Raw genomic sequence first — 53,330 nt, 5'->3', positions numbered from 1 at the left:
AAGATCGGCGCGATCCAGTGCTGCGCGAGCGCAGGCTCGAAATGATCGGCCACGCAAAGCAGGCGCAGCAGCGTCACTTCCAGCGCCGTTTCCTCGCGGATTTCGCGGACCACGGCGGCCTCCACCGTTTCCATCCAGTCGACTTTGCCACCGGGCAGGCCCCAATGCCCGCGCTCCGGCTCGCGTCCGCGCTGGATCAGCAGGATGCGGCCGTCGGCATCACGGACGACGGCGCCGCATCCAACGCGGGGAATCTGCAGTTCAGTCATGGTGGAGAATGAAGAAGGGGCTGTTTTCATTCTTGCACGCACGCCGCATCAGTTGGACCCGCGCTAGGCTGCGTACCTGTGCATCAACAACTTCACGGGGGTGTCGCATGCTTATCCGGCAACTCAGCGCTGACGACGCCGATATTCTCTGGCAAGCGCGGTTGCAGGCGCTTCGCGAGTCGCCCGCTGCGTTCCTGTCGACGCTGGCCGAGGCGCTGAATGACTCGGCGGAGGTGATGCGCGCCCAGCTTGCTGATTCTGGTACGCGCTACTTCGGCGCTTTCATCGACGGCATGCTTGCGGGCTTCCTGCGTTATGTACGCCCGATGCGGATGGCGCGACGGCATACGGCAGAAGTGCACAGTGTCCACGTGGGTGCTGGCCATCGTGGCCAGGGCATCGCCCGTCAGCTTCTTCTTGCAGCGTTCGCGGCTGCGCGCGCGGAAGGCATTGAATCGCTCACCCTCACGGTGCTGGCGGACAACACTGCCGCGCGCGCGCTGTATGAATCGCTGGGCTTCAGCGTAATTGGCACAGAGCCGCGGGCAGTCAAACGCGCGGACAGCTACGCGGATATCGTCTCGTACTGGATCTCGCTGCACTGACAGTGAAATGTTGCCGCGGGCACGGTCATGTTTCCGTGGCACGATGAGGCTGGACACATGTTCCAGGAAGACAGGGCAATGCACGTTCAGGTATCCAGCAGGGAGCGCGTGGCGCCGGAGCACCGTCAGCAGGCGGTGGATCTGCTCCGCCTGGCGTTCCCGGACATGCAGGGCGACGGCTATGCTATCCCGGGGCCGGTCGCTCTGGTCCTGGCGATGGAAGGCGATCATGTGGTCGCTCACCTTGCACTGTACGAACGCAACGTATTGCTGGACGGCGAACCGGAACGCATAGGCTTGATCGGCGGCGTGGTGGTGCGTGCCGACGTTCGCCGGCAAGGCGTTGCCTCGCGCTTGATCGAGGCGGCCCATGCGGAGCTGCGTAGGCACGGTATCGATTTCGCCGTGCTGTTCGCCCTGGATCATCGGCACTATGCCTCTGCGGGCTATGTGCCAATGCAGAACGAGACCTGCTTCATCGAAGACGGTCACGCGCGCCGTTTCGTCTATCGAGGCGGCATGGTGGCTACGCTGGGAGAGCGCCGCTGGACCACGGCCGTGCTCGATCTGCAGGGCGAAACGGTCTAGGGAGCTAGGCAGAAGCGCCCATAGGGGTCTCCGCGCGGAAGTTGCGCCCGACCGGTTCGCTTACGCCCAGGTAGTGGCGGAACAGGTAGATCAGCGGTTTCCAGTGCGCAACGTCGATGTGCTGGGTGCCCGCCACGGTGATCGCTTCGTGCGCATGCACGCAACGGATCCGTCCCTCAACGATCACGAAGCCCTGGCCGTCATCCTCGCCGGGCGGGTGCATCGCCATCACGCTGACTTCCACCTGCAGCGGGCATTCGGCAATGGCCTCTGGCGCGACGTGTGTCGATGCGACCGCACTGAATCCGGCCAGCGCGAACTTGTCGCGCACGTGCACGTAGCCCATCGCCTGTTTGGCAGCGGGCACCGGATCGCAGCCTGTCGCCCGCGCGATGGCCTCGACCTGTGCGGCCTGCGCGGATGAGGGGAAGTTCAGTACGCACTCGTTGCGCAACTGCAGGTTGCGATAGCCCTGGCCCTGCACGCCGAGGCCCAGCACCACCCGGTTGCCCAAGGCCCAGAACGAAGACAGCGGACTGATGTTGCTGCTGCCATCGTCGTTCAGCGTGGTCATCAGCAGCACCGGTGTGCCGGGATACAGGACCGAAGGGGTGATGCGGCGGCGGGGGATCGGAGCGGTTTTCACGGCAGGCCTTGCGCTATCGGGGTGTCCACTGTGCCGTGGCAGCGGGTGCCGACGCTTCGGCCTGCATCGAACTGTTGGCCTGCGACGGCGTGCCACAATGCGGCCATGGTCCACACCCCTGGTTCCCTTGTCAGCGTCGGTGCCCTGGTCGGCGACCAGGCGCGCGCGGCCATGCTGCTGCAGCTGATGGATGGGCGTGCGTATACCGCGACGGAGCTGGCTCGCGTGGCCGGAGTGACACCGCAGACGGCGAGCACGCATCTGCGCAGGCTGGTTGAGGGCGATCTGCTGGTGTCTGTCGCGCAGGGGCGCCACCGCTACCACCGGCTGGCCTCGCACGAGGTTGCCGACATGCTGGAGGGCATCCTGCGCGTTGCCGACCGCACGCCGTCCTGCACGGCTTCCGCATCGCGCAGCATGCCGGCGTTGCGTGAGGCACGTTCCTGCTATCGACACCTGGCCGGCGTGCACGCGGTGACCATCACCGACCATTTGCTGAGGGCGGGGCATGTGTTGCCGGGCCTGGGGCATTGGCGGGTGAGCGAGGGCGGTGCCGATTTCCTGCGAGGACTGGGCCAGCCACTGGCCGATTTACTTGGGCAGCCGGTCGCGGCCAAGCCTGCGCGCTATTGCAGGGGGTGCCTGGACTGCACCGAGCGGCGTCCACATCTGGCGGGCCTGGTCGGCGAGGCGATGCTGGACAGCTTCGTGAGCAACGACTGGCTCCGACGCGTCGAGGGCCGGCGCGAACTACGCCTGACTCCGCCGGGGCGCGAGGCACTGTGGCGGCTGTTCACCCTGGCGACCTGAGCCCTGCGGTCAGTCTCAGCCACCTGCGACATGGAAAGGCGCTATGGTCGAGTTCCACGTCTTAGGGAGCTGCAATGGCGAGCAAGGACACTACGGATCGCTTGCGGCACGGAGCGAATCGGAAATGAGCAAAATCATGGCAGATGTGCGCTGGTTGACCTTTCGGCTCAAGAACGGGCAATCCATCGGACCGGATCGGCTGAAAGACGGATGGGTGATTGCCTCGGAAACCGCCCGCTGCGAAGTCCGCCGCGAGCATATCGAAGGATCGGGCCTGGTCTATGCTCTGTACGCCCCGGCCAACCTGGCCTCACCGCGGCGCGCCGAAATGCGCATGCGCGAATTCCTGATGAGCTCCGGCTACACCTTCACCATGGGCACGCTGGGCGGCTGACGCCGCCCGTTGGGATCACGGGCGCACGGTCAGTGCCTGACCGAGCATGCCGATCGGACCGCGTGCATCGTGTAGCACCGTGCTGGTCAAGCCGAGACCCTGGTGGCCAAACGACACCGACGTGTCGAAGCCCAGCCACTCGCCGTCGGGCATGCCGAACAGGTGCGCGGTCAGATCGAGGTTGGGGAAGGCGACCTCCTTCGGATCGGCGCGCACGGCCATGCCATTGGACAGATCGAACAGGGTGGCGGCACGGGCCAGTGGACTGACCGGCTCGCCGTCCAGCAGCGCATGCTTCGCGCGCGCCCAGTAGGTGGCACGGCCTGGCCCCTGATCGTGCCGGCGGATCTCCACGCTCTTGATGAATCCGCCTGGCCAGACCGTACCTGGATCCCATGCGGGCATTGATTCCGGCGCTGCAATGGCAGCGATCGGCGTGCCGGCGATGGCCTGCGCATCGTTCGGGCGCATCAACCATGCACGCACGCGCAGCGCCGGGCGATCGTCATGACGCAGCGTAGCTTCGACCAGTTCGATGGTGCGACCAGCGCGCAGCACCTGTACGTCGGCCTCCATCGCTTCGATCGGAATGGTGCCAAGGATGTCGTAGGACAGGCGTGCGATCAGGAAACCGTGCCCGCGCGCTGCGGCGTCGCGTTCCAGGTGGTGCGCCAGCAGTCCGATCGCAGGTGCGATGTGTTGTTCGCGGATGTTCCAGGCGCCGCCAGTGTGTTCGGTCGGCAGGTAGCGGGTATCGCTCAGTCGTTCGAAGAAGGCCATCGTATGCGTTGTTTCAGCAGGGAGCGGAGGCGGCAGGCATTGCACCGATCCCTGCATCGTAAGCGTTTGGCAGCATGGCGGGCTGAGCCGGCCCCCGAAGGAGCCGGCCGGACACCGGTCAGGGCGACGGGCAGTCCATTTCACGGCACAGCTTGTACTCGGCCAGACACTGCTCGGAGGTCTTTCCCAATGGCCCATGGGTTGCACGCAGGCATTGTTCGTACCTCAGGGTGCAGAACTCGCAGGAGTCTGCGGCGAAGGCCAGGCCGGTCACGGCCATGCCAAGGAGCATCACGGTCTTCAAGGTCGTCTTGATCATCACGTCAGTCCTTTGTGTGCCCGTCAATGGGCCGGGCCACCATAGCAGCACTTGCTGGACGGTCCTGATGCGCTGCGGCACGCGGTGGTCTCAGTGCTGTACCGCCTTCAAGGCGTCGACCACCTGTGCTTCCGCAAAGCCACAATGCCCTTCGCCCACTGGCGGCAGCACGCGCGGCAATGGTCGCGCGCCAGCCCGTGCGGCCATCTGCGGATACACCGCCTGCATGTGCGGCACGATGGTGGGGTCGTTGTGGTTGAACTGGATCGCCAGCGGTCGTTTCACCGCGCCGGTCAATGCGAGCGCATTGCGGACATGCGCCTGCGCCGCAGGCACGGGATCGATGCGCTGCACGCCGGCATTGAACGCGGCGTCGTCACCGAATCCGCTGTACACCACACCAAGGTTGCCGACCGGCATGCCGCCGCTGCGCGTGGCCAGTTCATGCAGGACCAGCGCATGCAGGCTGATCGTGCCGGCCAGTGCATCAGCGGAGACCTGCAGCCGCTGCGCCAGCAACGCGGCGTGCAATGGATCGTGCTGCAGTGCATTGGCGATGCCCTGGTACAACTCCACCTGTGGCAGCGCGGCGGCTTCGCGCGATGCCAACCCGGTGCCCGGCAGTCCCTCCGCCTTGGGGAAGAAATAATCGAACGCGACCAGCGTGGTCAGCAGGTCGGCCGCGATCTGTTCGCCACTGAGATTGGCACCGCACAGCGACACGCCACCGGCATAGTGCTGCGGGAAGCGCTCGAGGCTGCCAATGGTCACGGCACCGCCCATCGAGAATCCCAGCATCCAGGTGTGGCGCACATGCTTGAGTTCAGCCACTACCTGCTGGCGCAGGCGTTCCGTATCGGTAATCGCATCAGTCACCGCCCAGCCCTGGCTGGAGTATGCGCTCTGCGCGACGGCGTAACCGGCGCCCAGCAGCGCTGCCGTGCTGTCGTTGGCGGCCATCGGCGTGGTGCGCGGCACGCCCACGGGCTCATAGCCGTGGGCCAGCATCACCAGGTCGCCGTTCCAGTCTGCCGGTACATCCAACCGCCAGGGCGCGCCCTGCAGTTCGCCGCTGAGCATGCGTGCCGCCGTCGGCGGTGCAGCCAGCGATGTCATCCAGGGCAGCAGGCAGAGGGCAACAGCGCATCGAAGCAAGGGACGCATCGGGGTCATTCCATGCGGGAATGGCGCCGAGCATAGATGCCAACGAAACGTTGCGCGCGCTGCACTGCCGCAGGGGGTTGCGGGCCGAACAGGCGGCGCTCTACGCTGGCGGCATGGCCCTGCACAGCACCGCGTCGATTATCCGCATTCCTCACGGGAAGGCGGGGTAGCGCGCGGTCGTCACGGCCATGCAGCCCGCCCGGGAAGGCGGGCTGCATGCAGCGCTCTCCCGGGTAGATGAATCCACCAAGGAGAACGCAGATGCACGACTCTTCATCGAACGACCCTGCGCCGACCCTGCACCTGGTGTGTGGCAAGATCGGTGCCGGCAAATCCACCCTGTCGCAGCAGTTGGCATTGGCGCCGCGCCACGTATTGATCAGCGAAGACGCATGGCTGGCGGCGCTGTACCCGGGCGAAATCCATTCCATTGCCGACTATCTGCAGCGCGCAGCCACGTTGCGCACTGTGCTGGCCGATCATCTGCGCGCATTGCTGCAGGCAGGTGTTTCGGTGGTACTCGATTTTCCATTCAATACGCCAGGCAGCCGCGCGTGGGCATGTGAGGTGTTCTCGCCGGCTGGCGCTGCACATCAACTGCATTTCCTCGATGTTGCCGACGACGTCTGCAAGGCGCGGCTGCGCGCGCGCAATGCACGCGGCGAGCATCCGTTCCAGGCCAGCGACGAGGAGTTCGCACAGATCACCCGCCACTTCGTGGCACCGGCCGCGGAAGAGGGCTTCGTGGTGATCCGCCATACGGCGTAGGACTGGGCGCGGTGCCGGTCAGGTCGCGGGCACCGGTCCACCGCATGCGACGCGATGCATCGGGAAGTCCATTGCCTGCTTCGGATTGTCCTGCGCGATCTCGATGCGCGCATGCGCGCGCTGGTCGTCGAGGCGCCGATAGTGGATACGCTGCGGGAAGTCGTTGGCGGGATTCTCGAACACGGCTTCATTGCCATCGACCCGGGTGGCGTTGAAGTCTGTGGCGTTCTGGCCAGAGGGCAGGGCGGTCAGCACCAGGCGTCCATCATCGTGCTGGCGCAGCTGCATGAACTCGAAGCCCACCGTGCGGCCGTCCCGCAGGGTGCGGCTGCTGCCGAACAGGGTGTTTCCAGCCAGGATGGACCACTGCTCGCCGGCACCGGCCGGCTGGCCATCAAGCTGCCAGCAACCGGCCAGCTAGGCCAAGTGTTCGATCTTCGAGGGTGAGGCGGACAGTGCGTGCGGGGCCGCGAGCAGCAGCGGCAACAGGGCCAGGGCGATGCGGAGAGACATCGGTGCCTCCATGCGCGGGAACGTGCGGCCTGTATAGCGCCCGGGGGATCACGCGGCCAGTGCCGTCCTTTCCAGTGTTTATTCCGATACGATCTGTCGCATTGAGCCCTTTTTGATTGACCCGGAGTCCCGCCATGGTCGACCGTCTCGCCATCCTGCTCGAACGTTTTGCGGTCACTGCCTCGGTGTTCCATGCCGGCGCGCTGTGCGGTATCAACACGCTGGACGGCGAGGACGAGGCGGGTCAGTTGCACCTGGTGCGGCGCGGGCCGCTGCAGGTCAGTCACGGGCAGCAGACCGTGCAGGTCGAAGTGCCGAGCCTGCTGCTGTATCCGCGGCCGATGCCACATCGATTCAGTACCGACCCGCAGCAGGGCGCCGACATGGCCTGCGCCAACCTGCATTTCGAGGGCGGCCGGCTCAATCCGATCAGCGCTGCGCTGCCCGATTTCATCTGCCTGCCGCTGGCCGACCTGTATGGCGGCAACGCGGCGCTGGAGCTGCTGTTCGAGGAGGCGTTCGAGCAGCGCTGCGGGCGGGCGGCGATGGTCAACCGGCTGTTCGAGGTGGTGATGATCCAGGTGCTGCGCCAGCTGATGGAAGGTGGCGAGATGCGCGGCGGCCTGTTCGCCGGGCTGGGTCATCCGAGGTTGCGGCTGGCATTGGTGGCGATGCATGAAGCGCCCGCACAGTCCTGGACCCTGGAAGACCTGGCCGAGGTCGCCGGCATGTCACGCAGCGTGTTCGCCGCCAGCTTCCGCGAGGCGATGGGCACCACGCCAGGCCAGTACCTGCAGGGGTGGCGGGTCGGACTCGCGCAACAGGCGCTGCGGCAGGGGCGGCCGCTGAAGCGGATCGCCGACGATGTGGGCTATGGCAGCGAAGCGGCGTTGTCGCGCGCGTTCAAGGCGCATACCGGGCAGTCGCCACGGGAATGGCGCGGGCAGGCGCGGGCCAGCGCGGCCTGATCGGTCAGCCCAGCACCAGCCGGGCGAGCTTCATGCCACCGAACAGACCGGCCAGGCCCAGCGCCACCGAGCCACCGGCATACAGTGCCGCCAGCCCATGCTGGCCACGCTGCAGCAGCAGGCCGATCTCCAGCGCGTAGGTGGAAAACGTGGTGTAGCCGCCGAGGATGCCGGTGGCCAGCAGCAGGCGCAGCTGCGGCGAGGCGCCATTGCGCATGGCGAAGACCTCGACCACCACGCCCATCAGCAGCGCACCGCTGATGTTGATCAGGAAGGTCGACCAGGGCCAGGGACTGCCGACCGCCACCCGCGCGCCGATCAGGTTGCAGGCGTGGCGCAGGCAGGCGCCGATGCCGCCGCCGACGAAGACCAGGAAATAATTGTTCAATGCTTGCATGGCGTGCCTCCAATGCGGGTTCGCAGGGTCAATGGCGAACGCCGAGGGCAGGCACGACCTGCCGTCGACGAACACCGGGTTCGTCCTGGCAGGAGCCATCAGCCTTCTCAGGCGGTTATCGGGGGAGCCCCATCCCCATCGCGATCCATGCTACCAGCGGCGGTGCATTCACGTCATCGAGGTCGTCAGAACGCGAGCCACCTTGCTGCGGCTGAAGCCATCCATCAGCAGTTCGAACGCGAGCAGATCCAGCGCCGCATGGCGGCGGTGGTCGATCTCCAGCCCGTTCTCGGCCACCAGATGGCTGACCAGCTCGTAGGCGTCCTGCCAGACATCCAGATGGGCCTGGCTGGGGATGTAGGCACTGCCGGGCTCACCGACGCCGAGCCCGCTGACCCCGTACAGCAGTTCGCGGGCGTCCAGCTTGGCCGCATCTGCGATGCGGAACAGCTGTTCGGCTTTCACGTGCGAGGCGCTCACGTGGTCGTTGAGCCAGTTGCTGATGGTTGCTGTCGTTGATTTGGCGGCGCGTGCCAGATCGGCCGGGCGTGGGTGCCCGGCTTTCTTCATGGCTGCCGCGAGTCGTTGGCCGAGAGTATTCATCTATGCAAGCCAGCTTAACGCGTGGATTGCGAAGAAGCCTTGTCGCAAGAATCAGTCTGGTTAACAGAAGGACCGACCGTGACCGAATTCTGGAGCAAGCGGCAGGTGCGCACCCGGCTGGGATTCCGCACCGACGCCGAACTGGCACGCTTCTTTGGCATAAGCCGTTCCGCAGTGTCGCAATGGCCGAGGGACTTCCCGATTCCGGCCCTGCGGCAATACATCCTGCATCAGCGCTATCCGAACCTGTTCCCCACGACAGAAGCGTCGGCGGGCGAATCCATCTGACTTGCGCCGCCTTTTGTCGCATCTAGCACGCTAAGCGCCTTTTGCTAAGTATGCTTAGCAAAATAGGTAAGATCGATCGATCTGAGAATCACAATCGGCGCCATCTACTGGAGGTGTCGGTCCCTGGGTCCCGCTTACTGTCGGCTTCACCCCATCCGGGGGGCCCGGGTCCCCGTATGTAGTTTCGTGAACGATTAATAATTTCAATCACGAAAGTCGCTGCATGTAATTGACCTGTCGTGAAATCTATGACTAATTGGAGTCAACCAAGCGTGAAGCCTGGGAGTCTTTCAGTAGCACGCAAGTGAGTCGGTAGACCGTCAACAATGCAGAACAAGTCCAACGGAGGTCGTATGGAATACGGCATGCATGGCTTGGCTGAACGGGTACGCCGCGAACTGGAAGCCAGTTACCACAAACACGGATGCGGTCCGGCGTTCTGGGATACCTACCAGCAGGTGCTGGACCGTCTGGTCCCGCAGGGGACCGAGCGTACCGAAGTCACCAACGAAATGGCGCTGATCATCGAACAGCTGGGCATCGTCCGGCGTGCGCAGCTTGTGCCGCCGCACGCCAACGGGTCGCGTTGATTCAGAGCAGGCGCCAGGCGCCGCAGGCAAGCAGCGCCAGCAACAAGGACAGCAGGGCCAGGGTCCGGGGTCGCCACAGGCGCTTCGATTGTCCAGCCATCGCCTGCGGACTGCAGTAGCGCACCAGCCCCGGACCGAAACCGGCCCGGTGCTGTTGTTGTGCGCAGGCCTCCAGGCAGGCGCCGCAGGCCAGGCAATCGGCCTGCGGCCCCTGGCGGATGTCCAGCTGCATCGGGCAGGCGCTGACACAAGCAGCGCAGTCGATGCAGTCACCGAGGCGGTCGGCGCTGAAGGTCGGCATCGGTCCGGCCAGCAGCGGATGCGCGGCGCGGAATACGTAGTCCTGCGCAGTGGTCGGGTCGAGCAGGCCGCGGCCACGGCCCAGTACTCCGCCAAGCCCGGACGGACGTGGCCCGCGCGGCTCACCGCGACGGGCGTCGTACAGCATGCGCGGTGTGTGCGGATCGGTCAGCAGCGGCTGCATGCGTGCGAACGGGCACAGCGAGCGGCAGACCTGCTCGCGCAGGAAACCGGCATTGCCCCAGGTCGCGGCTGCATAGAACAGCACCCAGAAGGTTTCCCAGCGGCTCCAGCCGGCGTGGGGCGCAGCGGTCACCAGTTCGGCGATGGGGCTGAACAGGCCGACGAAGGTAACGCCGGTCCACACGGATAGCAGTCCCCAGGCCAGCTGGGTGGCCGGGCGTACAGCAGGTGCAGGCAGCATGCGGGCCGCGCTGCGGGCGATCCCGTCGAAGGCGCGCCGCCACAGGGTCTGCGGGCAGGCATGGCCGCACCAGATGCGCCCGGCGAGGTGGGTAAGCAGCGCAAGCCCCACCGCCAGCACCGCCAGCAGTCCGATCAGCACGCCGGCGTCGCTGGGCCACAACGTCCAGCCAAACAGGTCGAATCGCCGCGCGTTGATGTCCAGCAACAGCGCTTGGCGACCCTCCCAGCGCAGCCACGGCAGTGCGTAGAACAGCGCCAGCAAGGCGGCGCTGAGCGTGCCGCGCCAGTGCCAGGGGCGAGGAATCCGGGTGCAGGACGTGCTCATCCCAGCGGCAGCTCGTCGTCGTCATCGCTCGGCATGGGCCGCTGCAGGTACCAGGTGACCGCGCTGGACAGCGACGTTACCGTCCAGAACATGAAGAATCCCGCCGTATAGCCCAGTTCGCGACTGATTGCCGTGCCCGGGAAACTGATGGCCTGCAGGCGCAACGGATCGACGAAGGCGAAGAACACCACGCTGGCAACGCCGGCGGCGATGAAGCTGGGCCAGAGGATGGCGCCCCACTGCTGGATCAGCCGCTGGCGGCGGTTGGGAGAAGGTCTGTTCATGCTGTCCCGGATCGAAAAGTGGGCGGCGCGTATACTTCGCCAGGGTCGGCGCTGCATCCGCAGGGCATGCTTCCTGCAAGCGTGGCAGCCTAGGTGCAGCGGACTGCGCCGACATTGATCTGGATCAACGGCGCTGCCGCCTGGGTGCGGCACACTGCCGGCACGCTTTGGGTACCCCGATGAACGCAACACCGCCGCCTGTCCTCCCCGTCGCCTCGCCCGAGTTGTGCACCGAGCAGGAAGTGACCCGCCTGGTTCACGATTTCTATGCCCGCGTGCGTGAGGAAGAACGGCTGGGACCGGTGTTCGAGGCGCACGTCCACGATTGGCCTGAGCACCTGGCGCAGCTGGTCGACTTCTGGTCGGCAATGCTGCGCGGCACCCGCCGATTCAAGGGCTCGCCGATGTCCAAGCACATGGCCATCGAGCTGGACAAGGACCTGTTCGACCGCTGGCTGGTGCTGTTCCGGATCACCACTGCCGAATGCAACAACCCGCCGATGCAGGAGCTGGCCAACGACGTGGCCGCGCGCATCGGTGACACCTTCTGGAAGCGCTACCAGATGCTGCGCTGGCCGCAGGTGGGCCTGCCGGTGCTGGGGATCCCCGACAAGGATTGATCTGGGTCAAGGCGGCGCAGGCCGCCCGGCGCGATGCTGGCGGCATGGACACGTTCTCTCCCGCCGCCGGTGGCCTGGCCTGGACCTTCGACCCCGACCTTCTGCGCCGGCACGACCGGCCGGGCCCGCGCTACACCTCGTATCCGACCGCGCCGCATTTCCATGATGGCTTCGACGCGCCGGCGCTGCGCCAGGCGATCTCCGACAGCAACCAGCTGGCCCGCGCGCTGTCGCTGTATGTGCATGTGCCGTTCTGTTCCAGCCCCTGTTTCTACTGCGGCTGCAACCGGGTGATCACCCGAGATCGCGGTCGTGGCCACAGCTACGTCTCGCGCGTGCTGGCCGAGGCCGACCTGCTGGCGCCGCAGTTCGATGATGGCCGCGAGGTGATCCAGCTGCACCTGGGCGGTGGTACGCCGAATTTCCTCGATGCCGAGGCGATGACCACGCTGGTGGAAGGGTTGCGCCGGCGCTTCGATTTCAGTGATTCGCCGCAGCGCGATTTCTCGATCGAACTCGATCCGCGTTTCATCGACACCCGCGACGTCGCCATGCTGGCGCGGCTGGGCTTCAACCGGGCCAGCCTGGGCGTGCAGGATTTCGACCCGCAGGTGCAGGAATCGATCAACCGCATACAGGGTGTGCAGCAGACGCTGGACATCCTGCGCGCCTGCCGCGACAGCGGCATGCGTTCGGTCAACGTCGACCTGATCTATGGCCTGCCGGGGCAGAGCCTGGAAGGATTCGGCCGCACCCTCGAACTGGTGCTGGCGCTGCGCCCGGATCGCCTGGCGGTGTATGGCTACGCGCATCTGCCGCATCTGTTCCGCGCGCAGAAGCAGATCGACGAAAGCCGCTTGCCTTCGCCGGAAGACAAGCTGGCGCTGCTGGGCCTGGCGGTGGAGAAGCTCTCTGCGGCCGGCTACCAGTACATCGGCATGGATCATTTCGCGCTGCCGGAGGAGGATCTGTCACGCGCGCAGCGTGCCGGCCAGCTGCATCGCAACTTCATGGGCTACACCACTCACGCCGATACAGATCTGCTCGGCCTGGGCGTGAGTGCGATCAGCCACATCGGTGCCACCTACAGCCAGAATCCGCGCGATCTGCCGTCGTGGGAGGACGCGGTGGATCAGGGCCAGCTGCCGGTCTGGCGCGGCGTGGCATTGAGTGCCGACGACCAGCTGCGTGCGGAACTGATCCAGCAGCTGATGTGCCAGGGCGAGGTGGATGGCGTGCTGCTGGGGCAGCGTCACGGCGTGGATTTCGAGCAGTACTTCGCCGAGGACCTGCGTTCGGTACAGCGGCTGCAGGAAGACGGCCTGGCCGAATACCACGATGGCGTGGTGCGTGCCAGCGAACCTGGGCGGCCATTGCTGCGGTTGCTGGCGATGTGCTTCGACCCGTACCTGCGTGCCGCGCACGAGCAACCGCGTTACTCGCGGGCGATCTGAAGGTAGCGTGTGCTGCGCTCGTGTGGTGCCCGGAGCCGGAATCGAACCGGCATGGGGTTGCCCCCGGCGGATTTTAAGTCCGATGCGTCTACCAGTTTCGCCATCCGGGCCTGCAGCGCGGCGCCGATTGTAGCCCACCTGCGGTGCCGCGACCGGATTGCATCACGGCGGCGGCGTGCTTAACTGTCGATCGCATTCATGTCATAGTCCCTGCCATCGTTCCCAGGGGGGGAGCCACCTGATGTCGCTGCACGCGATTGCCTATGCCAGTGAGGCCCGCGCCGATCTGCAGACAACCGATCTTGACCGCCTGCTGGCCGACGCCACGGCATTCAATCGTGTAGCCGGTGTCACCGGTGTCCTGATGTTCGACGGAGCACGCTTCCTGCAGTATCTCGAGGGCCCGGAGGACGGCATCGATTCGGTGTTCCAGCGCATCCTCAACGCGCGCAGCCACGTGCAGCTGAAAGTGCTGTGCCGTGCACCCGTGGTGCAGCGCGCATTTCCGCGCTGGTCGATGGGCACGCGGCGGATCGAGCCGGAGCTGCTGGCGCAGATTGTCGATGCCGCGTGGCCCGGCTTCCTGCTTGGCAGCGGTGGATTCGAGCGCCTGCTGCAGGCCTGGACCGGCGCCGACGGTGAACTGGAACCGGCCGCGGTGGCGTTGGGGTCCTGAGCCCGCCTTGGCGGCAGGGCGCCGGGGCCGGTAGGCTGTAGCCTTTCTGGCGCAGGTTTCCCGGAGTGGTGCAGCAGATGAGTGTGTTGGCCGAAGCCATGGCAGCGTATGTGCGATCGCATCCGTTGCACGGGATGTGCCGATGAGTGCGCCGGTTGCGGCGGCCAGCGCCCCCCGGTTTGCGGTGATCGGCCTGGGTTATGTCGGCCTGCCTTTGGCGGCGGCGTTTGGCCGGCAGTGGCCGACGTTGGGCTTCGATATCGATGCCGGTCGCATCGCCGAGCTGCGCAGCGGCCAGGACCATACGCTGGAAATGGAAGCCGACGAGCTGGCCAGTGCGCAGCTTCTGCAGTACGGCAGCGATCCGGCATTGCTCGATGCCTGCAATGTCTACATCGTCACCGTGCCGACCCCGATCGATGCTTACGAGCAGCCTGACCTGGAGCCCCTGCGTTCGGCGACACGGCTGATTGCCAGTCATCTTCGCGCCGGCGATCTGGTGATCTACGAGTCCACGGTGTACCCCGGCACCACCGAGGAAGTGTGCGTGCCGCTGCTGGAACAGGGGTCGGGCCTGCGCTTCAACGAAGACTTCTATTGCGGCTACAGCCCGGAACGGGTCAGTCCCGGCGACCGCCAGCGGCGCCTGGCCGACATCCGCAAGATCACTTCCGGCTCGACACCGGAAGTCGCTGTGGTGATTGATGGTCTCTACCAGCGCATCATCGCCGCCGGTACGTTCCCGGCCCCTTCGATGCGCGTGGCTGAAGCGGCCAAGGTGGTCGAGAACATCCAGCGCGACGTCAACATCGCGCTGGTCAACGAGCTTGCCCTGATATTCGATCGGCTCGGCATCGATACCCAGGACGTGCTCGACGCCGCCGGCAGCAAGTGGAATTTCCTGCCGTTCCGGCCGGGGCTGGTCGGCGGTCACTGCATCGGCGTCGATCCGTATTACCTGCTGCACAAGTCAGAGAGCGTGGGCTACCACCCGGACCTGATCCACACCGCACGGCAGGTCAACAACCGCGTCGGCGAGCACGTGGCCGCGCGGGTGCTGGCGATGCTGGCCGAGCGTGGCCGTGCGCCGGCGGACGCACGCATCCTGGTGCTGGGCGTGACCTTCAAGGAGGATTGCCCGGACCTGCGCAACAGCCGCGCGCTGGAACTGGCGCAACGGCTGCGCGATGCCGGCGCGCAGGTAGAGGTCAGCGACCCGTGGGTCGGCCCGGCGGCATTGACCGGCGAGGGCCTGGATTGGCTGGCCGAGCCTGGGGCAGGGCGCTATGACGCGGTGGTGCTGGCGGTGGCCCACGCCCGTTTCAAGGCGATGGATGAATCCGCAATCCGGGGACTATTGGCGCCGGGTGGCCTGGTCTACGACGTGAAATCGGCCTGGCCGCGCAACGTGGTTGACGATCGCTTGTAAGCCCGGGCAGCGAACGGCGCGGTAGACTCGGGGCAGTTGCAACCGAGGAAAGCCATGCACCGGTATATCGTCTACCTGCTCGCCATCCTGATGTTCCCGATATGCCTGTGGCTGGCCACGATCTGGCCGGCCTGGTATTGGGGCGTCGGCCTGACTGCCGCGATGGTGGCGCTGGGGACCTGGGACCTGCTGCAGAAGCGCAGCACGCTGCGCCGCAATTATCCGGTGATGGCGCACTTCCGCTACGGGCTGGAATCGATCGGCCCGGAGATCCGCCAGTACTTCGTGCAGAGCGACCTGGAAGACGTGCCGTTCTCGCGCCAGCAGCGGGCACTGATCTACCAGCGCGCCAAGAACGAGATGGACACGGTGCCGTTCGGCACCCTGCGCAGCACCTATGCGGTGGACTACGAGTGGATCAATCATTCGCTGGCACCGACCGCCATCGCCAAGCATGACTTCCGCGTGTTGATCGGCCCGAACTGTGCCAAGCCCTATTCGGCCAGCGTGTTCAACATCTCGGCGATGAGCTTCGGTTCACTGTCGGCCAATGCCATCCGCGCGCTGAACGAAGGCGCGCGCCAGGGCGGCTTCTATCACGACACCGGCGAGGGTTCGATCTCGCCCTACCACCGCGAGATGGGCGGTGACCTGGTATGGGAGATCGGCTCGGGCTACTTCGGTTGCCGTGACGAGAAGGGTGGTTTCAGCGAGGAGCGCTTCGTTGCCAATGCCACCCATGACCAGGTCAAGATGATCGAGATCAAGCTGTCGCAGGGCGCCAAGCCGGGCCACGGTGGCGTGCTGCCGGCGCCGAAGGTGACCGCCGAGATCTCGGTGACGCGTGGCGTGCCGATGGGGGTGGACTGTGTGTCGCCGTCGCGTCACTCGGCGTTCTCGACGCCGGTCGAGCTGCTGCAGTTCGTCGCCCGCCTGCGCGAGCTGTCCGGTGGCAAGCCGGTCGGTTTCAAGCTGGCCATCGGCCACCCGTGGGAGTGGTTCGGCATTGCCAAGGCGATGCAGGAAACCGGGTTGCTGCCGGATTTCATCGTGGTCGATGGCGCCGAGGGCGGCACCGGTGCGGCACCGGCCGAGTTTGTCGACCATGTCGGCGTGCCGATGCACGAGGCGCTGCTGCTGGTGCACAACACCCTGGTCGGCCTCGATCTGCGCGATCGCATCCGCATTGGTGCGGCCGGCAAGATCACCAGTGCGTTCGACATCGCGCGCACCATCGCGCTGGGGGCCGACTGGTGCAATGCCGGCCGGGGCTTCATGTTCGCGCTGGGCTGCATCCAGTCACTGAGCTGCCATACCGACAAGTGCCCGACCGGCATCGCGACCCAGGATCCCGCGCGCTGGAAGCATCTGGATGCACCGGACAAGGCCACCCGTGTGTACAGCTACCACGAGCACACGCTGCATGCCTTGAAGGAACTGTTGTGTGCCGCGGGCCTGAATGATCCGGCTGAACTCGGGCCGGAACACATCCTGCGCCGTGTTTCGCCGGTGGAGATCCGTTCGCTGGCCTCGCTGTACCGTTACCTGGAACCGGGCGAGCTGCTGCACAAGGTGCCGGACCATGCGGTGTTCCATGCGTTCTGGGCCGATGCGCGCAGCGATTCCTTCCAGCCGCCGCCGAAGATCCAGGCACTGCGTGCCAGCAAGTCGCGATAACGTGATGTTGTAGAGCCGAGCCCATGCTCGGCTGCTTCTCGATCACGCATCGCGATGTTGGAACGAAGATCAGACGAGCATAGGCTCGGCTCTACAAGGAGATGTCATGCAGTTCAGGACCGGCACCATGGATGACGTGGCCATGTTGTGGGCGCTGCGCACGCGGTGCGTGCGGGAGACCTGCAGCAGTCATTACCCGCCTGAGGTCATTGCGCCCTGGTCTGCCTCGCCGCCACCGTCGCAGTACGCGCGGCTGTTGTCGCAGGGTGGCTGCGTGGTGGCCGAGGACGAGCAGGGCGGTCTGCTCGGCTTTGGCGTGTTCGATGCCGATGCCAATGAAGTCGATGCGTTGTTCGTCGATCCGGATCGTGGCGGCAAGGGCATCGGCCAGGCGCTGATGCAGCGCCTGCTGGCGATGGCCGATCCTGGGCGCGAGGTGGTGCTGTCAGCCTCGCTCAACGCCGTGCCGTTCTATCAGCGGCAGGGGTTCATCAGTGTGCGCGAAGAGGCCTACCCGCATCCCAGCGGCGTGGCGCTGGCTTCGGTGAGCATGCGCCGGCCGTGGTGAGTGCCCGTTTTCTGCGTTCTGTAGAGCCGAGCCCACGCTCGGCTGCTTTTGATTCAAGCCGAGCGTGGGCTCGGCTCTACAGGTAGCGCAGTCGAGCATGGCTCGACGCTACAAGGCAGGCGTCACCGCTCCGCCAGCCACCCGATCACGCCTTCCGCAGCGCGCAGGCCACTGGCGTAGCACGCGGTCAGCAGGTAGCCACCCGTCGGTGCCTCCCAGTCCAGCATCTCGCCGGCACAGAACACGCCGGGCACTGCCCGCAGCATCAGGCCATCATCCAGCGCACCCAAGCGCACGCCGCCGGCGGTGCTGATCACTTCGGCCATCGGCCGGGGACGCAGCAGGCGCAGCGGCAGGCGCTTGAGCGTAGCCGCCACGGCAGGCAGATCATTGCCCGCTTCTTTACCCAGAATCTCGAACACCAGCGCGGCTTTCACTGCATCCAGGCCGGCCTGGCGGCGCAGGTGCTCGCCGAAGCTGCGGCCCTTGCGCGGGCGTGACAGATCGGCCAGCAGGCGCGCCTCGTCACGGCCCGGCACCAGGTCCAGCCACAGCATCGCGTGGCCATCGCGGTTGATGGTCTCGCGCAGGTCCGCCGCCAACGCATAGATCAGGCTGCCTTCGATGCCGTACTCGCTGGCCACGCATTCGCCCTGCAGCGACTGTGGCTGTCCGGCCAGGTCGATCCAGTGCGCGACCACCGGCTTCAACGGCGCGCCGGCATTGCGCTGGGCGAAGAATGGGGTCCAATCCACGTCGAAACCGCAGTTGGCCGACTGCAGTGGTGCGATGTCCACGCCACGGGCCTGCAGTGGCGAGACCCAGGTGCCGTCGCTGCCCAGCTGCGGCCAGCTGCCGCCGCCCATGGCCAGCAGGGTGGCATCGGCATGTACTTCAACGGCGCCGTCTTCGGTTTCAAAGCGCAAGGCGCCGTCGTCACGCCAGCCGATCCAGCGGTGGTTGGCGTGCAGGCGCACACCCTGTTCCTTCAACCGGCGCACCCAGCCGCGCAGCAGCGGCGCTGCCTTGCGGTCGACCGGGAACACGCGGCCAGAGCTGCCCACGTAGGTCTCCACGCCGAAGCCGGCGGCCCAGTCACGCAGTGCCTGCGCGTCGAAGCCATCCAGCCAGCTGCCGACAACGGCAGCCTGCTCGCGGTAGCGGCTGTCGAACAGCGGGCGCGGATCGGAATGGGTCAGGTTGAGTCCGCCCTTGCCGGCGATCAGGAACTTGCGGCCGGGCGATCCCTTGGCCTCGTACAGGTCGACCTCCAGCCCAGCGGCGCGCAGGCGCTCGGCGGCGAACAGGCCGGCCGGGCCGCCGCCGATGACGGCGACCCGCTGGGGCAGTGCGGTATTACGGTTTGACATCGAGCAGCTCGACGTCGAACACCAGAGACGAGCCGGCCGGAATCGGGCCAACCCGGCGGTCGCCGTAGCCGTAGTCCGGTGGGATCATCAGCGTGCGCTTGCCGCCGACCTTCATGCCGGCCACGCCCTCATCCCAGCCGCGGATGACCTGGCCGGCGCCGAGTGCGAAGGTGAACGGTTCGCCACGGCTGACCGAGCTGTCGAAGGTCTTGCCGTGCTTGGTCTCGGTGCGGTTGTCATAGATCCAGCCGGTGTAGTGCACGGTGACCTTGTTGCCGGCAACGGCCTCGGTGCCGGTACCTGGGACGGTATCGATGCGCTCGAAGGTGGTCAGGGTGCCACCCGGCGGCGGGCCGGACGGTTCGGTCGAGCAGCCAACGGCGGCGAGGGACAGCAGCAGGGGAAGCAGCAGGCGGCGCATCGGGCGTCTCCGGAAGGGCGCAGGGCGAGGGCGGCAAGGGTAGCGCATCGGCGCCGGGTATCATGGGGCATGGCAAAACTCCTGCTCAATCTGCGCAATGTCGGCGACGACGAATATGCCGATGTCTGCACGCTGCTCGACCAGCACGGCATCGCCTGGTATCGCACCGAACCCAGCCCCTGGGGCATTTCCAACGGCGGCCTGTGGCTGCGCGAGGACGCCGATCACCCGCGTGCGAAGGCGCTGATGGCGGAGTACCAGGCCGAACGCGGGCCGCGCATCCGTGCCGAGCGCGAGCAGGCGTTGCGCGAGGGCACGGCGGAGACCTTCGGCAGCCTGTTCCGGCGCCGACCGGGGTATGTGGTGCTGGTGCTGCTGGCGATGGCCGGTGCGGCGGCGCTGGTGCTGCTGCCGTTCGTGCTGTTGCGGGGGTAAGGGGTTTCGGCCGGGTTGCACCCGGCACCCGCAGACGCAACGGCAACGTCAAAAGCCGGGCTTCAGTGGGAGGGCGGGGCGGTGTGGGCACGCGGGGGACGGCAAAAGCTGCTCCTGCGTGCCTTGTAGAGCGCCATCCATGGCGCTCTGCGCCCCCGCCTGCCCACACCGCCCCACCCCTGACAGATTCCGGGTGTCTGCCGGGCTTGGGGTCGGATCCCTCTGCCGTGCAGAGGGCTCTGATCCCTGAGTCTGTCTGTGCGGGCAGGAGGCGCTAAAATGGCAGGATGATCGCCAATACCGCCGCTTACCATTTCGCCGTCATCGACGCTCCCCAGGCCCTCTGCGACCAGCTGCTGGCGCGTGCCGAGGCGGCGGAGCTGCGCGGCACGATCCTGGTGGCGGGCGAGGGGCTGAACCTGTTCCTGGCAGGTGCGCCAGAGGCGGTCGAGGGCTTCTACGTGGCACTGCGTTCCGACGCGCGCTTTGCCGATATGCGGGTCAAGACCAGCCTCAGTGAGCATCAGCCGTTCGCGCGGCTGAAGGCCAAGGTGAAGGACGAGATCATCAGCTTCCGCCGTGACGACGGCCAGCCATTGGACTATCCGCGCGCGCCGGCGATCGATCCGGCCACGGTGCAGCGCTGGTTGCGCCAGGGGCATGATGACGCCGGCAAGCCGGTGGTGATGCTCGATACGCGCAACCTGCAGGAAGTGGAGTACGGCACCTTCAAGGATGCGCTGGTGCTGCCCATCCACAAGTTCACCGACCTGCCCGAGGCGCTGGCGCCGCACCGCGAAGCGCTGAAGGACAGCACCGTGGTCAGTTTCTGCACCGGTGGCATCCGCTGCGAGAAGGCCGCGCTGTGGATGGTCAATGACGGCATGGACAATGTGCTGCAGCTCGATGGCGGCATCCTCGGCTACTTCGAGGAGGTGGGCGGCGAAGGCTACGAAGGCCGCTGCTTCGTGTTCGATGAGCGCGTGGCGCTGGACGCCGAGCTGAAGCCGATGGTGGACCAGCCGCTGCCGGAGCCGCGCCCCAGCGCGTTCTGACCGCGCTTCTGTAGCGCCGAGCCCATGCTCGGCTCTACACGATCCGGTGGGCGCTGAACCTGCCCCACGGGAATCAGCATCCCGCCACCGTCACTGGCCGCGGCGCCGGGCCGTCCCCATGCATGGGGGATCCTGTGACGGAAAAACGCCTGATGATCCCGTTGTCGATCCTTGACCTAGCCCCGGTCTGCGAGGGCAGTGACACCACAGCCGCTTTCGCCAACATGCTGGAACTGGCCCAGCACGCCGATGCGCTGGGCTACCGCCGCTACTGGCTGGCCGAACACCACAACATGCCCGGCATCGCCAGCGCGGCCACCGCTGTGCTGATCGGCCATGTGGCCGGGGGCACAAAGCGCATCCGCGTCGGTGCCGGCGGCATCATGCTGCCGAACCATGCCCCGCTGCAGGTGGCCGAGCAGTTCGGCACGCTGGCCTCGCTGTATCCGGACCGCATCGACCTCGGCCTGGGCCGTGCGCCGGGCACCGATCAGCCGACCGCGCGTGCACTGCGCCGCTACTTCGACAGCGCCGACCAGTTCCCGCAGGATGTGCGCGAGCTGCTGCACTACTTCGAGCCGGTACAGCCCGGGCAGGCGGTGCAGGCCGTTCCAGGTGGTGGCCTGCGGGTGCCGACCTGGATCCTCGGTTCCAGCCTGTTCGGTGCGCGCATGGCCGCCTCGATGGGCCTGCCGTATGCGTTCGCCTCGCACTTCGCGCCCGACGTGATGGACGAAGCGCTGGCGGTGTACCGCCGCGAGTTCCGCCCTTCGGCCACGTTGAAGCAGCCGCACGCGATGCTGGCCCTGAACGTTGTCGCCAGCGACAGCGAAGCCGAGTCACGCCGCCTGTTCACCAGCCAGCAGCAGAGTTTCGTCAATCTGCGCCGTGGCCGGCCGGGCAAGATTCCGGCGCCCATCGACGACATCGAATCGTTCTGGGAACCGCATGAAAAGCTGGGTGTGGAGCGGGCATTGGCCTGCACCGTGCTGGGTGATCCGCAGCAGGTGGCCGAGGGCATCGCCGCCTTCGTCGAACGGCACAAGCCCGACGAACTGATGCTCACCGCCAATCTGTACGACCACCGCGCACGCCTGCGTTCGTTCGAACTGGCGATGCAGGCCTGGCACGCCCGCCACGCGGGCTGAACAATTGCGTCACGGCCTGTTGCGGCCGATCCGCGTCTGATGGGGGCTCCCACTTCTGGAGTCCCCACCATGGCCGAGACCCGTGCCGAACACATTGCCCAACTGGCCGAGCTGATCAAGGACGTGGAGGTGGCCATGTTCACCACCACCGGCGTCGACGGGCGACTCTACAGCCGGCCGCTGGCCACCCAGCAGGTCGCCTTCGACGGTGACCTGTGGTTCGTGATCACCGGCGACAGCCCGAAGGTGGCCGAGATCGCGCTCGATCCGCGGGTCAACGTGGCCTACGCCTCGCCCTCGAAGAACACCTACGTGTCGGTGGCGGGGCGGGCACGCGTGGTCGATGATCGCGCGAAGATCGAGGAGCTGTGGTCACCGGCGATGAAGCTGTTCTTCCCCGGTGGCAAGGATGACCCCAACCTTCGCCTGATCCATGTGCGCGCCGACAGTGCCGAATACTGGGATGGCCCGGGCACTCTGCTGGGCACGGCGCTGAGCTTCGTGCTGTCTGCAGTGCAGGACGAGCCGACGGCGTTGGCCGACAACGGGTTCATCGACCTTCGGTGATGGCCGATGTCCGGTAGTGGTAGTGCCGGCCAGCGGCCGGCTCTACTGGCTTCCGGCTCAGAACCAGCGCTGGAACAGTTCCACCGTATAGCCCACCAGCTGCCCCGAACTGAAACCGAAGAATGCGATCGCTGCCAGCGCCGCGATCCAGTTGAACAGCATCAGCGCGCCATCGCGTTCCAGCAGCGCCAACGAGAACAGCAGCAGCTGGAAGCCGAACAGGAAGTTGGTGAAGGGAATCGGCAGCGACAGCAGCAGGCCCAGCAACACCAGCAGCAGGCCGCTGAAGGCGTGGGCGGGCAGCGGTGCCAGCAGTTGCGGCATGCGTGGTTTCAGCATCTTGTCCAGGCGCCGAAGCGGGCGGTCGATGCGGTCCAGGAAACGGTGCATGGTGCTGCGCTTTGGCCCGCGGCGGGCGATGAAGCCCGGCAGCCAGGGGCGGCGCAGGCAGCACAGCATCTGCAGGCCGATCAGGATCACCAATGGACCGCTGACCGCGCCGCCCATGCCCGGAATCGGAATGAACGAGGGCAGGATCGCCACGAACAGGAACACGCCGAACGCGCCCTGCTGCAGGTTGCACAGGATCTGGCCCAGCGGCATGTGCTCGGCCGGATCGCCGGAGGCGAACATCTCCAGCAGGGTGCGGATGCCCTCGTTGCGGTAGGCCGGGCGCTGGGCGCCCGGACCCTGGCCGGCCTCAGGCGGTGAGCTCATCGGCCTGCTCGTCGGACAACGTGCGCAGCAGCAGCTTGTCCACCCGCGCACCGTCCAGGTCGACCACTTCGAAGCGCCAGCCGGCCCAGTCAAAGTACTCGCCCGCGTGCGGAATGCGGCCGAAGTAGTGGATGCACATGCCGGCCAGCGTGTAGTAGTCGCCGTCCTCGGCGTCGGGCAGGTCGTTGCTGCCGATCAGTTCGCGGACGTCTTCGATCGGCAGTGAGCCGTCCACCAGCAGCGAGCCGTCCTCGCGGGTCACCACCAGCGCATCTTCGTCGGCGTTCTCCACCGCCTGCAGGCGGCCGACCACGGCACCCATCAGGTCGCTGATGGTCACCAAGCCCTGGATCTCGCCGTACTCGTCCACCACCAGCGCCATCGACTGCTGTTCCTCGCGGAAGATCTCCAGCAGCTTCATCGCGTGGGTTGATTCGGAAACGTACAGCGGTTCGCGCAGGGTCTGGAACAGCGCGTTGTCGCCGCGCGCCATGCGCGTGGCCAGCGATTTCAGTTCGAGCACGCCGACCACGTCCATGTCGTTGTCGCGGTACACCGGGTACCGCGAGAACTCGTGCTCGGCCATGATTTCCAGGTTGCGCTCCAGCCCGGCCTGGGTGTCGAGCCAGGCGATGCGGTTGCGCGGGGTCATCAGGCTGTCGGCGGTGCGGTCGCCCAAGCGCATCACGCGGTTCATCATGTCGCGCTCGTGGGCGTCGATCACCCCGGCCTCGTGGCTCTCGGCCACCAGCATGCGGATCTCTTCTTCGGTCACCGAGGCGACTTCATCCTTGCCCAGGCCGAACAGCCGCAGCACCAGCTGGGTGGTCTTGGACAGCAGCCAGACGAAGGGCAGGGCCAGCTTGGCCAGCCAGCTCATCGGCATGGCAACCAGGCCAGCGATGGCTTCCGAGCGGGTCAGTGCCAGGCGCTTGGGCACCAGTTCGCCGAAGATCAGCGTGATGAACGTGATCAGGCTGACCGCCAGCGTGGTACCGACATTGCCGGCGTAGGCAAAGCCCGGCATCAGGCCCTGGATCCAGCCTGCAAAGGCCTCGCCCAGCGCTTCACCGCCGAGGTAGCCGGTCAGCACGCCGATCACGGTGATGCCGATCTGCACGGTGGACAGGAAGCTCTCCGGCTTCTCCGACAGCTCCAGCGCCTTGGCGGCACGTTTGGAGGTGGCGGCCATCTGCTTCAGGCGGCTCTTGCGCGAGGTCATGACCGACATCTCGGACATGGCGAAGAAGCCGTTCAGCAGAACCAGCGCGAAGACAATCAGGATCATTTCAAACACGGGCATCGTCCCCGGTTGGTGGCAGGGAGGGCGGGTGCTTGCGATGGCGGCTGGCGCTCAGGAACAGGGTCCGGCGCGGCGCAGGGGGATAAGGGTCGTCGTCCATAAGGTGCGCCCGGAGGCGCGCTGGCATCTTAGCAAAGGGGCGTGGCAGGGTGGCAACCGCCTGTTCAGGTTGGGGGTTCCAGGGCCCCGAAAGGGGGCAGGGATACCCGTGATGGTCATCTAGCCGTCATAATTCCGTCTGGTGCCGTCCTTCCCGCGACGGCTGACAGGTTTCTCAATGTTCTCTCTGCAGACCATTTTCGGTTCCGGCAAACAGTTCTACACCCTGCTCGATGAGGCTGCCGTCGCGGCTTCCGACGCCGCCAAGGCGCTGCATTCCATGCTGCGCGAGGCCGACCGCCAGCCCGCGCTGGACGCTTTCAAGCTGGCCCGCCTGCGCGAACGCGCGGCCTCGGACAAGATCAGCCAGGCGCTGGTGGACAGCTTCATGACCCCGATCGAGCGCGAAGACATCGAAGCGCTGGGCTCGGCCCTGTACAAGATTCCGAAGCAGATCGAGAAGTTCGCCGATCGCTATTCGCTGGCCACGACCCACCTGGAACACATCGACTTCGCGCCGCGCGCGGCGATGTTGGAACAGGCTGCCGGCGTGGTGGTGGAGATGGTGGCCGACCTGCGCCACATGAACCTGGACCGGATGACCGCGCTCAACGAGAAGCTGCGCTCGCTGGAGAACGAGGCCGACCGCCTGATGCTCGAGTTGTACCGCGACATCTACTCCGGTCGCCTGGACAACCTGCAGATGTTCCTGCTGAAGGAATTCTTCGAGATCCTGGAAAAGGCCATCGACCGTTGCCGCGAGGCCGGCGTGGTGGCGTACCAGATCGTGTTGAAGAACAGCTGACGGACGCCGCCGCATGTTGACCCTTGTCCTGGTGGTGATCCTGGCCGCGCTCGTTTTCGAGTTCATCAACGGCTTCCACGACACCGCCAACTCCATTGCCACCGTGGTGGCGACCAAGGTGCTCTCGCCCGGCTGGGCGGTGATGCTGGCCGCCTTCATGAACCTCATCGGCGCGTTGACCGGTACCGCGGTGGCGCTGACCATCGCCTCGGGCCTGCTCAACACCAACGTGGTCGACGTCACCCCGCAGGTGATCCTGTGCGCCCTGCTGGGCGGCATCATCTGGAACCTGATCACCTGGTGGAAGGGCCTGCCGTCCTCGTCTTCGCATGCACTGATCGGCGGCCTCTGCGGCGCCGGCCTGGCTGCGGCCCACAACAACTGGGACGCCCTGATCTGGTCCGAGCGGCTGGGCAGCTGGGCGCAGAACAAGGGCCTGCTGTGGAAGGTGTTCGTGCCGATGATCACCTCGCCGATCGCCGGCTTCCTGCTCGGCATCGTGGTGATGGTGCTGCTGTGGGCGCTGATCGCCGGCCTGGCCAAGATCGGTGGCGCCATCGGCCGCCTGGCCCGCCCGCGCATCGTCAACGCGTTCTTCGGCAAGGCGCAGATCGCCTCGGCGGCCTACATGGGCTTTGCCCACGGCCACAACGATGCGCAGAAGACCATGGGCATCATCGCCATGACACTGATCGGTGCAGAAGCCACCGGCGCACTGAACGACCTGCCGTCCTGGCTGGCCTTCATGCACCCGGATGCGCATGCCGGTGACGGCATCGCGATGTGGATCGTGCTGACCTGTGCGGTGGTGATGGCTGCCGGTACCGCTTCGGGTGGCTGGAAGATCATCAAGACCCTGGGCCACAAGATGGTCAAGCTGCACCCGATCCACGGCTTCGCCGCGGAGACCAGCTCGGCCACCATCCTGACCCTGGCCGCCCACTTCGGCATGCCGGTCTCGACCACGCACAGCATCTCCACAGCGATCATGGGCGTCGGCTTCGCCAAGAACCCGCGCTCGCTGAAGTTCGGCGTGATCGAACGCATCGTCTGGGCCTGGATCCTGACCATCCCGGCGGCAGGTGGCTGTGCGTACCTGATCCTGAAGCTGTTCGAGCTGTTCGGCTGGACCTGATCGCCACGCCAAGGTTGCAAACGAAAAAGCCCGCCGATATCCGGCGGGCTTTTTCATGGGCAAAGAATTTTTCCGCACACATCGTTTCGACCAAGGTCGACACCTACCAGAGCAGAAGCAGGGATCCGATCCCGTGCCGACCAACGGTCGGCACCCACCAACAGCAGCAGGAACCTGTCAGCGGCGGGGTGGGGTGGATATGCAGGACCGTTGGCGCCATGGATGGCGCCATCGAGCCCCCATGGACGGGTTTACGGCGTGTCCTGCATATCCACCCCACCTCGCCAGCCCTCAGGAAGCCAGCTTTTGCCGTTGCCGTTGCCGTCAGCGGGTGCCGGGCCGCAGGCCCGGCCGAACCCCTCAATTACGTTGGAACAACGCCTGCACATCCCTGCGGAAGGCCGCCTGGCTGTCGGCCCGGCTGTAGAACATGTGCCCGCCCGGATAACTGCGCACCTGCACCCGGTCCGGATTGCTGCCCATCGCCGGCATCTGGTCCACCGTCAGGATCGACCCCATGAACGGGCACGACAGGTCGTTCCAGCCATGCACGATCAGCACCTGCAGATGCGGATCGATCGCCACCGCCTGGCGCAGCTGGGTCACCGCGCCCTGGCGCAGCTCGCCGTTGCGGTCCCACAGCCGGTTCACGTCGTAATTCAGCGCCTGGTAGCGCGCATCCACCTTCCAGCCGACCACGCGCGTCACGAAGTCGACCATCGCCGTGGTGGTCGGCGCAATGATGCTGTCCAGCAACGGATCATTGGCGCGCTGCTCCGGATCATTCGGGAACGGATCGAACGCGGTCACGTTCGAGTCGTAGCGGCTGCCCAGCGTGCCCTTGTCGCGGAACACCTCACGCAGATAGGCCTGCGTCTCCAGGCGGCCACCGGCGCGGCGCACGAACTGCGGGTCCAGCCCGGTCAGCTCGGTTACCCGGCGCAGCATCGCCTCGGTCGCCTGCGGGTCGCTGCGGCCCTTCATCAGCGCGGTGGCGTAGTCGCCACGGGTGTACTCCACCACGTCACGCATCGCTGCATCGGTCAGCTTGCCCTGGCGCTCCAGGTGCGCGGCGGCGATCGACGGCAGTGTCTGCATCCATGCCATCGGCGAGACATCGGCGTTGTCTTCCAGGGTCGGGCTCAGGTAGGGCGAGACCAGCACCAGGCCGTTCATCGCCACGCCCAGCCGCGTCTGCAGGAAGTGGGTGATGCGGGGGCCACGGTAGCCACCGTAGCTCTCGCCGGTCAGGTACTTGCGTGCGCCCATGCGCTGGTTGCGCAGCAGCCAGTCGTAGATCGAGCGCGACAGGTACTCGATGTCAGCGCTGGGGTTGTACAGCTGCTTCTTCGCTTCGTCATCGCCGATGCGCGCGCGGCTGAAGCCGGTGCCGACCGGATCGATGAACACCAGGTCGGTGAAGTCCAGCCAGGTGCCGGGGTTGTCGTGCAGCGTGGCGGGTGCCGAGGCGCTGTCACCCTCGGAGCCGAAGGTCACCACCTTGGGTCCGATCGCGCCCATGTTGAGGTAGACCGACGATGCCCCCGGGCCGCCGTTGAGCGCGAAGGTCACCGGCCGGTCCTTGCCCGGCATCGTATAGGCGGTGAACACCACATCGGCGATCACCTTGCCTTTCGCATCACGCACCGGCAGGGTGCCGACAGTGGCGGTGTAGTCCAGGGTGCGGCCGGCCAGGCGCATGCTCTGGCGGGCCGACGCATCGGCGGGCAGCGCAGGTGCTTCGGTCTTGTCGTCTTTCGGATCGGGCTTGGCCTCGGCGTCAGGCGCGGCCAGCACGCTGGCAGGGGCGATGAGCAGGCCGACGCAGAGCGCGGCAGTATGCAGCAGGGACTTCATGGCACCGGATTGGCAGCGGAAGGGGGTTCCGATGCTAGGCCGGTGGCGGGCATGCCGTATGTGTCCAAAGGCATGCCCGCGCGTCGAGGCCGCCACTGGCCAGATTGGGTCAAGCGGGCAGAGGAGTGCGCACGTCGTCGTCGGCCAGCAGGCCGTATACCGCCGAATCGGACAGTTCGCCCTGGATGCGCCAACGCTGCCGCAGCACGCCCTCCAGGTGAAAGCCCAGCCGTTCAAGCACGTGTGCCGAGGGCCGGTTGCGCGGGTCGACTTCGGCTTCCACGCGATGCAGGCGCAGGGTCTGGAACAGGTAGTCCAGCAGGTGCTGCAGCGCTTCGTGCATGTAGCCCTGGCCCTGCCTGTCGGGGGCCAGCAGGTAGCCGATCTCGGCACGTGCGGCATCGCGGTCCAGGGCGAACACCACGCAGATGCCCAGCAACGGTCCGTCCAGCGTTTCGCGCACGGCCAGCTTGAGCTGGGTGCCGGTGGCCTGTGCGGCCAGGTCATCGTCGATCTGCGCACGCGCCTCGGCCGGTCGTGTCCACGCCGGGTGGTTCCAGAACCGCATCACGTCCGGATCGGACTGGATCGCGAACAGGGCGGCCGCATCGTCGCGGCGGATCGGGCTCAGGACCAGGCGTGCGCTGTGCAGCGGCAGGCCCGGGAACAGCAGCGAGTGGCTGGCCAATACGATGGTCCACGCGGATGGACGCGCATTATGGCGCCGCCGGGTTTGCCGATGGGGGCGGGATCTTTGTAGAGCCGAGCCGATGCTCGGCTGCCCGGCACGGCGCGGAATGCAGCCGAGCGTGGGCTCGGCTCTACAGGAGGGCTGCGGGAGTCAGACTTCCAGGGAGGCGAGATCGCCCTTCGACTCCAGCCAGCCCTTGCGGTCGGACGCACGCTTCTTGGCCAGCAGCATGTCCATCAGCGAGCTCGTCTGCTCGCGATCGTCCACGGTCAACTGCACCAGGCGGCGGGTGTCGGGGTGGATGGTCGACTCGCGCAGCTGTGGCGGATTCATCTCGCCCAGGCCCTTGAAGCGGGTGACGTTGATCGCACCCTTGATCTTCTCGCGTTCGATCTTGTCCAGCATCGAGCGCTTTTCTTCCTCGTCCAGGGCGTAGAACACCTGCTTGCCCACGTCGATGCGGAACAGCGGCGGCATCGCCACGAACACGTGGCCGGCATCGACCAGCGCCGGAAAGTGCTTGAGGAACAGCGCGGTGAGCAGGGTAGCGATGTGCAGGCCGTCGGAGTCCGCGTCGGCCAGGATGATGACCTTGCCATAGCGCAGGCCGGCAATGTCGTCCTTGCCCGGGTCGCAGCCGATGGCCACGGCCAGGTTGTGCACTTCTTCCGACGCCAGCACGCTGTTGGAGGACACTTCCCAGGTGTTGAGGATCTTGCCGCGCAGCGGCAGGATCGCCTGGAAGTCCTTGTCGCGCGCCTGCTTGGCGCTGCCGCCTGCCGAGTCACCCTCCACCAGGAACAGCTCGGTGCGCGACAGGTCCTGGCTGATGCAGTCGGCCAGCTTGCCGGGCAGGGCCGGGCCCTGGGTGACCTTCTTGCGGACGACCAGCTTTTCGGTCTTCAGGCGCGCACTGGCGCGTTCGATGGCGATCTGGGCGATCTTCTCGCCCAGTTCCACGTTCTGGTTCAGCAGCAGGCTGAAGGCATCGTGGGCGGCGCCTTCGATGAAGCCTGCAGCCTGGCGCGAGGACAGGCGTTCCTTGGTCTGACCGCTGAACTGCGGGTCGGTCATCTTCAGCGACAGCACGAACGACACGCGGTCCCACACGTCTTCCGGGGCCAGCTTGACGCCACGCGGCAGCAGGTTGCGGAAGTCGCAGAACTCGCGCAGCGCCTCGGTCAGGCCGGTACGCAGGCCGTTGACGTGGGTGCCGTGCTGGGCAGTGGGAATCAGGTTGACGTAGCTTTCCTGCACCAGCTCGCCTTCCGGCAGCCAGGCCACGGCCCAGTCAACAATTTCGGTGTCCTTCTTCAGGTTGCCGACGAACAGCTCGGCCGGCAGCATCTCGCGATCGCCCAGTTCCAGCTTCAGGTAATCGCGCAGGCCGTCTTCGTAGTACCAGGTATCGACTTCACCGGTGGCTTCGTCGGTCAGCTTCACGGTCAGGCCCGGGCACAGCACGGCCTTGGCGCGCAGCAGGTGCTTGAGCGCGCGCACCGCGAACTTGGGCGTGTCGAAGTACTTCGGGTCGGGCCAGAAGCGCACGCGGGTACCGGTGTTCTTCTTGCCGACGCTGCCGACCACTTCCAGCGGGGTGGCACGGTCGCCGTTGCGGAAGGTGATGCGGTGTTCGGCACCTTCGCGCTTGATGTGCACTTCCACCAGGGTCGACAGCGCGTTGACCACGCTGACGCCGACGCCGTGCAGGCCGCCGGAGAAAGTGTAGTTGTTGTTGCTGAACTTGCCGCCGGCGTGCAGGCGGGTGAGGATCAGCTCGACGCCCGGGATTTTCTCTTCCGGATGGATGTCCACCGGCATGCCGCGGCCGTCATCGCTGACCTCCACGCTGCCGTCCTTGTACAGGGTGATCTCGATCGAGCGGGCGTGGCCGGCGAGGGCCTCGTCCACCGAGTTGTCGATCACTTCCTGCGCCAGGTGGTTCGGGCGCGCGGTGTCGGTATACATGCCGGGACGGCGCTTGACCGGGTCAAGGCCGGACAGGACTTCAATATCGGCGGCGTTATAACGGGCGTTCATCTGTCTTCGAAAGCTTGGAGCGACGGGCAAGTGTGGGGTCTGGCACGGGATTTTGCACGCCTGCGGTTCAGTCTCGGCGACGCAGAGGGGGTAAAATGGCAGCCGCTGGAATCTGAACGCCGGCGACCCCTGTTGGGCCGAAACGTCCAAGCCATACCGCGAGGAGGACCTCATGAAGAAGTTGCTGACCATTGCGATCCTGGCCGCTGCCGCCGTTGCAGTGCCGCTGGTGGTGGCGCAGAACGCCGGCCAGCCGGCCCCGCAGCAGGGTGACCAGGCCGACAAGGCGCAGGCCGAGGCCGATGCCAAGGCCAAGCGTCGGGCCCAGGCCAATGCTGAAATGAAGGCGCAGGGCCAGCCGGCCCCGCAGCAGGAAGAGGAAGAGGAAGCGCGCAAGAAGCGCTGATCCCGCAACCTGCCAGGCGCCCTTGCGACAAGGGTTGCGCTCCGGAACGCCCCGCGTTGCGGGGCGTTTCTTTTTAGTAGCGTGCCATCTGCCTCTTGGGTTGGCGGCCATCAATCTGTAAACTATGGCTTTCCGGGAGTAAGTGCGTGTCCACCATTTGCGAATGGGCTGGAGCGGCCAAGCGTGGCTTCCAGCATGGCGGGTCGCAGGTGACGGTCGATTTGACCGGCACGGCCGCCCCGACCTCGCACGGTGGTCCCCGTCCGGCGCCTGCCGCCGCACGGATCCGCACCTCCCTCGCTGTCCCAGCGAACCGGAAAACCCCCTCTGAGCACCATGCCTGCCCTCCGGGCGCGCGTGGCGCTGCCGTTTTCCATTTCCAGACAGGATGCTTGCAGCCATGACTCCCTTGATTTTCGTAACCGGCGGCGTGGTGTCCTCGCTCGGCAAAGGCATTGCCGCCGCGTCGCTGGCCGCCATTCTTGAAGCGCGTGGCCTGAAGGTCACGATGATGAAGCTCGACCCGTACATCAACGTCGACCCGGGCACCATGAGCCCGTTCCAGCACGGTGAGGTCTACGTCACCGACGACGGCGCCGAGACCGACCTCGACCTGGGCCACTACGAGCGCTTCGTGCGCACCCGCCTGAGCCGCAAGAACTCGGTCACCACCGGCCGCATCTACGAGAACGTGATCCGCAAGGAGCGCCGCGGCGACTACCTGGGCGCGACCGTGCAGGTCATTCCGCACATCACCGATGAAATCCGCCGTTGCATCGACGAAGCCACCGAAGGCTACGACGTGGCGCTGGTCGAGATCGGCGGTACCGTCGGCGACATCGAGTCGCTGCCGTTCCTGGAGGCGATCCGCCAGGTGCGCACCGAGCGTGGCCCGGAGAAGGCGCTGTTCATGCACCTCACCCTGGTGCCGTACATCGGCGCCGCCGGCGAGCTGAAGACCAAGCCGACCCAGCACTCGGTGAAGGAACTGCGCTCGATCGGCATCCAGCCGGACGTGCTGCTTTGCCGTTCGGAACAGGCGGTGCCGGATTCGGAGCGCCGCAAGATCGCCCAGTTCACCAACGTGTCCGAACGCGCGGTGATCAGCGTGCCGGACGTGGACGTGCTGTACCGCATCCCGTCGGGCCTGCATGCCCAGGGCCTGGACGAGATCGTGGTCAATCAGCTGAAGCTGGCCGACAAGGCGGGCCCGGTCGACCTGTCGATGTGGGAGGACGCGGTCGACGCGACCCTGCATCCGCTGGACGAAGTGACCATCGCCGTGGTCGGCAAGTACGTCGATCACCAGGACGCCTACAAGTCGGTCGGCGAAGCACTCAAGCATGGCGGCCTGCGCCAGCGCACCAAGGTCAACCTGAAGTGGCTGGAAGCACAGGACCTGGAAGGCACCGACATGGGTGCACTGGCCGATGTCGACGGCATCCTGGTGCCGGGTGGCTTCGGTGACCGTGGTTTCGAAGGCAAGGTGCTGACCTCGAAGTTCGCCCGCGAGCAGCACGTGCCGTACTTCGGCATCTGCTACGGCATGCAGGCGGCGGTGGTGGACTACGCCCGCAACGTGGTCGGCCTGGAAGGCGCCAACAGCACCGAGAACGACCGCCAGTCGCCGAACCCGGTGATAGGCCTGATCACCGAATGGCGCACCGCCACCGGCGATGTCGAAAAGCGCGACGACAAGAGCGACCTGGGTGGCACCATGCGCCTGGGCCTGCAGGAGCAGCGCCTGAAGCCGGGCACGCTGGCCCGCGAGCTGTACGGCAAGGACGTGGTCGCCGAACGCCATCGCCACCGCTACGAGTTCAACAACCGCTACCGCACCCAGCTGGAAGACGCTGGCCTGGTGATCGCCGGCAAGTCGATGGACGACACTCTGGTGGAAGTGGTCGAACTGCCGCGCGATGCGCACCCGTGGTTCCTGGCCTGCCAGGCGCACCCGGAATTCCTGTCCACGCCGCGTGACGGCCACCCGCTGTTCATCGGTTTCATCCGTGCCGCGCGTGAGCGAAAGGCCGGCGGCAAGCTGCTTTCCGAAGCGCGCGCCTGACTTGTGAATGGGGGCTTCGGCCCCCATCCTGCATGCTTCAACCCCCAGCGCACCGGCCCGGCCGGTGCTGCGGACAACAAGGAAACGCCATGAAACTGTGTGGATTCGAGGTCGGGCTGGACCAGCCCCTGTTCCTGATCGCCGGCCCCTGCGTGATCGAGTCGATGCAGCTGCAGCTGGATACCGCCGGCAAGCTGAAGGAAGTCACCGACAAGCTCGGCGTCAACTTCATCTTCAAGTCCAGCTTCGACAAGGCCAACCGCACCTCGGGCACCGCCTTCCGCGGCCCGGGCATGGAAGAGGGCCTGAAGGTGCTGGCCGAGGTCAAGAAGCAGATCGGCGTGCCGGTGCTGACCGACGTCCACGAATACACGCCGATGGACGAAGTGGCCTCGGTGGTGGACGTGCTGCAGACCCCGGCGTTCCTGGTCCGCCAGACCGATTTCATCCGCAAGGTGTGCTCGGCCGGCAAGCCGGTCAACATCAAGAAGGGCCAGTTCCTGGCGCCGTGGGACATGAAGCCGGTCGTGGAAAAGGCCAAGGCCACCGGCAACGAGCAGATCATGGTCTGCGAGCGCGGTGCCAGCTTCGGCTACAACAACCTGGTCAGCGACATGCGTTCGCTGGCGGTGATGCGCGATACCGGTTGCCCGGTGGTGTTCGACGCCACCCATTCTGTGCAGTTGCCGGGCGGGCAGGGCACCAGTTCCGGTGGCCAGCGTGAGCACGTGCCGGTGCTGGCCCGTGCTGCGGTGGCCGTGGGCATCTCCGGTCTGTTCGCCGAGACCCACCCGGACCCGTCCAAGGCGCTGTCCGATGGCCCCAATGCGTGGCCGCTGGACCAGATGGAAGCGCTGCTCGAGACCCTGATGGAGCTCGATGCGGTGACCAAGAAGCACGGCTTCTCGCGCTTCGCGTGAGTCGTGACCCGTGGCGGGCGCTGGAGGACCAGCGCCGCCGCCGGCACTGGAAGCAGTGGCCGTGGGGCTTGATCGCACTGGCCCTGGCCGTGCTGTTCACCGTGGGCATGTTCGGGCTGGTGCTGATCGGCGCCGCATCCGTGCGGCCACCGGGTGATGGTGGCAGCGCGCTCAATCTGCGCGCGTACTTCATTGCGCTGCTGGTGGCGGAACTGCTCGGTGCCGCGGGATGCGTCGCTGCCGCTGTGCTGGCCTGGCGGTTGAATCGCGGCAAGGTGGCCGCTGGCCTGGCGATCATCCTGCTCTCGCTGTGGCTGGGCGCCCTGTTCTACGGAGTGCTTTGATGAATACGACCACATCGGCGCGCGGCTGGCCTTGGGGCCTGATCGCCCTGGGGCTGTCCGTGTTGACCTGGATCGCGCTGGTGGTGGGCGTGCTGGCCTTCACCGCCAGTTTCCGGCCGCCGGGGGACGGGAACAGCGGCGTGCAGGCCACGCAATGGTGGTTGCTGGGCGCGCTGGTCACGATGGTGCTGTCCTTCCTGGGCAGCCCGGTGGCGATGGTGCTGGCCTGGCGACGGCGGCGTGGCCCCATCCTGGCGGCGATTGCCGGTGCGTTGCTGGTGATGTTGGTGTCGCTGGTGCTGATCGTGATCGGGTCCAGCTGGGGCTGAAGCCGCCCATTCCATTTGGCAAGTGGCGGGCAGCCGGGGATAATCACGCGGCATTCGTTTTGTCGCCCCTCTCCAGACAGGTAACCGGTCCGACCATGAGTACGATCCGCAGCATCCACGCCCGTGAAATCCTCGACAGTCGTGGCAACCCCACGCTGGAAGCCGAAGTCATCCTGGAGGACGGTTCGTTCGGTCGTGCCGCGGTTCCCTCCGGCGCCTCGACCGGCACCAAGGAAGCGGTCGAGCTGCGTGACGGCGACAAGACCCGTTACCTGGGCAAGGGCGTGCGCAAGGCCGTCGACAACGTCAACACCACGATTGCCGCCGCACTGAAGGGCTTCGAGGCCACCGACCAGGCCGGCCTCGACCGTCGCCTGATCGACCTCGACGGCACCGAGAACAAGGGCCGCCTCGGCGCCAACGCACTGCTGGGTGTTTCGATGGCCGCCGCGCACGCCGCTGCCGCATCAAGCAAGCAGGCGCTGTGGCAGTACCTGGCCGCCAAGACCGGCGTGACCCCGTCGCTGCCGGTGCCGATGATGAACATCATCAACGGCGGCGCGCATGCCGACAACAACGTCGACTTCCAGGAGTTCATGGTGCTGCCGGTCGGCTTCACCTCGTTCTCCGAAGCGCTGCGCGCCGGTACCGAAATCTTCCATTCGCTGAAGTCGGTGCTGAAGGGCCACGGCCTGAGCACGGCGGTCGGCGACGAAGGCGGCTTCGCACCGGACTTCCGCAGCAACGTCGAAGCGCTGGACACCATCCTCGAAGCAATCGGCAAAGCCGGCTACACCGCCGGTGAAGACGTGCTGCTGGGCCTGGACGTGGCCTCCAGCGAATTCTTCGAGAACGGCAAGTACAACCTGGTCGGCGAGAACAAGCGCCTGACCTCCGAGCAGTTCGTCGACTTCCTCGCCGACTGGGCCGCGCAGTACCCGATCATCACGATTGAGGACGGCCTGGCCGAGAACGACTGGGCCGGCTGGAAGCTGCTGACCGACCGCATCGGCAAGAAGGTGCAGCTGGTCGGTGACGACCTGTTCGTGACCAACCCGAAGATCTTCCAGGAAGGCATCGACTCGGGCACCGCCAACGCGATCCTGATCAAGGTCAACCAGATCGGCACCCTGAGCGAAACCCTGGAAGCGATTGCCATGGCTGACCGCGCCGGTTATGCCGCGGTGGTCTCGCACCGTTCGGGCGAAACCGAAGACACCACCATCGCCGACATCGCAGTGGCCACCACCGCCACCCAGATCAAGACCGGCTCGCTGTGCCGCAGCGATCGCGTGGCCAAGTACAACCAGCTGCTGCGCATCGAGGAAGCCCTCGGCGCCGGCGCGCGTTACGCCGGTCGTGACGCGTTCGTTTCGCTGAAGCGCTGAGCCGATGCGCGACTGGCGCTGGATGCTGCTGGTGCTGGCCCTGCTGCTGGGCTGGCTGCAGTACCGCTTCTGGTTCGGTCCGGGCAACTCGGGCGAAGTGATGATGCTCGAAGCCCAGGTCACCAACCAGGAGCGGGACAATGAGGGCCTGCAGCAGCGCAACGATGCGCTGGCTGCCGAAGTGAAGGACCTCAAGGAAGGCCAGTCCGCCATCGAGGAACGCGCGCGCAGCGAGCTGGGCATGATCAAGCCTGGCGAAAAGTTCTACCGCGTGGTCGAGGATGCGCCGGTCCACCCGGCGCAGCCTGCTGCAGGCGTCACTGCCCAGGCTGGCGAACATCCGGCGGACGTGCCATGAGCGCGGCCATCTGGGTCGTGGTTCCGGCTGCTGGCCGTGGCACCCGCTTCGGCGCGCCGTTGCCCAAGCAGTACCTGCAGGCAGGTGGGCAGATCCTGCTCGCCCATACCCTGGACGCCCTGCTGGCGCACCCGGCCGTGGCCGGTGCGATGGTGGTGATCGGCCAGGACGACGCCGACTGGCCGGGCTGGAACGAGTGGGCGGGCAAGCCGGTGCTGACCTGTGTCGGGGGTGCGACCCGTGCCGCCTCGGTGCTGGCCGGGTTGCAGGCGTTGCCGGAGTCGGTGCGCGCCGATGAGTTCGTGCTGGTCCACGATGCGGCGCGACCGAACCTGTCCCTGGCCGATCTCGGCCGCCTGCTTGAAGTCGGCCGTGCCGACCCGGTTGGCGCGATCCTGGCCGCCCCGGTGCGCGACACGCTCAAGCGTGCAGGCGACGACGGTGGCATCGACGGCACCGAGCCGCGCGAGCGCCTGTGGCGCGCACTGACCCCGCAGCTGTTCCGTCGCCACCAGCTCAGCCGCGCGCTGTCCGACGCTGCTGCCGCCGGTGTTGAAGTCACCGACGAGGCCATGGCCATGGAGCGCCAGGGCCAGCGCCCGCTGCTGGTGGAAGGCAGTGAGGACAACTTCAAGGTCACCACCCCGGCCGATCTGGACCGGTTCGAATTCGTACTTTCCCGCCGCGCCAGCTGATTGCCCGCGCGGCCCTGCTGCAAGGGTTGCATCCATGAGCACCGCACCTTTCCCGCCCGTCCGCATCGGCCAGGGCTATGACGTCCATGCCTTCGGTGAAGGCGATCACATCATGCTCGGCGGCGTGAACGTACCGCACAGCTGCGGCGTGCTCGCCCACAGCGACGGCGACGTGATCCTGCATGCGCTGTGTGATGCGATGCTCGGCGCATTGGCGCTGGGTGACATCGGCCAGCATTTCCCGCCGAGTGACGACCGCTGGAAGGGGGCCGACAGCAGTGATTTCGTGCGCCACTGCGACAGCCTGCTGCGTGAGCGTGGCTGGCGTGTCGGCAACACTGACATCACCGTGATCTGCGAGCGACCCAAAGTCGGCCCGCATGCGCTGGCCATGCGCGAGCGCATCGGCGGACTGCTGCAGTTGCCGCTGGATGCGGTCAGCGTCAAGGCCACCACCTCGGAAAAGCTGGGCTTCACCGGCCGTGGTGAAGGCATTGCCGCACAGGCCGTTGTGCTGCTGGTGGCGGCATGATTCCGCTGCCGTTGGCGTTTGGTGCGCCGTTGTTGACGGCGCGCATCCGCACCACGCCGGACGATTTCCAGGTCGACGAGCTGCCGGCCTTCGAGGCCACCGGCGAAGGTGAGCACCTGCTGCTGCATATCCGCAAGCGCGGCGCGAACACCGTGCATGTGGCCAAGATGCTGGCCAAGTGGGCCGGCCTGCCGGAAATGGCGGTCAGCTACGCCGGCATGAAGGATCGTCACGCGGTCACCACCCAGCGTTTCAGCGTGCACCTGCCCAAGCGCATTGCGCCGGACCTGGCCGAGTTGGCCAGTGATGAGATCGAAGTGCTCGAAGCGACTTGGCACAACCGCAAGCTGCAGCGTGGCGCACTGGCCGGCAACCGTTTCAAGCTGGTGTTGCGTGAAGTGCAGGGCGATGCCGCAGCGATCAGCGAACGCCTGCAGCAGGTTGCCGAGCGCGGCCTGCCGAACTGGTTCGGCGAGCAGCGCTTTGGCCGCGACGGCGGCAACGTGCCGGCGGCACTGGCGATGTTCGGTGGCCGCCGCATGCGCAAGGATCAGCGTTCGCTGCTGCTGTCAGCCGCGCGTTCGGCACTGTTCAACCGCGTGCTGGCCGCGCGCGTGGAGCAGGGCAACTGGGATCAGCCGCTGGAGGGCGAAGTGTGGATGCTCGATGGCAGCCGCAGCGTGTTCGGACCCGAGCCGTACACCGACGTGCTGGCCGAGCGCCTGGCGCGTTTCGACATCCATCCCAGCGCGCCGCTGTGGGGCGAAGGCGAGCTGCGCAGCACCGATGCGGCACGCGAGCTGGAGCTGGCTGCGCTGGACGACGAGGAATCGAAGGCCCTGCGGGCCGGCCTGGAAGACGCGCGCCTGAAGCAGGAGCGCCGCGCGCTGCGCCTGCGCCCGGCGTTGCTGCAGCACCAGTGGCTGGCCGATGACGTGCTGGAGCTCTCGTTCGCATTGCCGCCCGGCTGCTACGCGACAGCCGTGCTGCACGAGCTCGGCGCGGTGGAAGACGCCTCGCAGGCCTGACAGAAAAAGGGGACGGAGGGAATTAAGTCGTTTGTGCCACAAACGACTTAATTGCCTCCGTCCCCTTTTTCATCTGCGCGCCAGCAGTACCAGCACCGCACCGGTGCCACCTTGCCCGGTCGGCGCCGAATGAAACGCCAGCACGTCGTTGCGCAGCCGCAGCAGGCGATCAACCAGGTTCTTCAGCACCGGCGCACCGCCATCGGACTGCAGGCCCTTGCCGTGGATGATGCGCACGCAGCCATAGTCGTGTGCATGCGCCTCCAGCAGGAACTGGCGCAACAGCGTCTCCGCCTGCGCGGCGGTGGCGCCGTGCAGGTCCAGTTCGTCCTGTACCGAGTACTGGCCACGCTTGAGGCGCTGGAACAGGCGTGGTGGCAGGTTGTCGCGGCGATAGCTGGCCACGTCGCCGGCTTCCAGCGGCGTGCTGTCGCGCAGCAGCCGGGCGAACTCGCCGGCGGCTTCGGCCTCGTCACGTTCGGCCATGCGCGCGCGCGGCTTCGGCCGGGGCGCAGCCGGTGCCGGCTCGGCATCCTTGCGCAGCGGCGTCACTTCGCCGATGGCCGCACGGAACAATGCGGCCGGATCTTCGTCTTCAGGGTGCGACATGCGTACAGGGTAAACCGCCGGCGCAGGTCTGCCTATGACGGTTCGATGTCGGCCGTGACCGCCGGCAGGGTAGGACCGGCGGCTCGCATGCGGCACAATAGACGATGCCCTTGCAGGGTCGACGGCTTCCGCAGGGGAGTACGACGGTCCCGCCCACACTGCACGGTGATGGAATCGAATTCTTGGAAAATCAAGCGGTTAAATCGAAGATGCGAATCCTGGTCAGTAACGACGATGGCGTCGACGCCGCAGGCATCCGGATGCTTGCTTCGGTGCTGCGCGAGGCCGGACACGAGGTCACGGTGGTCGCGCCCGACCGCGATCGCTCCGGCGCCAGCAATTCGCTGACCCTGGACCTGCCGATCCGCCTCAAGCGCATCGACCATTACACCGTCTCGGTGGCCGGCACCCCGACCGACTGCGTGCACCTTGCGCTGACCGGGCTGCTCGAGTTCGAACCCGACATTGTCGTGTCCGGCATCAACAACGCCGCCAACCTCGGCGATGACGTGATCTATTCCGGCACCGTCTCGGCGGCGATGGAAGGTCGCTTCCTCGGCCTGCCGGCGGTGGCGGTCTCGCTGGTTACCCGCAACCATGATCCGAAGCACTTCGAGACCGCCGCGCGCGCCGCAGTGGAGATCGTCGCCCGGCTCAAGGCCGATCCGTTGCCGGCTGACACCATCCTCAACGTCAACGTGCCGGATCTGCCGTGGAGCGAGGTCAAGGGCTTCGAGGTCACCCGCCTCGGCAACCGTCATCGCGCCGAAGGCTGCATCGCGCAGAAGGACCCGCGCGGCAACGAGGTGTACTGGATCGGCCCGGCTGGTCGTGAGCAGGACTCCGGTCCCGGCACCGACTTCCATGCGGTGCGCACCGGCCACATCTCGATCACTCCGATCCAGGTCGACCTGACCCGTTACCAGGCACTGGAGAAGGTGGCCAGCTGGGTTGGCGGCCTCAGTGCGGCGCTGGACCAGCCGGCATGAGCCCACGCCTGCGCCTGCAACCGGAAGCCGTCGGTATCGGCATGACCTCGCAGCGCGTGCGTGACCGACTGGTCGATCGCCTGCGCGAAGCCGGCATCGTCGACGAGCCGACCTTGAACGCAATCCGGGTGGTGCCGCGCCATCTGTTCATCGACGAGGCACTGGCGTCACGCGCCTACGAGGACACCGCCCTGCCGATCGGGCACGGCCAGACCATCTCGCAGCCCTGGGTGGTCGCGCGGATGACCGAGGCGGTGCTCCAGGTCGCGCCGAAGCGGGTGCTGGAAGTCGGCACCGGTTCCGGTTACCAGGCCGCCATCCTCGGTGCGCTGGGCCTGGAGGTCTACACCGTGGAGCGCATCGGCGATCTGCTGCGCCAGGCCCGCAAGCGCTTCCGTGCGCTGGGCATGAACATCCGCACCAAGCATGACGACGGCCGCGTCGGCTGGGCCGAGCACGGTCCGTTCGATGCCATCGTGGTCACTGCGGCGGCGCCGGCACTGGTCGACGCCCTGATCGAGCAGCTGGCCGGGGGCGGCCGCCTGGTGGCGCCGGTCGGTGGCCCCGGGGCGCAGTCGCTGGTACAGCTGGATCGCAAGGCCGACGGCAGCATCGAACAACACGTGCTGGCGCCGGTCACGTTCGTGCCGCTGCTGTCTGGCATGCTCGACTAATCCACGGAGCAGGGTTGCATGAAGATTTTCGGGCCGCTGTACGAGCGGGCGATGAAGTGGGCGGCGCACGAACGCGCGCCGACCTACCTGACGGTGTTGAGCTTCCTCGAGGCGATCATCTTCCCGGTGATGCCGGAGGTGATGCTGGCGCCGATGTGCGTGGCCCAGCCCAAGCGCGGCTGGTGGTTCGCCACCCTCAGCCTGGCCGGCTCGATGGTCGGCGCGCTGGTTGGCTATGCACTGGGTCATTACGCCTTCGAGGCGATCAAGCCGCTGTTCGAAGCGCTGGGCATGCTGCCGGCGATCGAGCAGGGCATCATCACCGTGCAGGCGAAGATGGCCGAGTCGCCCTGGGCGGTGTTCACCTTCCTGGTGCTGGGCGGATTCATGCCCATCCCGATGAAGGTCTTCACGTGGGCATCGGGTATCGTCGGCGTACCGATGCCGCAGTACCTGCTGAGCATGCTGATCGGTCGCGGCAAGCGCGTGTTCGTGCTGGCTGCGGTCATCCGTATCGGTGGTGCGCGTGCCGAAGCGGCACTGCGTCGCTGGATTGAACCGCTGGGCTGGATCGCCACCGCGTTGGTGGTGGTGCTGATCGCCTGGCTTGTATGGAGGTCGAAGTTCGCATGAGTCCTGATCGTCTGAGCAAGGGAGTGCGCATCGGCGCGCTGGCGTTGCTGGTTTCCACACTGGCCGCCTGCGGCACCGCCACCGTGGTCCGCCCGGGCGGCGGCAGCACTGGTGGCGTGACCACGCCGAAGACCTCGGTGCCCAAGCCCGGGCAGACCGTGGTGGTGCGCAAGGGCGATACCATCTATGCGCTGGCCCGCATCCATGACATCACCCCGGCCGACCTGATTGCCTGGAATCGTCTGGACAACCCGTCGACCATCTACCCCGGCCAGGTGATCCGCCTTTATCCGCAGGGGGCCACCAGCGGCCGTGCGCCGACCACGGTGGTCACCCCGCCGCGTTCGGCTGGCAGCAGTGGCGGCAGCACCGCGCCGGCCCCGACGCCGGTCGGGCCGGTCAAGAGCAACATCGCCTGGCGCTGGCCAGCCGATGGCGCGATCGTCGGCCGCTACGTGGCCGGTGATGCGACCAAGCAGGGCGTGGACATCGCCGGCACCAGCGGCCAGCCGGTCAAGGCCACCGCCAATGGCGTGGTGGTGTATTCCGGCGCCGGCCTGGTCGGCTACGGTGAACTGATCATCATCAAGCACAGTGACCAGTGGCTGTCGGCCTATGGCCACAACCGCAAGCGGCTGGTGAACGAAGGCCAGAGCGTGAAGGCCGGTGAGCAGATTGCGGAAATGGGCCGTACCGGTGCGAACCGCGACATGGTCCACTTCGAGATTCGTTACAACGGCAAGCCGGTCGACCCGCAGCAGTATCTGCCGGCACGCTGATCACCGTGTGATCGGGTAGCGCCGGGTCACGCCCGGCGGCTTTCCGCGCCGCGACGCGGCGCCGCCCGAGCATGGGCTCGGGCGCTACAGAGTACGTGTGATCCAGGGCACTGCCGGGCCATGCCCGGCGACGCCACGTCAGCCTTCGAGAATGAAGGCGGCGGCGACCTTGCGGCCTTCGCCGGCCAGGATGTTGAAGGTGCGTGCGGCGGCCGGATTGTTCATCACTTCCAGGCCGATGCCGCGTGACAGGCAGGCGGCCATCACCACCGCCGGCGGGAACACCTGGCGGTCACCGGTGCCGAGCACGATCAGCGCCGGGTTCAGCGCCAGGATCGGCTCCAGGTCGGCCAGCTGCAGTTCGGTGGCCTGCTTCACCGGCCAGCGCTCGACCAGCTGGTCCGGGGTCAGGAAGAAGCTGCTGCCCAGCACCAGCTCGTTGACCCGGGCCGAGCGGCCATCGGCGGCGCGCAGGCTGTAGGCGTAATCTGGCGGTTCGTGGTTCAGCTGCATGGCAGTAGGGCGATCAGCCGCGCGGCAGCACGATCTGTCGCTGTTCCTTGCTCGGGCGGTACAGCACGGCGACGTGGCCGATGCGCTGCACCAGCGCGCTTTCGGTGGCTTCGACGATCTCGCCGATCATCACGTCACGGGCGTCGCGGTCTTCGGCAGCGACCTTCACCTTGACCAGCTCGTGGCGCTCCAGCACTTCGTTCAGCTCAGCGATGAAGGCCGGGGTCACACCCTTGCCGCCGGTCTGCAGCAGGGCCTTCAGGTCGTGGGCTTGGCCGCGCAGGAAACGGGTCTGGGAAGCGGTCAGGGCGATGGACATGCAGGAAAACACGGTTGAATGGGGCGATCAGGGTATCATGAGGACCCCATCAGCCCCTATTTTCAATGGCTACCCGCAGCAAAAGCAGCCAGCGCTGGCTCAAGGAACACTTCTCCGACCCCTTCGTGAAGAAGGCCCAGGCCGAAGGCATGCGTTCGCGCGCCGCCTACAAGCTCGAAGAGCTGCTGGAACGTGACCGGTTGCTGAAGCCGCACATGGTGGTGGTCGACCTCGGCGCGGCCCCGGGCGGCTGGTCTCAGCAGGTTCGGAGACAGATCGGCGACACCGGCCGCGTGCTGGCCCTGGACATCCTGGACATGCCGCCGCTGGCCGGCGTCGAGTTCCTTCATGGTGACTTCAGGGAAGAAGCCGTTCTATCACAGTTTGAAGCCATGCTCGGGGATCAGCCGGTAGACCTTGTGCTGTCGGACATGGCCCCCAATAAGAGTGGTGTGGGCGCGGTCGACCAGCCGCGGATGATGCACCTGGCGGAGCTGGCCCTGGATTTTGCCGACAACCACCTGAAAACCGGTGGGGCATTCCTGATCAAGCTGTTCCAGGGCGAGGGCTTTGACGACTACGTGCGCGACATGCGCCGCCGGTACGACAAAGTCTCCATCCGCAAGCCGGAAGCCTCGCGCAAGCGCTCTCCCGAGGTGTATGCCTTGGGTCAGGGAAAACGCGCCCACATGAAGTAAGCTCGCAACGTACGCAAGTTCGACCCCAACGCAACGCCAGCACTGAGAGGAACACCGGAGCCAATGAGGATGAACGACTTGACCAAGAACCTCCTGCTATGGGTGGTCGTCGCCGTCGTGCTGATGGTGGTCTTCCAGAGCTTCTCGCCCAAGTCCTCCGGGGCCGGGGCGCAGGGCGCGTCGTATTCGCAGTTCCTGGACCAGGTGGACAGCGGCAACGTGCAGAAGGTCGCCTTCGGCGGCGACATGCGCGGCGGCACCAGCCAGCTGACCTACACCACCCGCGGTGGGCAGTCGTCCACCATCACCGCGCCGTTCGATCGTGACCTGATCAACGTGCTGCGCACCAAGAACGTGGAGATCGTGCAGGAGGAGCCGTCCAGCGGCATTTCCCTCGGCGCGATCCTGATGAATTTCCTGCCGGTCATCCTGATCATCGGCTTCTGGTTGTTCATCATGCGCCAGATGCAGGGCGGTGGCGGCGGTGCCAAGGGCGCGATGTCCTTCGGCAAGTCGCGCGCCAAGCTGCAGGGCGAAGACCAGATCAAGGTCACCTTCGCCGACGTCGCCGGCTGCGACGAGGCCAAGGAAGAAGTGGGTGAACTGGTCGACTTCCTGCGCGACCCGTCCAAGTTCACCAAGCTGGGCGGCAAGATTCCGCGCGGCGTGCTGATGGTGGGCCCGCCGGGTACCGGCAAGACGCTGCTGGCCAAGGCCATCGCCGGCGAAGCCAAGGTGCCGTTCTTCTCGATCTCCGGTTCGGACTTCGTTGAAATGTTCGTCGGCGTCGGCGCCAGCCGCGTGCGCGACATGTTCGAGCAGGCCAAGAAGCACGCGCCGTGCATCATCTTCATCGACGAAATCGACGCCGTCGGTCGCCACCGTGGCGCCGGCCTGGGCGGCGGTCACGACGAGCGCGAGCAGACCCTGAACCAGCTGCTGGTCGAGATGGACGGGTTTGAAGGTGGCGAAGGCGTGATCGTGATCGCCGCGACCAACCGTCCTGACGTGCTGGACCCGGCGCTGCTGCGTCCGGGCCGTTTCGACCGCCAGGTCGTGGTCGGCCTGCCGGACGTGAAGGGCCGCGAGCACATCCTGAAGGTCCACATGCGCAAGCTGCCGCTGGCCGACGATGTCGAGCCGATGGTGATCGCGCGCGGTACCCCGGGCTTCTCCGGTGCTGACCTGGCCAACCTCTGCAACGAGGCCGCCCTGTTCGCTGCGCGTGGCAACGAGAAGGAAGTCCGCATGGACCACTTCGATCGTGCCCGCGACAAGATCCTGATGGGTGCCGAGCGCCGCTCGATGGCCATGAGCGAAGAAGAGAAGACGCTCACCGCCTACCACGAAGCTGGTCACGCCATCGTCGGCCGCCTGGTGCCCGAGCACGACCCGGTCTACAAGGTCACCATCATTCCGCGCGGCCGTGCGCTGGGTGTGACCATGTACCTGCCGGAAGGCGACAAGTACTCGATGAACCGCGTGGCGATCAAGTCGCAGCTGTGCTCGCTGTACGGTGGCCGCGTCGCCGAGGAGCTGATCTTCGGTGCCGACAAGGTCACCACGGGTGCCTCCAACGACATCGAACGCGCTACCAAGATGGCCCGCAACATGGTCACCAAGTGGGGCCTGTCCGACCAGCTCGGCCCGATCGCCTACGGCGAAGAGGACGACGAGGTGTTCCTGGGCCGTTCGGTCACCCAGCACAAGAGCGTGTCCAACGACACCGCGCGCCGCATCGACGAGGAAGTGCGCAACATCCTCGACGAGGCATACGCACGCACCACCGAGCTGATGACGGCCAACCTGGACAAGCTGCACGCGATGTCCCAGCTGCTGCTGCAGTACGAGACCATCGACGCGCCGCAGATCGACGCCATCATGGAGGGCCGCGATCCGCCGCCGCCGGCCGGCTGGAACAAGTCGAACAAGGACGGTGGCAACGACAAGGGCGGCGACGCCCGTCCGCTGCCGCCGATCGCAGGCCCGGCCGAATCGCACTGACGGCCCGCTGCATGTGACACCAGACGAGGCCGGGGCAACCCGGCTTCGTCGTTTCCGGGCCACTGGCCCATCCCGAAGAACCGCACTGACGCTGGAGCCCGCATGTCCGCCCCGAAGCCCGAACCGATTTCCCACACCGTCGAAATGGTCATCGCCACCGTGGTCGGCGTGGGTGTGGGCCTGGGCGCCGACAACCTGCTGCTGGGCTGCGTGGTGGGTATCGGTGTCGGCATCGTGCTGAGCATTGCCAAGACCCTGTACGTGGATCGCAAGCGCCGCCGCCGTTGAGGGCGCGGCAGGGCTGCGCCCTGCACCTGCCGAAGCTTCAAGCAACGGCCGAAGCAACAGCAAAAGCTGGCTATCCGTGGGATGGCGGGGCGGTGTGGGCAGGCAGGACACGCCGTAAACCCCGCTCCGCGGTCCGGCCCAGCCGCTGGCGGCTGTGCGTTCGGGCGATTGCGAAGCAATGCTTCGCAAGCAAAGCCCCCTCACCCATGGGGGCTCGATGGCGCCATCCATGGCGCCAACGGTCCTGCCAACCCACACCGCCCCACCTTTGACAGATTCCGGGAGCTGTTGGTAGGTGTCGACCTTGGTCGACACGGCAGATCCACGCCATGCGTGGATGCATTTCGATTCCAATTCGAAATGTTTGATTCCGATGGAGATTCATCCACGCATGGCGTGGATCTACTGCAGATCGCGGAAATCTGTCGAAGGCGGGGTGGGTCCGGTTGCGGGGGCGTGAGCCGCATGGATGCGGCGACCGAGCTTACATGGACGTACTTGCAGCGGCCCCCGCAACCGGACCCACCCCGCCATTCTTCAGTAAACCCGCTGTTGCTCCGGCTGTTGCTGTCGCTCTGGCCTTGGCGGGTGCAGGGCGCCGCCCTGCCGAACTAAACTACCCGCCGTTGTCCCTGCAGGATTGCCCATGTTCGATACCTCGCCCCAGCTCGATTGCGCCGGCCGCATCCTGCGCCTCGACCGTGCCCGGGTCATGGGCATCGTCAATGTCACCCCGGACTCGTTCTCCGACGGCGGCGCGCACGACACAACTGAAGCCGCCGTCGCCCACGGCCTGAAGCTGGTCGAGGAGGGCGCCGACCTGCTCGACATCGGCGGCGAATCGACCCGCCCGGGCGCTGCGCCGGTGTCGATCGAGGATGAGCTGCGCCGGGTGATTCCGGTGATCGAGCAGCTGGCCGCCCGCACCCAGGTGCCGATCAGCATCGACACCTTCAAGCCGGAGGTGATGCGCGCGGCGGTGGCCGCTGGCGCCGGCATGATCAACGACATCTTCGGCCTGCGTCAGGACGGGGCGCTGGACGCCGCCGCTGAAACCGGCGTGCCGGTGGTGCTGATGCACATGCAGGGCGAACCGGGCCACATGCAGGCAGATCCACACTACGGCGACGTGGTCGCCGAGGTGCACGGTTTCCTGGTGCAGCGCCTGTTCGCCGCCGAGATGGCAGGTATCGCGAAGAAGAACCTGCTGATCGACCTCGGTTTCGGCTTCGGCAAGACCACCGCCCACAACATGACCCTGCTGGCGCGCTCGGAACGCTTCCTGGAACTGGGCGTGCCGATGTTGGCTGGCCTGTCGCGCAAACGCAGCCTGGGCGAACTGACCGGCCGCGACACCCCGTCTGAACGCGTGGCGGCGTCCGTGGCCGCGCATCTGATCGCGGTGCAGCGCGGTGCGCGCATCGTGCGCGTGCATGACGTGGCGGCTACGGTGGATGCGCTGAAGATCTGGCAGGCCGTCGACGCCGTGCCGACGCCACGTGCCGACGCCACGCCGACGATCCGCTGGCCGGACGAAGATTGATGGGCATCGACCGGCGGCCACTGGCGATCGCCGTGATGGGGCCGACCGCCAGTGGCAAGACCGCCACCGCGATCGCCCTGGCACAGCAGCTGGATGGCGAAATCGTCAGCGTCGACTCGGCGCTGGTCTACCGCCACCTCGACATCGGCTCGGCCAAGCCTGACGCCGCCGAGCGTGCACAGGCGCCGCATCATCTGCTGGATCTGCGCGATCCCTGGCAGACCTACTCGGCAGCCGAGTTCGCCGCCGATGCCGGCCGGGTCGTTGCCGACATCGTGGCGCGTGGCAAAGTGCCGATCCTGGCCGGTGGAACGGGGCTGTATTTCCGGGCCCTGCTGCAGGGCCTGTCGCCGATGCCGGAGGCCGACCCGGTGATGCGCGAGGCGCTCAGCGCCGAGGCGGCCGAGCGTGGCTGGGCGGCACTGCACGCTGAGCTTGCCAAGGTCGACCCGGCTGCGGCGGCACGCATCCATGCCACCGACCCGCAACGCATCCAGCGGGCGCTGGAGGTCTACCGCCTGACCGGCACCCCCATCACCGAATGGCAGCGTCGGCCGGGCGTGGCGCCGCTGCCGGTACGCACCCTCAAGCTGATCCTGGCGCCGCGTGACCGCGCGGTGCTGCACCAGCGTATCGAGGCGCGCTTCGACGCCATGCTGGCGCAGGGCTTCCTCGACGAGGTGCGGGCATTGCGCGCGATGCCGGAAATGGCCGCCGTGACGGCGCCGCTGGACCTGCCGGCGGTGCGCGCGGTCGGCTACCGCCAGGCCTGGGAATACCTCGACGGCGAGGGCGATGCCACCCGTTTCCGTGACAAGGCGATCTTCGCCACCCGGCAGCTGGCCAAGCGCCAGCTGACCTGGTTGCGCGGCGAACTTGATGCGCGCTGGTTCGACCCCCATATCGACCATAAGCGCCTGGCCGGCGCGGTGTCGACCTTCGTCGCACGCTGAACCCCCGCCAGCCGTGTAACATCATCGCTCGGCGGGCGGCTCGGGGGCCGTGGCAACCGTCGGCAACCCAATAAGAACAATAATCAGGAGTGTGCAATGTCCAAGGGGCAATCGCTGCAGGATCCTTTCTTGAACGCACTGCGGCGCGAGCGCGTGCCGGTTTCGGTGTACCTGGTCAACGGCATCAAGCTGCAGGGCACGATCGAGTCGTTCGACCAGTTCGTGGTCCTGCTGCGCAATACGGTCAGTCAGATGGTCTACAAGCACGCCATTTCCACGGTCGTTCCGGCACGCAACGTGAAGGTCGGTCCGGGCGGTGGTTACGTGCAGTCGGGTGAAGGTGGTCAGGCAGGTGATGAAGCAGACGAGTAATACCGGAGCGGTGAATGTTTGACCGCTCGAAAAAGGGCGAACACGCCCTGTTGATCCAGCCCCATTTCGGCAAGCTGGAAGACGATGTGCTGGAAGAATTCGGTGATCTGGCCCGCTCGGCTGGGGCCAGCATCGCCGCGACGATCACCGCGCGCCTGGACCGTCCGAATCCGTCGACCCTGATCGGCAGCGGCAAGCTGGACGAGATCAAGGCTGCGGCCGATGCCAGTGGTGCCGACCTGATCCTGGTCAACCATGCGTTGAGCCCGGGCCAGGAGCGCAACCTGGAGCGCTTCCTCGAGCGACGGGTGATCGACCGTACCGGCCTGATCCTGGACATCTTCGCCCAGCGTGCGCACAGCCACGAGGGCAAGCTGCAGGTCGAGCTGGCGCAGCTGCGTCACCTGGCCACGCGACTGGTGCGCGGCTGGACCCACCTGGAGCGCCAGCGCGGCGGTTCGATCGGCCTGCGCGGCCCGGGTGAAACCCAGCTGGAAACCGACCGCCGCCTGCTGCAGAAGCGGGTCGAGCAGCTGCAGAAGCGCCTGGAAAAGGTTGAAGTGCAGCGCACCCAGATGCGCCGTGCGCGCGTGCGCAGCGAGCTGCCGCGCGTGGCCCTGGTGGGTTACACCAACGCCGGCAAGTCGACCCTGTTCAACGCCATGACCGGCGCCGAGGCCTATGCCGCCGACCAGCTGTTCGCAACGCTGGATCCGACCGTGCGCCGCATTGCGGTGCCGGGGGGCAACGTAGTGCTGGCCGATACCGTCGGCTTCGTCCGCGATCTGCCGCATGATCTGGTCGCCGCATTCCGCTCGACCCTGTCCGAGGCGCGCGAGGCTGATTTCCTGCTGCACGTGGTCGATGCTGCCGATCCGCACCGCGAGGAGCGCATCGCGCAGGTGGACGAGGTACTGACCGCGGTCGGTGCCGGTGACCTGCCGCAGCTGCTGGTATTCAACAAGATCGACCGCATCGACGGTGCCGACGTCCGCCACGATGGCCAGGATGGTATCCCGGACGAGTCCCGTCGCGAGCGGGTGTGGATTTCCGCGCGTGACGGGCAGGGCCTGGAGCTGCTGCAGGCAGTGCTGGGCAAGCGCCTGGGCCTGCAGCACGTTACCGGCGAACTGCGACTGCCGCCGGATGCCGGCCGCCTGCGTGCGCGCCTGCACCAGCTGGAAGTGATCCGCAGCGAGCAGGCCGATGAAGATGGCTGGTTGCTGCAGGTCGACCTGCCGATCGCCGAAGCCGAAAAGCTGGCCGCCAGTGCCGACGGCGCGCCGATCCGGGCGCTGCTGCCGGAGAAACTGCCGGAGTGGTGAGCTAGCGGCCCGGTAGTGCCGGCCGCTGGCCGGCAGCGCGACCTTGCTGGAGGGGCGCGACATCCGGCTGTCATCTGCGGTACAACGTGCAGGTTCTTCACCCCACCGTCATGCCGATGTCCATTCCCACCGACGCCGATCTCAATGCCCAGTCAGCCGCGCTCGGGCAGCGCCTGCAGCAGGCCTCGCTGCAGCTGGTGACCGCTGAAAGCTGCAGTGGTGGCTGGATCGCCAAGTGCATGACCGACATTGCCGGTTCCTCGGCGTTCTTCGACTGCGGCATGGTGGTCTACAGCTACGAGGCCAAGCAGCGCCTGCTGGGCGTACGCGCGCAGACCCTGGAGCAGTTCGGCGCGGTCAGCCGCGAAACCGTGCTGGAAATGGTGTCCGGTGCGCTGGTCAACTCCGGCGCCGGTATCGCCGTCGCGGTGACCGGGATCGCCGGCCCCGGTGGAGGGAGCCCGGACAAGCCGGTCGGCAGCGTCTGGATCGGCTGGAAGCGCCGTGGCGGCTATGCCCGCGCCGAACTCTTCCAGTTCGATGGTGACCGCGAAGCCATCCGCCGGCAAACCGTGGCGGCGGCATTGCGCGGTATCGACGCCCAGCTGTGACATGCTGCTCCGGTAATCGTCCGGAGCACGCATGATGTGGGAAACGCTGGGCACGGTCCGTGACCTGGGCCGACTGCAGGAAATCGCCGTCGTCCTGATCCGCTATGGCTTCGGCGATGTGGTGCGGCGCATCGGCCTGGCCAGCACGCTGGAGCGGGCAGGGCGCCTGCTGCACTGGAACGAGGAGCGGCAGGAGCTGCTGCGGATGACCGCGCCGGTGCGTGTGCGCAGCGCAATGCAGGACCTCGGCCCGACCTTCGTCAAGCTCGGCCAGGTGCTGGCGACACGCGTCGACCTGCTGCCGCCGGAATGGATCGCCGAGCTCTCCGAACTGCAGAACGCAGTACCGGCGCTGCCATATGCGGATATCCGCGAGCAGCTCGAAGCCGATCTTGGTGCGTCTCCGCAGGACGTGTTCGCGTTCCTCGATGAAACCCCGATGGCGGCCGCCTCGCTGGCGCAGGCCCATCGTGCGCGCCTGCATGACGGTCGCGAGGTGGTGCTGAAGGTACGACGCCCCGGCATCCGCGATGTGGTCGAGGCCGACCTGCGGCTGCTGGCCCGCCTGGCCGAGATCGTCGAGGCCCGGCTGCCGGACCTGCGTCGTTACCGCCCGGCCGAAGTCGTGCAGCAGTTCACCGTGTCGCTGCGACGCGAGTTGGATTTCGCCGCCGAATGCCGCAATGCCGAGCGCATCGCGCGCAACTTCAATGGTCGTGATGACATCCTGATTCCCCGCGTGCACTGGCAGTGGACCTGCGAGAGCCTGAACGTGCAGGATTTCGTCGACGGCATTCCCGGCCGAGACCTGGCCGGTGTCGATGCGGCCGGGCTGGACCGCCGCGAGCTGGCACGGCGTGGCGCCGACATCGTGCTGAAGATGGTGCTGGAGGACGGCAGCTTCCATGCCGATCCGCACCCCGGCAACATCATCTATCTGCGTGATGGCCGCATCGGCGTGATTGATTTCGGCATGGTTGGCGCGCTGTCCGAAGTACGGCGTTTCCAGGTTGCGCAGCTGCTGCACGGGCTGGTCGAGCAGGATCCGCAGGGCGTGGCTGACGTGCTGCTGGACTGGGCCGGCGGTGTCGAGGTTGACGAGAACCGGCTGCAGCACGACATCAGCCAGTTCGTCGATCAGTACCGTGGCGTGCCGCTGAAGGATCTGCGCATCGGCCTGATGCTGGGCGACATCACTCAGCTGCTGCGCAGCTACAGCCTGACCCTGCCGGCCGATCTGGCACTGATGATCAAGGCCTTCCTGACTCTGGAAGGCATGGGCCGCCAGCTGGACCCCGATTTCGACATGGCCAGCGCCGCGCGCCCGTTCCTGGAGCGCGTGGTGCTGCAGCGCTATGCGCCCAGGGCGCTGCTCAAGCGCGGCCGGCGCAGCCTGCTGGGCCTGGTCGACTTCGCCGGTGAGCTGCCCCGCGACCTGCGCAAGCTGGTGCAGGCGGCGCGCCGTGGGCGGCTGCAGCTGAAGGTGGAAACCAGCGCGCTGCAGGGCTTCGGCGAGCAGGTGAACCGTGCGGCGAACCGGCTGGTGATGGGCATCGTCACTGCTGCGCTGATCATCGGCTCGTCGATCGTGATGCACAGCGTAGGGGGTGTCTCCAGCCGCTGGCTGCTGGCGCTGGGTGTGTGCGGTTTCATCGGCGCCGGCTTCTGCGGCGTGTGGATCCTGTTCTCGATATGGAGAAGCGGCAAGCACACCTAGTGTGCTTGCCGCACCGATTCCTGTAGAGCCGAGATCCTATGTTCGTGGTCAAGCCTGCTGGAAGCAGGCTTGACCGACCTTCAGCATGGCCGGATCGAAGTCTCGGCCGCTTTTGAACACGCCCCAGGCGATCC

63 protein-coding genes, 1 tRNA gene and 1 riboswitch (1 of these 65 running past the window's edge) are annotated in these 53,330 nt (G+C 66.5%); of the genes, 43 read left to right on the top strand and 21 right to left on the bottom strand.

Features of this window, described 5'->3' with window-relative positions; all coding sequences use genetic code 11:
* A protein-coding gene (locus N5D20_RS05000; RefSeq protein WP_054171414.1) for an NUDIX domain-containing protein crosses the window boundary here: on the bottom strand, positions 1–269 show its 5' portion. It extends 136 nt beyond the left edge of the window; 269 of the gene's 405 nt are visible here — the first part of the coding sequence; the start codon lies at positions 267–269; its stop codon lies beyond the left edge, outside the window.
* Between the two features lie 107 nt (positions 270–376).
* On the opposite strand from N5D20_RS05000, the gene N5D20_RS04995 reads away from it, so the two are divergent.
* Both N5D20_RS04995 and N5D20_RS04990 read left to right on the top strand, forming a co-directional pair.
* On the top strand, positions 377–874 hold the full coding sequence (locus N5D20_RS04995) for a GNAT family N-acetyltransferase (protein WP_197578868.1): 498 nt from the start codon (positions 377–379) through the stop codon (positions 872–874).
* Positions 875–931: 57 nt separating this feature from the next.
* The gene (locus N5D20_RS04990; protein ID WP_279914186.1) at positions 932–1,462 is read left to right on the top strand and encodes a GNAT family N-acetyltransferase; all 531 of its coding nucleotides are present in this window, start codon (positions 932–934) and stop codon (positions 1,460–1,462) included.
* A 4-nt stretch (positions 1,463–1,466) separates the two neighbouring features.
* On the opposite strand, the gene N5D20_RS04985 is transcribed toward N5D20_RS04990, so the two are convergent.
* Positions 1,467–2,108: a flavin reductase gene (locus tag N5D20_RS04985; RefSeq protein WP_197578870.1), complete on the bottom strand. Its 642-nt coding sequence runs from the start codon at positions 2,106–2,108 to the stop codon at positions 1,467–1,469.
* A gap of 105 nt (positions 2,109–2,213) precedes the next feature.
* Between N5D20_RS04985 and N5D20_RS04980 the strand changes: the two genes are divergently transcribed.
* Together N5D20_RS04980 and N5D20_RS04975 are read left to right on the top strand one after the other, a co-directional pair.
* On the top strand, positions 2,214–2,918 hold the full coding sequence (locus N5D20_RS04980) for a winged helix-turn-helix domain-containing protein (protein WP_197578871.1): 705 nt from the start codon (positions 2,214–2,216) through the stop codon (positions 2,916–2,918).
* A gap of 124 nt (positions 2,919–3,042) precedes the next feature.
* The gene (locus N5D20_RS04975; protein WP_043402175.1) at positions 3,043–3,312 is read left to right on the top strand and encodes a hypothetical protein; all 270 of its coding nucleotides are present in this window, start codon (positions 3,043–3,045) and stop codon (positions 3,310–3,312) included.
* Between the two features lie 15 nt (positions 3,313–3,327).
* Here the strand turns inward: N5D20_RS04975 and N5D20_RS04970 are convergent, their stop codons facing one another.
* From N5D20_RS04970 to N5D20_RS04960, 3 genes are all read right to left on the bottom strand, one after another.
* Complete coding sequence (locus N5D20_RS04970) at positions 3,328–4,092, bottom strand: thioesterase family protein (protein ID WP_197578872.1); 765 nt, start codon at positions 4,090–4,092, stop codon at positions 3,328–3,330.
* Between the two features lie 118 nt (positions 4,093–4,210).
* Entirely contained in the window at positions 4,211–4,411 is a 201-nt protein-coding gene (locus tag N5D20_RS04965; RefSeq protein ID WP_043402170.1) for a hypothetical protein, read from the bottom strand.
* A gap of 90 nt (positions 4,412–4,501) precedes the next feature.
* The gene (locus N5D20_RS04960) at positions 4,502–5,575 is read right to left on the bottom strand and encodes a hypothetical protein (RefSeq protein ID WP_197578873.1); all 1,074 of its coding nucleotides are present in this window, start codon (positions 5,573–5,575) and stop codon (positions 4,502–4,504) included.
* 261 nt (positions 5,576–5,836) lie between these two features.
* Between N5D20_RS04960 and N5D20_RS04955 the strand changes: the two genes are divergently transcribed.
* Positions 5,837–6,343: an ATP-binding protein gene (locus N5D20_RS04955; protein ID WP_197578874.1), complete on the top strand. Its 507-nt coding sequence runs from the start codon at positions 5,837–5,839 to the stop codon at positions 6,341–6,343.
* Positions 6,344–6,361: 18 nt separating this feature from the next.
* Here N5D20_RS04955 and N5D20_RS04950 read toward each other — a convergent pair whose 3' ends face one another.
* On the bottom strand, positions 6,362–6,760 hold the full coding sequence (locus tag N5D20_RS04950; RefSeq protein WP_279914235.1) for a DUF6265 family protein: 399 nt from the start codon (positions 6,758–6,760) through the stop codon (positions 6,362–6,364).
* 230 nt (positions 6,761–6,990) lie between these two features.
* Between N5D20_RS04950 and N5D20_RS04945 the strand changes: the two genes are divergently transcribed.
* Positions 6,991–7,824 carry an AraC family transcriptional regulator gene (locus N5D20_RS04945; protein ID WP_049436581.1) on the top strand — a complete coding sequence of 278 codons (834 nt, stop codon included), beginning with the start codon at positions 6,991–6,993 and terminating at the stop codon, positions 7,822–7,824.
* 4 nt (positions 7,825–7,828) lie between these two features.
* On the opposite strand, the gene crcB is transcribed toward N5D20_RS04945, so the two are convergent.
* Together crcB and N5D20_RS04935 are read right to left on the bottom strand one after the other, a co-directional pair.
* Positions 7,829–8,221: a fluoride efflux transporter CrcB gene (gene crcB, locus N5D20_RS04940; RefSeq protein ID WP_005412844.1), complete on the bottom strand. Its 393-nt coding sequence runs from the start codon at positions 8,219–8,221 to the stop codon at positions 7,829–7,831.
* 82 nt (positions 8,222–8,303) lie between these two features.
* A riboswitch (Fluoride riboswitch) is annotated at positions 8,304–8,367 on the bottom strand.
* 22 nt (positions 8,368–8,389) lie between these two features.
* Complete coding sequence (locus N5D20_RS04935; RefSeq protein WP_010486043.1) at positions 8,390–8,791, bottom strand: transcriptional regulator; 402 nt, start codon at positions 8,789–8,791, stop codon at positions 8,390–8,392.
* 111 nt (positions 8,792–8,902) lie between these two features.
* Here N5D20_RS04935 and N5D20_RS04930 point away from each other — a divergent pair, with 111 nt between their 5' ends.
* Complete coding sequence (locus tag N5D20_RS04930; RefSeq protein ID WP_010486042.1) at positions 8,903–9,112, top strand: hypothetical protein; 210 nt, start codon at positions 8,903–8,905, stop codon at positions 9,110–9,112.
* Positions 9,113–9,465: 353 nt separating this feature from the next.
* A complete protein-coding gene (locus tag N5D20_RS04925) occupies positions 9,466–9,702 on the top strand; it encodes a hypothetical protein (RefSeq protein WP_019337197.1) in 237 nt (78 codons plus the stop codon).
* Between the two features lies 1 nt (position 9,703).
* Here N5D20_RS04925 and N5D20_RS04920 read toward each other — a convergent pair whose 3' ends face one another.
* A complete protein-coding gene (locus tag N5D20_RS04920; protein WP_125438107.1) occupies positions 9,704–10,753 on the bottom strand; it encodes a 4Fe-4S dicluster domain-containing protein in 1,050 nt (349 codons plus the stop codon).
* Complete coding sequence (locus N5D20_RS04915; RefSeq protein ID WP_049436583.1) at positions 10,750–11,037, bottom strand: hypothetical protein; 288 nt, start codon at positions 11,035–11,037, stop codon at positions 10,750–10,752. Before N5D20_RS04915 ends, N5D20_RS04920 begins: the two co-directional genes overlap by 4 nt.
* A gap of 179 nt (positions 11,038–11,216) precedes the next feature.
* Here N5D20_RS04915 and N5D20_RS04910 point away from each other — a divergent pair, with 179 nt between their 5' ends.
* Positions 11,217–11,657, top strand: coding sequence for a group III truncated hemoglobin (locus tag N5D20_RS04910; protein WP_197578875.1), 441 nt, complete (start codon positions 11,217–11,219; stop codon positions 11,655–11,657).
* Between the two features lie 44 nt (positions 11,658–11,701).
* Positions 11,702–13,111 (top strand): oxygen-independent coproporphyrinogen III oxidase, encoded by a 1,410-nt coding sequence (gene hemN, locus N5D20_RS04905; RefSeq protein ID WP_197578877.1) that lies wholly within the window; start codon positions 11,702–11,704, stop codon positions 13,109–13,111.
* A gap of 23 nt (positions 13,112–13,134) precedes the next feature.
* On the opposite strand, the gene N5D20_RS04900 is transcribed toward hemN, so the two are convergent.
* A tRNA-Leu gene (locus tag N5D20_RS04900) sits at positions 13,135–13,221 on the bottom strand.
* Positions 13,222–13,352: 131 nt separating this feature from the next.
* On the opposite strand from N5D20_RS04900, the gene N5D20_RS04895 reads away from it, so the two are divergent.
* From N5D20_RS04895 to N5D20_RS04880, 4 genes are all read left to right on the top strand, one after another.
* Positions 13,353–13,787 (top strand): BLUF domain-containing protein, encoded by a 435-nt coding sequence (locus tag N5D20_RS04895; protein WP_010486035.1) that lies wholly within the window; start codon positions 13,353–13,355, stop codon positions 13,785–13,787.
* 142 nt (positions 13,788–13,929) lie between these two features.
* Positions 13,930–15,216, top strand: a complete 1,287-nt coding sequence (locus N5D20_RS04890) for a nucleotide sugar dehydrogenase (RefSeq protein WP_049436591.1) — start codon at positions 13,930–13,932, stop codon at positions 15,214–15,216.
* Positions 15,217–15,270: 54 nt separating this feature from the next.
* Positions 15,271–16,893, top strand: coding sequence for an FMN-binding glutamate synthase family protein (locus tag N5D20_RS04885; RefSeq protein WP_043402155.1), 1,623 nt, complete (start codon positions 15,271–15,273; stop codon positions 16,891–16,893).
* Between the two features lie 106 nt (positions 16,894–16,999).
* A complete protein-coding gene (locus tag N5D20_RS04880) occupies positions 17,000–17,461 on the top strand; it encodes a GNAT family N-acetyltransferase (RefSeq protein ID WP_191851078.1) in 462 nt (153 codons plus the stop codon).
* Between the two features lie 122 nt (positions 17,462–17,583).
* Here N5D20_RS04880 and N5D20_RS04875 read toward each other — a convergent pair whose 3' ends face one another.
* Together N5D20_RS04875 and N5D20_RS04870 are read right to left on the bottom strand one after the other, a co-directional pair.
* Positions 17,584–18,831: a TIGR03862 family flavoprotein gene (locus N5D20_RS04875; protein WP_197579529.1), complete on the bottom strand. Its 1,248-nt coding sequence runs from the start codon at positions 18,829–18,831 to the stop codon at positions 17,584–17,586.
* Positions 18,818–19,252 carry an FKBP-type peptidyl-prolyl cis-trans isomerase gene (locus N5D20_RS04870; protein ID WP_004152813.1) on the bottom strand — a complete coding sequence of 145 codons (435 nt, stop codon included), beginning with the start codon at positions 19,250–19,252 and terminating at the stop codon, positions 18,818–18,820. Before N5D20_RS04870 ends, N5D20_RS04875 begins: the two co-directional genes overlap by 14 nt.
* A 69-nt stretch (positions 19,253–19,321) precedes the next feature.
* On the opposite strand from N5D20_RS04870, the gene N5D20_RS04865 reads away from it, so the two are divergent.
* From N5D20_RS04865 to N5D20_RS04850, 4 genes are all read left to right on the top strand, one after another.
* Complete coding sequence (locus tag N5D20_RS04865) at positions 19,322–19,687, top strand: DUF6164 family protein (protein ID WP_010486017.1); 366 nt, start codon at positions 19,322–19,324, stop codon at positions 19,685–19,687.
* Positions 19,688–19,974: 287 nt separating this feature from the next.
* Positions 19,975–20,742 carry a sulfurtransferase gene (locus tag N5D20_RS04860; RefSeq protein ID WP_019338429.1) on the top strand — a complete coding sequence of 256 codons (768 nt, stop codon included), beginning with the start codon at positions 19,975–19,977 and terminating at the stop codon, positions 20,740–20,742.
* Between the two features lie 152 nt (positions 20,743–20,894).
* Complete coding sequence (locus tag N5D20_RS04855; protein ID WP_043402145.1) at positions 20,895–21,890, top strand: LLM class flavin-dependent oxidoreductase; 996 nt, start codon at positions 20,895–20,897, stop codon at positions 21,888–21,890.
* 69 nt (positions 21,891–21,959) lie between these two features.
* A complete protein-coding gene (locus N5D20_RS04850) occupies positions 21,960–22,457 on the top strand; it encodes a pyridoxamine 5'-phosphate oxidase family protein (RefSeq protein WP_010486012.1) in 498 nt (165 codons plus the stop codon).
* A 57-nt stretch (positions 22,458–22,514) separates the two neighbouring features.
* Here the strand turns inward: N5D20_RS04850 and N5D20_RS04845 are convergent, their stop codons facing one another.
* Together N5D20_RS04845 and N5D20_RS04840 are read right to left on the bottom strand one after the other, a co-directional pair.
* Complete coding sequence (locus tag N5D20_RS04845) at positions 22,515–23,174, bottom strand: exopolysaccharide biosynthesis protein (protein WP_197579528.1); 660 nt, start codon at positions 23,172–23,174, stop codon at positions 22,515–22,517.
* On the bottom strand, positions 23,158–24,462 hold the full coding sequence (locus N5D20_RS04840) for a hemolysin family protein (protein WP_054171428.1): 1,305 nt from the start codon (positions 24,460–24,462) through the stop codon (positions 23,158–23,160). The genes N5D20_RS04845 and N5D20_RS04840 overlap by 17 nt, the downstream gene beginning before the upstream one ends.
* A 292-nt stretch (positions 24,463–24,754) precedes the next feature.
* Between N5D20_RS04840 and N5D20_RS04835 the strand changes: the two genes are divergently transcribed.
* Positions 24,755–25,381 (top strand): DUF47 family protein, encoded by a 627-nt coding sequence (locus N5D20_RS04835; RefSeq protein WP_004152833.1) that lies wholly within the window; start codon positions 24,755–24,757, stop codon positions 25,379–25,381.
* A gap of 13 nt (positions 25,382–25,394) precedes the next feature.
* Positions 25,395–26,516, top strand: coding sequence for an inorganic phosphate transporter (locus N5D20_RS04830; RefSeq protein WP_014036730.1), 1,122 nt, complete (start codon positions 25,395–25,397; stop codon positions 26,514–26,516).
* 360 nt (positions 26,517–26,876) lie between these two features.
* Here the strand turns inward: N5D20_RS04830 and N5D20_RS04825 are convergent, their stop codons facing one another.
* The 3 genes from N5D20_RS04825 to parE all read right to left on the bottom strand — a co-directional run bounded on the left by N5D20_RS04825 (position 26,877) and on the right by parE (position 31,104).
* A complete protein-coding gene (locus N5D20_RS04825) occupies positions 26,877–28,373 on the bottom strand; it encodes a S10 family peptidase (protein ID WP_049435952.1) in 1,497 nt (498 codons plus the stop codon).
* A gap of 109 nt (positions 28,374–28,482) precedes the next feature.
* Entirely contained in the window at positions 28,483–29,061 is a 579-nt protein-coding gene (locus N5D20_RS04820; RefSeq protein WP_049421510.1) for a GNAT family protein, read from the bottom strand.
* A 153-nt stretch (positions 29,062–29,214) separates the two neighbouring features.
* A complete protein-coding gene (gene parE, locus N5D20_RS04815; protein ID WP_010486000.1) occupies positions 29,215–31,104 on the bottom strand; it encodes a DNA topoisomerase IV subunit B in 1,890 nt (629 codons plus the stop codon).
* 172 nt (positions 31,105–31,276) lie between these two features.
* On the opposite strand from parE, the gene N5D20_RS04810 reads away from it, so the two are divergent.
* The 10 genes from N5D20_RS04810 to truD all read left to right on the top strand — a co-directional run bounded on the left by N5D20_RS04810 (position 31,277) and on the right by truD (position 39,169).
* Positions 31,277–31,510, top strand: coding sequence for a hypothetical protein (locus N5D20_RS04810; protein ID WP_005416022.1), 234 nt, complete (start codon positions 31,277–31,279; stop codon positions 31,508–31,510).
* Positions 31,511–31,910: 400 nt separating this feature from the next.
* A complete protein-coding gene (locus N5D20_RS04805; RefSeq protein WP_197579527.1) occupies positions 31,911–33,575 on the top strand; it encodes a CTP synthase in 1,665 nt (554 codons plus the stop codon).
* Between the two features lie 89 nt (positions 33,576–33,664).
* On the top strand, positions 33,665–34,495 hold the full coding sequence (gene kdsA, locus N5D20_RS04800; RefSeq protein WP_014036736.1) for a 3-deoxy-8-phosphooctulonate synthase: 831 nt from the start codon (positions 33,665–33,667) through the stop codon (positions 34,493–34,495).
* Complete coding sequence (locus N5D20_RS04795) at positions 34,492–34,839, top strand: hypothetical protein (protein ID WP_049435949.1); 348 nt, start codon at positions 34,492–34,494, stop codon at positions 34,837–34,839. The genes kdsA and N5D20_RS04795 overlap by 4 nt, the downstream gene beginning before the upstream one ends.
* Positions 34,839–35,168 (top strand): hypothetical protein, encoded by a 330-nt coding sequence (locus tag N5D20_RS04790; protein ID WP_049435948.1) that lies wholly within the window; start codon positions 34,839–34,841, stop codon positions 35,166–35,168. The genes N5D20_RS04795 and N5D20_RS04790 overlap by 1 nt, the downstream gene beginning before the upstream one ends.
* Positions 35,169–35,263: 95 nt before the next feature.
* The gene (gene eno / locus N5D20_RS04785) at positions 35,264–36,556 is read left to right on the top strand and encodes a phosphopyruvate hydratase (RefSeq protein WP_049409213.1); all 1,293 of its coding nucleotides are present in this window, start codon (positions 35,264–35,266) and stop codon (positions 36,554–36,556) included.
* A 4-nt stretch (positions 36,557–36,560) separates the two neighbouring features.
* Positions 36,561–36,914, top strand: a complete 354-nt coding sequence (gene ftsB / locus N5D20_RS04780) for a cell division protein FtsB (protein WP_043402126.1) — start codon at positions 36,561–36,563, stop codon at positions 36,912–36,914.
* A complete protein-coding gene (ispD, locus tag N5D20_RS04775; RefSeq protein ID WP_049435946.1) occupies positions 36,911–37,609 on the top strand; it encodes a 2-C-methyl-D-erythritol 4-phosphate cytidylyltransferase in 699 nt (232 codons plus the stop codon). Before ftsB ends, ispD begins: the two co-directional genes overlap by 4 nt.
* A gap of 34 nt (positions 37,610–37,643) precedes the next feature.
* Positions 37,644–38,141 (top strand): 2-C-methyl-D-erythritol 2,4-cyclodiphosphate synthase, encoded by a 498-nt coding sequence (ispF, locus tag N5D20_RS04770; RefSeq protein WP_005409005.1) that lies wholly within the window; start codon positions 37,644–37,646, stop codon positions 38,139–38,141.
* On the top strand, positions 38,138–39,169 hold the full coding sequence (gene truD, locus N5D20_RS04765) for a tRNA pseudouridine(13) synthase TruD (RefSeq protein ID WP_197579526.1): 1,032 nt from the start codon (positions 38,138–38,140) through the stop codon (positions 39,167–39,169). Before ispF ends, truD begins: the two co-directional genes overlap by 4 nt.
* Positions 39,170–39,238: 69 nt before the next feature.
* On the opposite strand, the gene N5D20_RS04760 is transcribed toward truD, so the two are convergent.
* On the bottom strand, positions 39,239–39,778 hold the full coding sequence (locus N5D20_RS04760; RefSeq protein WP_049435943.1) for a Smr/MutS family protein: 540 nt from the start codon (positions 39,776–39,778) through the stop codon (positions 39,239–39,241).
* A gap of 209 nt (positions 39,779–39,987) precedes the next feature.
* Between N5D20_RS04760 and surE the strand changes: the two genes are divergently transcribed.
* The 4 genes from surE to N5D20_RS04740 are packed head-to-tail and all read left to right on the top strand — an operon-like array spanning position 39,988 to position 42,853.
* Positions 39,988–40,767, top strand: a complete 780-nt coding sequence (gene surE, locus N5D20_RS04755; RefSeq protein ID WP_010485979.1) for a 5'/3'-nucleotidase SurE — start codon at positions 39,988–39,990, stop codon at positions 40,765–40,767.
* Positions 40,764–41,441 (top strand): protein-L-isoaspartate(D-aspartate) O-methyltransferase, encoded by a 678-nt coding sequence (locus tag N5D20_RS04750; RefSeq protein WP_049435940.1) that lies wholly within the window; start codon positions 40,764–40,766, stop codon positions 41,439–41,441. The genes surE and N5D20_RS04750 overlap by 4 nt, the downstream gene beginning before the upstream one ends.
* Positions 41,442–41,459: 18 nt before the next feature.
* On the top strand, positions 41,460–42,074 hold the full coding sequence (locus N5D20_RS04745; protein ID WP_197579525.1) for a YqaA family protein: 615 nt from the start codon (positions 41,460–41,462) through the stop codon (positions 42,072–42,074).
* A complete protein-coding gene (locus N5D20_RS04740) occupies positions 42,071–42,853 on the top strand; it encodes a peptidoglycan DD-metalloendopeptidase family protein (protein ID WP_043402110.1) in 783 nt (260 codons plus the stop codon). Before N5D20_RS04745 ends, N5D20_RS04740 begins: the two co-directional genes overlap by 4 nt.
* A gap of 138 nt (positions 42,854–42,991) precedes the next feature.
* Here N5D20_RS04740 and N5D20_RS04735 read toward each other — a convergent pair whose 3' ends face one another.
* Together N5D20_RS04735 and yhbY are read right to left on the bottom strand one after the other, a co-directional pair.
* On the bottom strand, positions 42,992–43,366 hold the full coding sequence (locus tag N5D20_RS04735; RefSeq protein ID WP_010485970.1) for an Mth938-like domain-containing protein: 375 nt from the start codon (positions 43,364–43,366) through the stop codon (positions 42,992–42,994).
* A gap of 13 nt (positions 43,367–43,379) precedes the next feature.
* Positions 43,380–43,685, bottom strand: a complete 306-nt coding sequence (gene yhbY, locus N5D20_RS04730; RefSeq protein WP_004152868.1) for a ribosome assembly RNA-binding protein YhbY — start codon at positions 43,683–43,685, stop codon at positions 43,380–43,382.
* A gap of 65 nt (positions 43,686–43,750) precedes the next feature.
* Between yhbY and rlmE the strand changes: the two genes are divergently transcribed.
* The 9 genes from rlmE to ubiB all read left to right on the top strand — a co-directional run bounded on the left by rlmE (position 43,751) and on the right by ubiB (position 53,196).
* The gene (gene rlmE / locus N5D20_RS04725) at positions 43,751–44,383 is read left to right on the top strand and encodes a 23S rRNA (uridine(2552)-2'-O)-methyltransferase RlmE (RefSeq protein WP_005409014.1); all 633 of its coding nucleotides are present in this window, start codon (positions 43,751–43,753) and stop codon (positions 44,381–44,383) included.
* Positions 44,384–44,452: 69 nt separating this feature from the next.
* A complete protein-coding gene (gene ftsH / locus N5D20_RS04720) occupies positions 44,453–46,387 on the top strand; it encodes an ATP-dependent zinc metalloprotease FtsH (protein ID WP_010485966.1) in 1,935 nt (644 codons plus the stop codon).
* Positions 46,388–46,489: 102 nt separating this feature from the next.
* Entirely contained in the window at positions 46,490–46,675 is a 186-nt protein-coding gene (locus tag N5D20_RS04715) for a hypothetical protein (RefSeq protein ID WP_043034328.1), read from the top strand.
* Positions 46,676–47,321: 646 nt separating this feature from the next.
* Positions 47,322–48,218, top strand: coding sequence for a dihydropteroate synthase (gene folP / locus N5D20_RS04710; protein ID WP_197580038.1), 897 nt, complete (start codon positions 47,322–47,324; stop codon positions 48,216–48,218).
* Complete coding sequence (gene miaA, locus N5D20_RS04705) at positions 48,218–49,171, top strand: tRNA (adenosine(37)-N6)-dimethylallyltransferase MiaA (protein WP_197580036.1); 954 nt, start codon at positions 48,218–48,220, stop codon at positions 49,169–49,171. Before folP ends, miaA begins: the two co-directional genes overlap by 1 nt.
* Before the next feature lie 96 nt (positions 49,172–49,267).
* Positions 49,268–49,543 (top strand): RNA chaperone Hfq, encoded by a 276-nt coding sequence (gene hfq, locus N5D20_RS04700; RefSeq protein WP_004152891.1) that lies wholly within the window; start codon positions 49,268–49,270, stop codon positions 49,541–49,543.
* Between the two features lie 14 nt (positions 49,544–49,557).
* On the top strand, positions 49,558–50,868 hold the full coding sequence (gene hflX, locus N5D20_RS04695) for a ribosome rescue GTPase HflX (RefSeq protein ID WP_005412934.1): 1,311 nt from the start codon (positions 49,558–49,560) through the stop codon (positions 50,866–50,868).
* Positions 50,869–50,984: 116 nt separating this feature from the next.
* A complete protein-coding gene (locus N5D20_RS04690; RefSeq protein WP_005409020.1) occupies positions 50,985–51,479 on the top strand; it encodes a nicotinamide-nucleotide amidohydrolase family protein in 495 nt (164 codons plus the stop codon).
* 34 nt (positions 51,480–51,513) lie between these two features.
* The gene (ubiB, locus tag N5D20_RS04685) at positions 51,514–53,196 is read left to right on the top strand and encodes a 2-polyprenylphenol 6-hydroxylase (RefSeq protein ID WP_054171438.1); all 1,683 of its coding nucleotides are present in this window, start codon (positions 51,514–51,516) and stop codon (positions 53,194–53,196) included.
* Positions 53,197–53,330 lie beyond the last annotated feature (134 nt).

Source organism: Stenotrophomonas sp. GD03877, from assembly GCF_029840555.1.
Lineage (GTDB): Bacteria > Pseudomonadota > Gammaproteobacteria > Xanthomonadales > Xanthomonadaceae > Stenotrophomonas > Stenotrophomonas geniculata.
The sequence above is the reverse complement of the archived record's forward strand: the minus strand, read 5'-3'. Positions and strand labels throughout refer to the sequence as shown.

Coding starts and splice junctions, on each gene's coding strand:
- N5D20_RS04995 (WP_197578868.1), top strand. CDS start 377: ATGCTTATCCGGCAACTCAGCGCTGACGACGCCGATATTCTCTGGCAA.
- N5D20_RS04990 (WP_279914186.1), top strand. CDS start 932: ATGTTCCAGGAAGACAGGGCAATGCACGTTCAGGTATCCAGCAGGGAG.
- N5D20_RS04980 (WP_197578871.1), top strand. CDS start 2,214: ATGGTCCACACCCCTGGTTCCCTTGTCAGCGTCGGTGCCCTGGTCGGC.
- N5D20_RS04975 (WP_043402175.1), top strand. CDS start 3,043: ATGAGCAAAATCATGGCAGATGTGCGCTGGTTGACCTTTCGGCTCAAG.
- N5D20_RS04970 (WP_197578872.1), bottom strand. CDS start 4,092: ATGGCCTTCTTCGAACGACTGAGCGATACCCGCTACCTGCCGACCGAA.
- N5D20_RS04965 (WP_043402170.1), bottom strand. CDS start 4,411: ATGATCAAGACGACCTTGAAGACCGTGATGCTCCTTGGCATGGCCGTG.
- N5D20_RS04960 (WP_197578873.1), bottom strand. CDS start 5,575: ATGCGTCCCTTGCTTCGATGCGCTGTTGCCCTCTGCCTGCTGCCCTGG.
- N5D20_RS04955 (WP_197578874.1), top strand. CDS start 5,837: ATGCACGACTCTTCATCGAACGACCCTGCGCCGACCCTGCACCTGGTG.
- N5D20_RS04945 (WP_049436581.1), top strand. CDS start 6,991: ATGGTCGACCGTCTCGCCATCCTGCTCGAACGTTTTGCGGTCACTGCC.
- crcB (WP_005412844.1), bottom strand. CDS start 8,221: ATGCAAGCATTGAACAATTATTTCCTGGTCTTCGTCGGCGGCGGCATC.
- N5D20_RS04935 (WP_010486043.1), bottom strand. CDS start 8,791: ATGAAGAAAGCCGGGCACCCACGCCCGGCCGATCTGGCACGCGCCGCC.
- N5D20_RS04925 (WP_019337197.1), top strand. CDS start 9,466: ATGGAATACGGCATGCATGGCTTGGCTGAACGGGTACGCCGCGAACTG.
- N5D20_RS04920 (WP_125438107.1), bottom strand. CDS start 10,753: ATGAGCACGTCCTGCACCCGGATTCCTCGCCCCTGGCACTGGCGCGGC.
- N5D20_RS04915 (WP_049436583.1), bottom strand. CDS start 11,037: ATGAACAGACCTTCTCCCAACCGCCGCCAGCGGCTGATCCAGCAGTGG.
- N5D20_RS04910 (WP_197578875.1), top strand. CDS start 11,217: ATGAACGCAACACCGCCGCCTGTCCTCCCCGTCGCCTCGCCCGAGTTG.
- hemN (WP_197578877.1), top strand. CDS start 11,702: ATGGACACGTTCTCTCCCGCCGCCGGTGGCCTGGCCTGGACCTTCGAC.
- N5D20_RS04895 (WP_010486035.1), top strand. CDS start 13,353: ATGTCGCTGCACGCGATTGCCTATGCCAGTGAGGCCCGCGCCGATCTG.
- N5D20_RS04890 (WP_049436591.1), top strand. CDS start 13,930: ATGAGTGCGCCGGTTGCGGCGGCCAGCGCCCCCCGGTTTGCGGTGATC.
- N5D20_RS04885 (WP_043402155.1), top strand. CDS start 15,271: ATGCACCGGTATATCGTCTACCTGCTCGCCATCCTGATGTTCCCGATA.
- N5D20_RS04880 (WP_191851078.1), top strand. CDS start 17,000: ATGCAGTTCAGGACCGGCACCATGGATGACGTGGCCATGTTGTGGGCG.
- N5D20_RS04875 (WP_197579529.1), bottom strand. CDS start 18,831: ATGTCAAACCGTAATACCGCACTGCCCCAGCGGGTCGCCGTCATCGGC.
- N5D20_RS04870 (WP_004152813.1), bottom strand. CDS start 19,252: ATGCGCCGCCTGCTGCTTCCCCTGCTGCTGTCCCTCGCCGCCGTTGGC.
- N5D20_RS04865 (WP_010486017.1), top strand. CDS start 19,322: ATGGCAAAACTCCTGCTCAATCTGCGCAATGTCGGCGACGACGAATAT.
- N5D20_RS04860 (WP_019338429.1), top strand. CDS start 19,975: ATGATCGCCAATACCGCCGCTTACCATTTCGCCGTCATCGACGCTCCC.
- N5D20_RS04855 (WP_043402145.1), top strand. CDS start 20,895: ATGATCCCGTTGTCGATCCTTGACCTAGCCCCGGTCTGCGAGGGCAGT.
- N5D20_RS04850 (WP_010486012.1), top strand. CDS start 21,960: ATGGCCGAGACCCGTGCCGAACACATTGCCCAACTGGCCGAGCTGATC.
- N5D20_RS04845 (WP_197579528.1), bottom strand. CDS start 23,174: ATGAGCTCACCGCCTGAGGCCGGCCAGGGTCCGGGCGCCCAGCGCCCG.
- N5D20_RS04840 (WP_054171428.1), bottom strand. CDS start 24,462: ATGATCCTGATTGTCTTCGCGCTGGTTCTGCTGAACGGCTTCTTCGCC.
- N5D20_RS04835 (WP_004152833.1), top strand. CDS start 24,755: ATGTTCTCTCTGCAGACCATTTTCGGTTCCGGCAAACAGTTCTACACC.
- N5D20_RS04830 (WP_014036730.1), top strand. CDS start 25,395: ATGTTGACCCTTGTCCTGGTGGTGATCCTGGCCGCGCTCGTTTTCGAG.
- N5D20_RS04825 (WP_049435952.1), bottom strand. CDS start 28,373: ATGAAGTCCCTGCTGCATACTGCCGCGCTCTGCGTCGGCCTGCTCATC.
- parE (WP_010486000.1), bottom strand. CDS start 31,104: ATGAACGCCCGTTATAACGCCGCCGATATTGAAGTCCTGTCCGGCCTT.
- N5D20_RS04810 (WP_005416022.1), top strand. CDS start 31,277: ATGAAGAAGTTGCTGACCATTGCGATCCTGGCCGCTGCCGCCGTTGCA.
- N5D20_RS04805 (WP_197579527.1), top strand. CDS start 31,911: ATGACTCCCTTGATTTTCGTAACCGGCGGCGTGGTGTCCTCGCTCGGC.
- kdsA (WP_014036736.1), top strand. CDS start 33,665: ATGAAACTGTGTGGATTCGAGGTCGGGCTGGACCAGCCCCTGTTCCTG.
- N5D20_RS04790 (WP_049435948.1), top strand. CDS start 34,839: ATGAATACGACCACATCGGCGCGCGGCTGGCCTTGGGGCCTGATCGCC.
- eno (WP_049409213.1), top strand. CDS start 35,264: ATGAGTACGATCCGCAGCATCCACGCCCGTGAAATCCTCGACAGTCGT.
- ftsB (WP_043402126.1), top strand. CDS start 36,561: ATGCGCGACTGGCGCTGGATGCTGCTGGTGCTGGCCCTGCTGCTGGGC.
- ispD (WP_049435946.1), top strand. CDS start 36,911: ATGAGCGCGGCCATCTGGGTCGTGGTTCCGGCTGCTGGCCGTGGCACC.
- ispF (WP_005409005.1), top strand. CDS start 37,644: ATGAGCACCGCACCTTTCCCGCCCGTCCGCATCGGCCAGGGCTATGAC.
- truD (WP_197579526.1), top strand. CDS start 38,138: ATGATTCCGCTGCCGTTGGCGTTTGGTGCGCCGTTGTTGACGGCGCGC.
- N5D20_RS04760 (WP_049435943.1), bottom strand. CDS start 39,778: ATGTCGCACCCTGAAGACGAAGATCCGGCCGCATTGTTCCGTGCGGCC.
- surE (WP_010485979.1), top strand. CDS start 39,988: ATGCGAATCCTGGTCAGTAACGACGATGGCGTCGACGCCGCAGGCATC.
- N5D20_RS04750 (WP_049435940.1), top strand. CDS start 40,764: ATGAGCCCACGCCTGCGCCTGCAACCGGAAGCCGTCGGTATCGGCATG.
- N5D20_RS04745 (WP_197579525.1), top strand. CDS start 41,460: ATGAAGATTTTCGGGCCGCTGTACGAGCGGGCGATGAAGTGGGCGGCG.
- N5D20_RS04740 (WP_043402110.1), top strand. CDS start 42,071: ATGAGTCCTGATCGTCTGAGCAAGGGAGTGCGCATCGGCGCGCTGGCG.
- N5D20_RS04735 (WP_010485970.1), bottom strand. CDS start 43,366: ATGCAGCTGAACCACGAACCGCCAGATTACGCCTACAGCCTGCGCGCC.
- yhbY (WP_004152868.1), bottom strand. CDS start 43,685: ATGTCCATCGCCCTGACCGCTTCCCAGACCCGTTTCCTGCGCGGCCAA.
- rlmE (WP_005409014.1), top strand. CDS start 43,751: ATGGCTACCCGCAGCAAAAGCAGCCAGCGCTGGCTCAAGGAACACTTC.
- ftsH (WP_010485966.1), top strand. CDS start 44,453: ATGAACGACTTGACCAAGAACCTCCTGCTATGGGTGGTCGTCGCCGTC.
- N5D20_RS04715 (WP_043034328.1), top strand. CDS start 46,490: ATGTCCGCCCCGAAGCCCGAACCGATTTCCCACACCGTCGAAATGGTC.
- folP (WP_197580038.1), top strand. CDS start 47,322: ATGTTCGATACCTCGCCCCAGCTCGATTGCGCCGGCCGCATCCTGCGC.
- miaA (WP_197580036.1), top strand. CDS start 48,218: ATGGGCATCGACCGGCGGCCACTGGCGATCGCCGTGATGGGGCCGACC.
- hfq (WP_004152891.1), top strand. CDS start 49,268: ATGTCCAAGGGGCAATCGCTGCAGGATCCTTTCTTGAACGCACTGCGG.
- hflX (WP_005412934.1), top strand. CDS start 49,558: ATGTTTGACCGCTCGAAAAAGGGCGAACACGCCCTGTTGATCCAGCCC.
- N5D20_RS04690 (WP_005409020.1), top strand. CDS start 50,985: ATGTCCATTCCCACCGACGCCGATCTCAATGCCCAGTCAGCCGCGCTC.
- ubiB (WP_054171438.1), top strand. CDS start 51,514: ATGTGGGAAACGCTGGGCACGGTCCGTGACCTGGGCCGACTGCAGGAA.